The organism is Novosphingobium sp. BL-A-28-Hi1-0D, assembly GCF_055521755.1.
Genome location: NZ_CM145502.1, coordinates 1,668,676 through 1,725,005, shown reverse-complemented (window position 1 = coordinate 1,725,005; position 56,330 = coordinate 1,668,676). Strand labels below are relative to the sequence as shown.

Genomic DNA, 56,330 nt, shown 5'->3' with positions numbered 1-56,330 from the left:
ATGAGCGTGCTGGGTGGCCGGCTCGGCGCCTATCGCGAGGCGCTGGCCGCGCGCGACGAGGCGATGATGGCGCAGGCGATAGAGCGCAACGTGACCTTGCATGACGGCACCGATCCGCTGCCGATCACCCGCCGCGTGCGGGCCTTCGCCGCCGGGCTGGACCTCGTTCCGGCCTTCCGCGTTCTTGATGCGGAGATCGGGAAATGACCATGGAATCAGAGTTTTCACGGGTAATCGACCTTCGCCAGATCAACGATGAGCCCATCGTGCTGGAACCCACCGAAGACGAGCGCAGACGCCTTGCAGGACGTTTCCAACTCTCGGCAGTGAACGCCATGCAGGCGACCATCTCTCTGAGGCGCGAGGGGGACAAGGTGGAGGCAAAGGGCCATCTCAACGCCTCGATCGTGCTGCTCTGCGCGATCTCCGGCGAGGACTTCCCTGTCTCCATCAGCGAACCCATCGCGCTCCGCTTCATCCCCATCACCGGCACTCATTCCCCCGACGAGGAAATCGAGATCACCGCCGACGATTGCGACGAGATCGAGTACGAGGGCACAACTTTCGATCTGGGCGAGGCGGTGGCGCAGAGCCTTGCGCTTGCCATCGACCCCTTTGCCGAGGGGCCCAATGCCGACAAGGCGCGGGCCGAGCATAATCTGGCCGGTGATGCCGGGTCTGGCGCGTTCGCAGCGCTTGCCGCGCTGAAGAAGGGCTGAGGTCTTGGCTCCACCCCCCGGGCGCGGACGCGATCTTACCAGCGGGCCGATCCTCAAGACGCTGGTGCTGTTCTCCGCGCCGACGCTGGCTTCCAACATCCTGCAATCGCTCAACGGGTCGATCAATTCGATCTGGGTCGGGCGGATGCTCGGCGAAGGTGCACTGGCGGCCACGGCCAATGCCAACGTGGTAATGTTCCTCGTCTTTGCGGCAGCATTCGGCTTCGGCATGGCGGCGACGGTCAAGATCGGGCAAGCGTTTGGCGCGCGCGACGTGCTGGCGGCGCGGCGGACGTTCGGATCGGCGGTGGGCTTCTGCGTGCTGCTCTCGCTAGTCGTCGGCACAATGGGCTGGGTCTTCGCACCCGAGCTGCTGACAGCAATGGCCGCACCGGGCGAGACATATGCCTATGCGCTTACCTACCTGCGGGTGATCTTCGTTGCCATGCCCGCATCGATGATCACGGTCATGCTCGGCATGGGCCTGCGCGGCGGGGGCGATGCGGCAACGCCGCTCAAGTTCATGATCCTTTCCTCCGTTCTCGACGTGATCCTAAACCCACTGCTGATAGGCGGCTTCGGCCCGATCCCGGCGATGGGCATCGCGGGCGCGGCACTGGCGACGGCGATTGCCTCGTTCGTCTCGATGGCGGGCATCGTCGCCTACGTCTATGCCAAGGACCTGCCGCTGCGGCTGAGGGGTGCCGAACTGAAGTGGCTCTGGCCGCGCCGCGACGAGCTGGGCTACATCCTGACCAAGGGCCTGCCGATGGGCGCGCAGATGCTGGTGATCTCCGCGGCCGGGATCATCGTGATCGGCCTCGTCAACCGCGAGGGGCTGTTGGTCAGTGCGGCCTATGGCGCGGCGCTGCAACTGTGGACCTATCTGCAGATGCCGGCGATGGCGATCTCCGCTGCGGTAAGTGCCATGGCCGCGCAGGCGATCGGCGCAGGGCTGGACCAGCGTCTGGGCAAGATTTCGCGCTCGGGCGTCCTTCTCAACCTCTCGGTCACCGGAGCGCTCTGCGCCCTGATCCTGCTGTTCGACCGGCCTGCGCTCGAGTTGTTCCTTGGCTCGGCCAGCCCGTCCGTCGACGAAGCGCGACACATCCAGTTCCTCGCGAGCTGGAGCTACCTGCTGTTCGGCGTGACCATGGTGCTGTTCGGAACAATGCGGGCAGGCGGTGTGGTCTGGACACCGCTGATTATCCTGTCGATCGCGATGTATCCCGTGCGTCTCGGCTTCTATTACGCATTCTACCCGCAGCTTGGTGCCGATGCGCTGTGGCTCGCTTTCCCGGTAAGCTCTGCCGTGGCCGTGGCGCTGGCGGTCTATGCCTATCGCCAGCCCGCGTGGCGCGAGCGGGCGCGCGCGGTTCCGGACGAGGAGTGCGAGGAAGAGACCCACGCCGACGCCGATACGGCAGGACGGATGATGCCGAGCTTGTAGTAATGAAAGCGGCGCGGAGCCCGCGTCAGCGGCTCTGCGCGCGCCAGCGTTGTACGGTGCGTTCGACAGCGCGTTCCTCGCCGCCGCTCTTGCTCCACAATTCGTAGAACGAGGGATCATTCGATGCGGGGCGCTTGATCGCCTCAAGCTCGTCGAACGAGACGCGCATCGGGATCGACACGCCTTCGCCCGAGATGATGCATTCGCGGTTGCGCAATGCCGGGATCGTATCGACAAAGCCGCGCGCGCCCTCGGGCATGGCCGCCTTGACGAAGGCCTGGTCGCGTTCGTTGTTGAGGCGCATCGCGATGATCGTGCCGCACTGCGACAGCACGCCTTCGGCAAGATCGGAGGGACGCTGGGTTATCAGGCCGAGCGACACGCCGTACTTGCGGCCTTCCTTGGCGATGCGCGAAAGAATGCGGCCGACCGAGGAGCCGTCAGAGTTCTTCTCGTTGGGCACGTAGCGGTGCGCCTCCTCGCAGACGAGCAGGACCGGCCGCGTTTCCTCGTCGCGCGCCCAGATCGCATAGTCGAACACGAGGCGGCTGAGCACGGCGACGACCGTGGAGGTGATTTCCGATGGTACGCCCGAGACATCGATGATCGAGATCGGCTTGCCGTTGGCGGGCATGCGGAAGATCTTGGCGATGAACTCCGCCATCGTATCGCCCACCAGCATCCCTGAGAACATGAACTGGTAGCGCGGATCGCTGCGGATTTCCTCGATCTTGGTCTTGAGCCGCATGTAGGGGATCGAGTTGGTGCCTTTGTCGAGCCGGCCCATCTCGTTCTGCAGCACGTTCAGCAGATCGGAGAGCAGGTAGGGAATTGGCGAGTCGACCGTAATCTTGCCGATCTGCTCGGCGAGGCGATTGCGCTGGCGCGCGGCGAGCAGGCACTTGGCGAGAATGTCCTGATCGACCTGCCGATCGACACCTTGCGCGGTCACGAAAACTTCGCAGTGCTCCTCGAAGTTCATCAGCCAGTAGGGCATCTGCAGGTTCGACACGTCGAGCAATTGCCCGGTCACGCGGAACGCGCTGGCGTATTCACCGTGGGGGTCGATCATCACGATATGGCCGGCAGGGGCCATCTCGCAGATCCGGTGCAGCATCAGTGCCGCGGCAGTGGACTTGCCGGTGCCGGTCGAGCCCAGCAGGGCGAAGTGCTTGCCAAGCAGCGCATCGACATAGAGCCCCGCGCGGATATCGCGCGTGGGGAACACGGTGCCGATGGAAATATTGGTACGCCCGTCGCTGGCATATATCTGGCGCAAGTCGTTGCTTGTGGCGGGATAGACCAGCGCTCCGGGCACAGGATAGCGCGTGACGCCGCGACGGAATCCGTAGATCTTGCCGGTCAGGCGCTCTTCCTCGCCTTCACCGAGGAAGTCGATCTGCGCGACCACGCCGCCATCGACGCTGGTGTCCTGCCGCTGCGTGCGCACGCTGGCGAGCAACCAGGAGTTGCCGACGCGGATCTTGATCTGGCTGCCGACCTTGCCCGAAAGCGCCACCGACGGATCGAGATCGGACGAGCACTGTTCTAGCCGACCGAGGTCGAGAGCGATGGCAGAGCTTGACCCTGCAATCTCGCGCACATGGCCGATGGGGTGCCGCGCATTCTCTGATCCGAGAGCGTTTTCCGACGCGACGAAAGTGGTGCGAAGATCGCCGCCATCTTCGCCGACCGCCGCAGCAGGCACGAAACTCTGCATACCCATGTCGGACATCACGCAAAAAACCTCTCGGCCGGAACTGGCGATTGGTTACCGATTAGCGCTTTCAGGTTAAAAACGACTAAATCTTCGGAATAGCCCAGCTCCAGTCAAACCAGTGCGAACAGGCGTCCGGCGATCCAGCCCATGGCGACCGATACGACTACTGCGAACAGGCCATAGAGCCAGCCATTGCGATCCGCCGCCACCGCAACGAAGCGTTCGAACCCTTCCTTCTTCACCTCGACGCGAGTGATCGCCGAGGCCACCACCTTGCCACCGCGAATGGCGAAGGTTTCAGCCGTGTAGGTTCCGGTCTGCACACTCGACGGCAGGCTGATCCTTGCCTGATAGAGCACCTGCCCGCTGATCTTCACGCTGCCTTCGTCCTCGCGGTAGAGCCCCTGGCGGCGCATGAGATCGACCAGACCCGCAGAGAAGCGCTGCTGTTCGTGCGGCTCGATCACCCCGATCGGCGAGAGTTGCAGCCACTTGAGGCCGAGCTCGTAGATCGCGGCAGTCTTGTCATCGACGATCTTGGCGATCGGGCGGGACGAGGCGACCGCGAAGTAGCTGGGCGCGGAGCGGAATTCCAGCGAATCCGCATTGATCCACATCCCGGCGATCTTCTGCTTCTCGCGCAGGACGATGGACTGCACCGGACCTTCGAGCACGACGACGATATCGTAATCCTGCGCCGCGCGGCTGCCTTCGGGGCTGAGGATCGCGCCGAACAGCAGCAGGTCCGCCCCGGTGAAGCCCTGCCGCACCTGGACTTCATGCTGCGAGATTTCGGGAACGAGGATCGGGTCGCGCGCGCCGGTGAGAAGCAGGCAGGCCAGCAGGACCAGCAAACGCCACGGATTGCGGCCGACCGCCATCATAGCGGCACCACCGTGTATATCTCGTCCGGGCGGTATCCGAGACCGAGGGCCATGCGCAGGGCGACGGCGAGCACGATCACCGCAAGGATCAGGCGCAACTGCTCGGGCTTGGCTTTCTGTGCGAAAAAGGTGCCGAGCTGTGCCCCGGTGACCGAGCCGACAAGCAGCAGTCCGGCAAGCACGATGTCCACCGCCCGCGTCGTCAGCGCGTGCATCATCGTGGTGACCATGGTGACGAAGAGGATCTGGAACAGCGAGGTACCGACGACCACGTTCACGCCCATGCCGAGGATATAGAGCATGGCCGGCACGAGGATGAACCCGCCGCCGATGCCCATCAGCATGGTAAGGATGCCTGTCGCCATGCCGAGCAGCAGCGGCGCGAGCGGTGAGATGTAGAGGCCCGAGCGATAGAACCGCCAGCGCAAGGGGAGGCTTGCCACCAGCGGATGGTGCCGCCGCTTGCGCGCTGGCAGGGGGACGCCTGCGCGCTGTGCCTTCAGCGCGATGATGCTCTCATGCGCCATCAGCCCGCCGATCCCGCCGAGCAGCAGGACGTAGAGGATGTTGATCACCGTATCGATCTGGCCGAGCGACTGGAGCAGGCGGAACAGCAGCGAACCGATCCCGGTGCCGATCACCCCGCCTGCCACCAGCACCGCGCCGATGTGGTAATCGATCCCGCCGCGTCGCGCCTGTGCGAAAGCGCCCGAGACGCTGGCGCCAGTGACCTGGCTGGCGGCCGAAGCGGCAGCGACGGTGGGCGGCACGCCGTAGAAGATCAGCAGTGGCGTCGTCAGGAATCCGCCGCCAACGCCGAACATCCCCGAAAGCAGCCCGGTGAGGGCGCCAAGGCCGATGATGACCAGACCGTTGACCGACAGGTTCGCGATGGGGAGATAGACGTCCATTGCCATTCCGACGCTAGGCCGCGCGAAGCACGCCAGCAACCCCGCAAGGGTGGGTTTGCGGCAAAAAGCTGTGCCTTCAGAAGGCGGATGTCACGGTGATGGCGGGACCACTGTCAGGGCGGGCATCTCCGGCCAGGCGGAAGCGCCAGTCGAGGGCGACGCGGCTCGGTCCGGCCAGACGTCCGGGATCGATGCGGAAGGACAGGCGGGGCCCTACGTCAAGGCGGACAGCACCCTCCTGTCCGCCTGCCCAGAAGCCTGCGCCGACCCGGAGATCGTTGTTGCGCGGCACCACGCCGCGCAAGGGTCGGTCGAGCAGAGCCTGGACATCGAAGAACGGCGTTGCCCCCCGTCCGCCGGCATAGCCTGCCTGTCCGTAGGCTTCGGCGCGGAAGCCGAGCGGCAGGCGCTGCCATGGCAGTTCGGTGATCACGGTTGCCACCGGGCGCACCTGCATTGGCGAGGCCTTGGTATCCTGCAGCCGCGCTTCGACGAGAACACGCAGCGGAAGCTTGCGCACCGGGCGCATGCCGAAGCCGATGGCGACTTCGCGATCCTGGCCGGGAGCGTTGATGGCCAGCGACGTGCGCAAGTAGGCATAGGACGAGCCGACTTCGCCCTTGCCGAGGCGGTAGCGCACGATCGCGCCGGCCTGGCTCGCGCCATAGGACGCAGCACCGGGAGCCTGCGCCGCATCGCCGCTGCCTGCTCGCATCAGCACCCAGTTCTCGCCGCTCCAGCGCGGGTCGTCCTTTTCCACCAGGGGTTCGTAGAACTCGTCTTCGGCCTTTGGTTGGGACTGGCGACGAGGCGGAATCGCCAGTGCATGCGCGGGGTTCAGGACGCTCGCCTGCCATGCGAATTGCTGCGGCCAAGGCATCGCCGGAGCTGCCGCACCGGGGGGCTGGCGCTTTACAGGCCCGATGAGAGCGGGCGCGCGTGTTGCGGCCGGTCGGCGGGCCGGGTCGCGACGCTTCAGGATGGCATCCGCGGGCGTGGCGGATGGTGGAATACCTTCAGCCGCCGTGAGCGAGATCCCGGTAGTGCCTGCACTTGTAGGCGATGCTTCCCACATGGCGATCCGCAATGCGGTCCATCCGGCGAAAAGAAAGCCGAGCGCAAGCAGCGGCTGACCGCGCCGGGCGGACGCGGGTTGCGCCATCAGGCCGGGGCCGGAAGGGGGCGCGACTCCGCCAGGGGTAGGGCAAGGGGCAGGACTTGTGCGAGGTGCGCCGTGTGGACCGTGTGATCCCAGCGCAGCCGGCCGCCAAGGAGCACGCGGACATAGGCCATGAGCGCACGGCGCGCGGCCATGACCGCGATGACGTTTCCCAGCGGAAAGCGCAAGACAGCGAGCAGACCTTCGCGCAGGCCGTATTCGCGTGCGGTGAAGAGCGCCCGCATGGCGAGCCGCCAGACGAGGCTGGCAAAGTTGAACGCCAGAAGGGCGCGCAACAGCGGCCCGTCGGGGACAGGCTCGGCCAGCCCCGCCTGCTGCGCCAGCAACAGCACCGGCCAAAGCAGCAGCAGCGCATAGGCCGCGCAGATCACCACGGCCACCAGCGGTCCGCGACGGTCACGCAGTCGCATCCAAAAGTCACACAGCCGCATGGTCCAGCCAAGCCGGTCCCATCCCTGGAAGGCGATGCCGTGGACCCAGCGTGCCTTTTGCCGGACCGCTTCAGCAATGCCACCGGGAAAGAACTCGCGTGTGGCGACGAGCGTGCCGTCGTGCGCACGCATCCGCAGGAACGCCGAGCGCCCGCCCGTGACAGTGACGAGCAGGCCACTTTCATAGTCCTCGGTCAGGCATTCCGCAGCGAAGGGCTCGTCCCTGGCGCGATGTGCGATGATCCTGTCGATGGCCCGGCGAGAGAATGCGCACCCGACGCCTGCCGAGGGCAGTGCCGCGCCGATGTGATGGCGCACGACCATGTCGCGGGCGTGAGCCTCGGCGAACTCGTCGCAGTAGTGTCCGGCGACCCAGCGCGAGGTGCATTGGGGTTCCGGCCGGACCGGCAACTGGACGAAATCGACATTGTCGAGCGCGCGGTCCATCATGGTGAGCGCGGCGGGGTGGACCATGTCCTCGGCATCGTGGAGGATCAGCGCCCGCACCTGCAGGCGCGCGCGGCGCTCGTCCTCGCAGATGGCACGGTAGAGACGGTTGAGGCAGTCTGCCTTGGTCGTCGGCCCATCGCAATCGTGGACCACTACGCGCAGGCGCGAATCGGACTCCGTTCCGGTAAGCGCAGTCAGTGTTGCCGTATCGTTCCGATAACAGCCGACGTAGATGCGCAAGTGGCGATGAGGCCAACTGCGCAAGGTGTGGGTGACCATCGTGCCGATAACCTGCGCTTCGTGCCAGGCGGGGACGAGCACTGCTGCCACTCCGGCAAGTTCGGCATCGCCGCAACCGGACACCCGCAGTGTCCGCCCGTGTCCGAGCAGGCGCAACCGCAACCATGCCAGATCGAGGAGCAGCTCATCGAGAGCGAACACGGAAAACCAGATGGCGGCGAACAGGAGAAGTTCATGCTCCACCACCGCCAGCCATTGTAGCGCGGGATAGGATGGCCATCCCAACAAGACCCTGCTCCCGTTTGACGCACTCCGCCCTCGCGGGCACAAGCGCTAGCTATGCCCGTTGCAAGGCCTTCAGGAACCAAGGGATGATTCGAAAATGGCAGGAATGCCGGACTTTAGCCGCCTCTGGCACCGACTGAGCCATAACGAGGCAGCCCCCGGGATCGTGCTCATGGTCTGCGCTGCCATCGCGCTGGCCATTGCAAACTCGCCGCTCGCGGACAGATGGCACGACCTTTTCCATCACGCATTGCCGTGGACCCCGGTGGCCAAGCTCGACACGCTGCACCTGTGGATCAACGACGCGCTGATGGCAGTGTTCTTCTTCGTGGTGGGGCTTGAGATCAAACGCGAGATCCTTGCGGGCGAACTCTCGGACCCCCGCCGCCGCCGCCTTCCGGTGCTGGCCGCCATTGCGGGAATGGCGATCCCTGCCCTTGTCTATCTGGCAGTCGCTGTGGGCGAACCGACACTGCACCGCGGCTGGGCCATTCCTTCGGCGACCGACATCGCCTTTGCCATCGGCGTCCTCGCGCTCGCCGGGAAGGGCTTGCCGCCCTCGCTGCGCCTGTTCCTGCTGACGGTAGCCATCGTCGACGATCTGGGCGCGGTGCTGGTCATCGCGTTCTTCTATACGAGCGGCCTCAACCTCCCGTGGCTTGGCGTGGCCGCTGCGATCTTCGTCGCCTTGGTGATCGTCAACCGCTTGGGGGTCAAAGCACTTGCGCCTTACGTAATTGGCGCGGTGGCGCTGTGGTACGCCGTGCTCCATTCAGGCGTCCACGCCACCATCGCTGGTGTCCTTGCGGCGCTGACCGTGCCGCTGGCCCTGAACCGCAAGCACGACAGTCCGCTGCTGCGGCTCGAGCACGCTCTGGTCGCGCCCAACGGCTTCGTGATCGTGCCCCTGTTCGGCCTGGCCAATGCAGGCGTGGCACTGGCGACAAATGCAGGAGGTTCGCACACGCTGCCTCTGGCCATCGGGCTCGGGCTTGTGCTTGGCAAGCAGGCCGGCATCCTTGGCAGCATTCTGCTGGCAGAGCGTACCGGACTTGCCCGACGTCCGGAGGGCGCAAGCCTGCGCCAGCTCTGGGGTCTTGCCCTGCTTTGCGGCATAGGCTTCACCATGAGCCTGTTCATCGCAGGCCTCGCCTTCCCGCTTGCCCCCGCACTGGTCGAGGAAGCCAAGATCGGCATTCTCGGCGGATCTGTCATTTCGGCGCTTGCAGGCCTTACCCTGCTTCGGGGAAGCACGAGAGGCAATTGATCGCTTCAATCGATAAATATCGCCATGTCTTTGCGTGAAACCTTTCAGTGAGTCCGGCGTATAGGAGGCTCATCCACCCGGACACGAAAGGGGAATGTCATGCCCGGAGACAATGCAAAGAAGGCTCTGATCGACAGCATGAACGGCCTGCTGGCCGACTATTTCACGCTCTATCTCAAGACCAAGAACTATCACTGGCACGTGGCTGGACCGCAGTTCCGCGATCTGCACCTGATGTTCGACGAGCAGGCAGCCGAGCTTTTCGCTCTGACCGACATCATTGCCGAACGCGTGCGCAAGAACGGCGGTGACACGCTGACCGGAATCGGCGCGATTGCCGGCAAGTCCTCGATCAAGGACGATGACCGCTCGAAGATCGACGCGATGGAAATGGTCCGCAACCTGCGTGACGACAACCTCGCGCTGGTCGAAGCGATCCGCGCGGTGAAGGCCGCCGCGACCGCCGCGGGCGACAACGCCACCGAAGGCGCGGCCGACGACTGGACCGATCAGGCCGAACAGCGCGCCTGGTTCCTGACGCAAACGTTGGCCTGACGCTTATAAGGTTCCGCTCGTCCCGATGCCGATGCCGCCGGGACGGGCGTCGAACCCGCCTGATTTCAGTGCATCGACGTCTTCCTCCGGCAGGCCGGTAAGCGTCAGGTCAGCCTGCCAGCGCCCGTCGCCGCCAAGCTTCAGCGTCATCCGTTCCATGCCCTGAGGGCCGCGCATCGGCACGATCAGCGCGCCTTTCTCACAACGCGCCTGCCCGGACAGCGTGATCGCATCCGGCAGCAGCGGTCCGAGCGAGGCGAGGGTCAGGCTGAGTGTGCCTTGCGCCTCGCTGCACTGGCCGCCGTCCATCACGACCGTGAGATCGCCAAAGCCGAGCGAGGTGACGGGAAGTCCGCCGAGTCCATCGGGAAGGAGCACCGTACCGTTGGCATTGGCGATCCGCGACGGCCCGACCTTTGCCGAAAAGCCTTCCCGCGCAATGCTAAAGCGCGCCTGTCCGATCAGCAGCGGGAGCGGCTCCAACCCTGCCTCGACCGTGCCGAGCGGGACTGGCCCCGCCTTGAGATCGGCAATCCGTCCGTCCCAGACGCTGCCTTCAACGCTGCGCGCGGTCACGCTTTCCGGCATTGCCAGGCCGAGCACCAGTCGCAGCGGCATTAGGACAAGCAGCGCAAGAACGAAGAGCCCTGCCAATGCCAGTCGGTCCCTTCGGTCCAGTGCTCGCCCGCGCACGAAGATCCACCGTCCGATCATGATCCGGCCTTGCGCAATGTGACGTTTACGGAAACGGTGCCATCGGGCGCGGGCGTGATCGTGACCTGTTCTACCGCCAAACCCTTGGCCCCCAGACCATCAAGCCATGCGAGCACTGCCGAAGGCCGCGCGGTCGGGATGACGAGCACCGCCATGTCGCTGCCGCGCGACTGTGCCGACTGGACAACGAACCCTGCATCCTGCGCGCTCGCGTTGGCAATCTGATCGACGGGACCGGCCAGCGCCGCGCCCCGCGCTGCCGGAGCGCGCTTGAGGGCGTCGAGCCCGGCAACCATGCGCCCTGCCCGCTCGGTCGCCTCGCGATGGCGAACGGCCGCATCGTCAAGCGCAGTCCCGAGCGGCAGGATCAACCCATAGATCAGCAGCACCACAGCCGCGAGAGAACCGGCCACGCCGACCAGCGCTCGTTCGCGCTGCGTAAGCCCGAGGAACCAGGCCGAGACTTGGCGCATCATGGTGCCCTCACCGTGATTGCAGCGACCGTCGCGCCAGTGGGATCGGGAGCAAGCGCAGGCGGCACGGTGACCTTCCAGCCGTTATTCTGCAGCGCGATCAGCACCGCGTTGACGTCTTCTGGGCGGGGCGCGGCAGCGGTGAAGCGCAAGGTGCCATCCGCACCGTAGCCGAGATCGCGCAGCTTGACCCCCGGCACAGGCCGCATCGCTTCGAGCAGTGCTGCAGTGGGCGCGGCAAAGCTGGTGCCGCCTTCGCCACGCTTGGCGAGTTCGGTGGTTAGCAGGCGCTCCGCCGTGTCGAGATCGGTCGCTGCAGGGAAGTGCTTCTGCGCCAGTTCGAGAGCCTGCGATTCAACGGCGCTGCTGTCGGCATTCCACTTCACGATCCAGACCAGCATCAGGAGCAGGCCGAGCAGCGCGGCCGTGGCGGTCATGCGGGCAAGGCCCATCCAGTCCGCCGTGCTGAACACCGAGACGCGGCGCGGTGCGTAGATGCCTTGCCGCAGATTGAGCGGCGGCACTGCGTGGACGTCGGCAAGACGCAGAGCGAGCATGTCTTCATCGAGCGCGGCTTGCTCCAGCCCTTCGGCAAGGATCGAAACCAGCGCGTCCTCGGCGGCAAAGGCTGCATCGGGACTGCGTGCCAGAAGCTGTCCGCCGACAGAGGCGAGAACCAGCGTGCCCTCAGTACGCGGCAGGACCAGTGCGGCCGGAACCAACGCTTGCGGATCGAGTCCTTCGCTTGCCAGTGCCGCCAGCCAGTGATCCATCGCCGATGCCGCAACCCGAGATGACAGCAGGCGCCCGCTGTCGGTGCCGACGGCGACGTGGAGCTGGCTCGTCAGACCACCCTGAGCCAGAGCCAACCGCTCCGCCGCAAGCGCCTGTGCAGGGGGCATGTCGGGCAGGGCCTTGTCGGTTACCGGGGCATCGGACGAGGGGACCAGAACAGTCACCGTTCCGACCTCGCCCCAAGGCGCTTCAGCGGTACCGGGCAAGTGATGGTGCTCCGACCCAAACCCGTCTGCGCCCACGCGCCACCAACGCCACGATTCTCCCGGCTTGGCTGGCAGCAGGACGATCAGGTCGTCAGCAGGTTGCGGGGTTGAAGCCACTGGCGCGCTTCACTTCTGTCCGGCGTAGATATCGGCGTTAAGGTCGCTGCCGCCCGGCTGGCCGTCGGCACCCAGCGAGAATATCTCGAACGGACGGCCATCGCGGCCCGGCACCTGATACTGGTAGGGATGGCCCCACGGATCGTTGGGGATGTCTTTCACATAACCGCCCGAACGGTAGTTCTGCGGCATCGACAGGTTGGCAGGCGGAGACTTGAGCGCAGTGAGTCCCTCGCCCTGTCCGGGGTAGCTGGCCATGTCGAGGCGGTACATTTCCATGCCCTGTTCGAGCGTGGCGATGTCGCTGCGCGCCTTGACCACCATGGCCTTGTCCTGGCTCGGCAGGACGTTGATCAGGACGACCGTGGCGAGCAGGCCGATGATGAAGATCACGACCATCAGTTCGACGAGGCTGAAGCCGTTGCGGCGGCGCTTGCCCTCGGTATCGGGGGTCTGGTTCGGGGCGTCTTCAGTCATGATCACAGTCCGGTCAGGTTCTGGAGCTGCAGGATCGGCAGCAGGATGGCGAGGATGATGAGCGCGACCATGGTGCCCATCACCACGATGATCGCGGGTTCGAGCAGGGCCATGGCAGCGGCGGTGAAAGCTTCGAACTCGCGCTCGAGATAATCGGCGGCGCGTTCGAGCATGGTGCCGAGCTGGCCCGCGGCCTCACCACTCGCAGCGAGATAGACGAGTAGCGGCGGGAACGTCCCGGCCTCGCGCAGCGCGGTTGAGAGCGAGCCGCCGGCGCGGACCTTCTCGGAAATGCCCGCGAGCGATTGCGCCTGCACGGCGTTGGAAACAGTGCGCGTGGCGAGGCGCAGGCCATCGACCAGCGGCAGCCGCGCCTCGATCATCGTGGCAAGCGTGCGGGCGAGGCTGGCGGCGTGGACGTCCCGGATCAGTTTGCCGATGAAGGGCAGGCGCAGCAGGGCCGCATCGAAACGGAGCTTGAAGGCGGGCTGTCGCAAGGCGCGAACGAAGGCGATCACCGCCAGCGCGATCAGCACGAGCAGCGCCCACCACCACGTGCTGAGGAACTGCGAGATACCGATCACCACGCGCGTCAGCATCGGTAGCTGGCGGCTGGCGTTGTCGAACTGCTCGACCACCCGGGGGACAACCGAGATCATCAGGCCGGTGACGACCGCAATCGCCACGAACGACAGCACGATGGGATAGGCGAGCGCGGCGATGATCTTGCCGCGCACCTGAGCCTGCCGCTCCAGCATGTCGGCCAGTCGATCAGCGATGGCAGGAAGGCTGCCGGAGTTCTCGCCCGCAGCAATCATCGCGCGGTAGATTGGCGGGAAGCTCGGCTCCTCGCGCCGCATCGCCTCGGCCAGCGGCAGGCCTTCGACGATTCCGGCGTGGACGTTGGACAGGATGCCTTGCGCCTTGGGCTTCTCGGTCTGGCGCGCGATGGTGCGCAGGGTTTCCTCGAGCGGGCTGACGACCATCAGGGAGGACAGCTGCCGGGTGAACAGCGCAAGCTGCTTGGCCGAAAGCTTGGTGGCGAACAGCGCAATGCCGCTGGTGCTGGTCGCCGCGCGACGGGCAGAGGCGGCGGCATCGGGCTGGACGCTGACCACGTACCATTCGCGCGCGGCGAGTTTCTCGCGCGCGGCGGCTTCGGTGGCAGCCTCGATTGCGCCGCGCCGTTCTGTGCCCTTGGGGTCAATCGCGTGATAGGCAAAACGCGCCATCAGCCGTCCCGCCGCATGATGCGCGCCGCTTCCTCAGGCGAGGTCGTGCCATCCTTGACCATCCGCCGCACGGCCTTGGCGAGCGTAGGGGAATCCGCGAAGGCGTGGCGCGCAATGGCCGCTTCGTCGGCGTTGTCGTGGATCATCTGGCGGATCGCATCGTCCACCCGCAGCGCCTCGAACACGCCGACGCGGCCCTGATAGCCGGTCTGGCCGCATTCGACGCAGCCCTTGGCGGTGTGGACCACGCGCCCGGCCTTCATCCCCAGCACATCGGCCATGCCCGCATCGAGAACGCGTTCTTCGCGGCAATGGGGGCACAGGCGACGCACAAGCCGCTGCGCGATGACGGCGCGCAGGGTGGAGGCGAGCAGGAACGGCTCTACCCCCATGTCGCGCATCCGCGTGATCGCGCCCGCTGCATCGTTGGTGTGGACGGTCGAAAGCACGAGGTGGCCGGTGAGCGAAGCCTGCACGGCGATGTCCGCCGTCTCGCGGTCACGGATTTCGCCGACCATCACGACGTCGGGATCCTGGCGCAGGATTGCGCGCAAGCCCGCTGCGAACGTGAGGCCGACCTTGGAATTGACCTGCGTCTGGCCGACGCCATCCACAGCGTATTCCACAGGGTCTTCCACAGTCAGGATATTGCGCGCACCGTCGTTCAACCCGCGCAGCGCGGCATAGAGCGTGGTGGTCTTGCCCGAGCCGGTCGGTCCGGTGACCAGCACGATGCCGTTGGGCTCGCCAATGGCGCGGCGCAGCGTGTCCTCGGCCTTGGCGTCGAGACCCAACCCGGCGAGGTCGATCCCGGCGTTCTCCTTGTCGAGCAGGCGCATGACCACCCGCTCGCCCGCGCGGTTGGGCAGGGTGGAGACGCGGACGTCAACCAGCTTGCCGCCGAGGCTCAACGAGATACGTCCGTCCTGCGGCACGCGCCGCTCGGCAATGTCGAGCCGCGCCATGACCTTGATGCGGCTGACCAGCACCGGAGCGACATGCGGCGGCATCCGCAGCTTCTCGGTCAGGACCCCGTCGACGCGCATCCGCACGACCAGCGCGGTCTCGTAAGGTTCGATGTGAATGTCCGAAACGCCCTGCCGCAGGCTCTCGGCGATCAGGCCGTTTATCAGGCGGATCGCCGGGGCGTCGTCGGCACTGTCCAGCAGGTCCTCGGCGGTGGGCAGGCCGAGCGCGAGCGGATCGAGCCCGTCATTGGCAATGCCCATGTCGCCCGCCACGGCGGCGGCTGCGCCGTCCATGGCGTAGGCATCAGCCAGCAGCTTCTCGAACTCGCCCGCGCTCACGCGGTTGACGACAAGCTCACGGCCCAACGCGCTGCGCAGATCGAGCAGGCCCAGCGCCCGTGCCCCTTCGCGCATCGCCACCACCGCGCGATCGTCATCGATGCTTTCGACCAGCAACCCGTTGTCGCGCGCGAAGGCATAGGGCACCGGCGCATGGGGCGCAGGCGTGACGACGGTCACCGCTTCGACCAGCGGCTCGTCGATCCCGTCGATGTCCTGCACGCTGTCCATCGCTCAGTTCTGCGCGCTGCTCGGCGGAAGTTCGGACTGTTCGAGCGGCCCCGGCGTCGCGCGCGGGCGAATCAGCGTATCGCCGGGCGCGACGACCGCGACCTGTGCGGAAGGTGCTGCGGGCAATGTCGCGCCCATGTAGTCGACGATCAGTTCGTCGATGCTCGGCTCCTGCTTGGCGTTGAAGTTGACCTGCGCATTGCGCACCACGCCATAGCGCCGCGCCGCCAGTGCCGCCCGGTCCGCCGCATTGCGCAGGATCGTCGGGCGGATGAACACCATCAGGTTGGTCTTGACGCGGCTGCGCGCGCGAGACTTGAACACTTCGCCCAGCAGCGGGATGTCGCCGAGGAACGGCACTTTCTGAAGCGTGCGCTGCTCGTTGTCGTCAAGCAGTCCGCCCAGCGCCACGATCTCGCGGTCGCCCACCGTCACCGTCGTCTTGATCTCGCGCTTGTTGATGATCAGTTCGTTCGATGTGCGCGAGACCGTGCCCGCAATGGAGCTGACTTCCTGCCGCAGATCGAGGCGCACCATGTTGCCGGCGTTGATCTGCGGGGTAACGTCCAGTTCGATACCCACGTTCTGGCGCTGGATCGTGCGGAAGCGGTCGTTGAAATTGCCCTGCGACAGCGCCTCGCCAGTTGAAATGGGGACATCCTGGCCGAACAGGATCGAGGCGGGCACGTTGTTGTTGGTGGTGATGTGCGGGGTCGAGAGGATGTTCGAGTTCTTGTCGGTCTGCACCGCATTGATCAGCGCGCCAAGGTAGGTGTCCTTCGACAGTTCGGTGAGGAAGCCGGTATAGGCACCGCTGGCTGAAAGGGCCTTGGTGGCGGCGTTCTCGCGCAACAGGTCTCCGGCCGTGCTGTTGGTGGTAGTGGTCACGGTATCGCCGTTGATCACCGTGGTCGTCTGATTGAGATTGTCAGCCAGCAATCCACCCGCAAGATCGATGATGTTGGGCGAGGAGTTGGAGAAATTCGTCACGGCAAAGGGCTTGTCCTTGCCGCCGAACAGCAGCTGGACGCCCAGTTCCCTTGCCACGTTGTTCGATATCTCGACGATGATCGCCTCGACCAGCACCTGTTCCTGCGGCACGTCGAGCTGGCGGATCACTTCGCTGATGCGGCGCTGGTCGTCGGCGGGCGCGGCGATGATGATCGCGTTGGCGCCAGGATAGCGCGTGATCGTCGCCGTCCCGCGCCCGTTGGCAAGCTTGATCGGTCCGGTGCCCAGCCCGCCAGAAGTCGCGCCGATCGGGCTCGTCTGAGTGCCACCCGTCGTCGCGGCCTGCCCGGTCGAGCCTTGCATGCCCGCCGTCGACGTCTGGTTACCGCCCACTCCGCCCAGCGAAACCGGCGCAGAGCTGGCCGAGGCGACCTCGCCCCCGCCTTGCCCGCCGAGCAGTCGCTCAAGCACCGGCACGAGCGCTGCCGAATCCGCATAATCGAGCCAGACGACCTTGATCTCGCCGCCCAGCGCAGCCTTGGCATCGAGCTGACGCGCCATCGCCGCCATCTTGGCCAGCGTTGCCGGCTCGCCGCGCATCAGCACTGCGTTGGCGCTGTCCACTGCCACGACTGTCGCCAGCGAGCGCGCGCCTTCACCTCCTGGCGGCACCAGCTGGCTCAGCGCCGTTGCGATCTCGCGCGCGCCTGCGTGTTCAAGGATCACCGTCTGCGTTGCGGCGTTGTCCCGGTCGATATCGGCGAGCAGCGCGCGGATGCGGCGCATGTTGTCGGCATAGTCGACCACCACCAGCGAATTGCCCGCCTTGTTGGCGGTGATCGCGCCTTCCTTGCTGATCAGCGGGCGCAGCGTTTCCACGGCCTGCGCCGCGTCGATCGCGCGCAGGCGGATCACTTCGGTGACCATCTGGCTCTGCGCCGCCCCCCTGCTGCCAATGCGGCTGGGATTGGACGCCGCTCCGTCCGACGGCTGGATGCGGAATGCGCCATTGCCGGTCGGCACGGCCACCAAGCCATTGGCGCGCAGGGTGGAAAGGAACACCTCGAAGTATTCCGAACGGCTCAGCGCACGGTCAGACACGACGCTGATCTTGGCCTGCACCCGGCTGTCGACGATGAACGTCCGCCCGGTGACTTCCGCAGCATCGGCCACGAACGCGCGGATGTCCGCCTCACGCACGTTGAGCGTGTACTGCGCCATGGCGGCCTGCGGCACGGCAAGGGCGAGCGCTGCGGCTCCGAGGAGCATCTTCGGGAATAGGAGCTTGCGCAAGGTCATGGTGCCAATGTGATAGCAAGAGGAAGCTGGCGGTCACCGCGACGGACGGTAACCGCAATCGAAGTTCCGGCGCGGATGGCACCGGAGAGCATGGCCGCATCGCCGGGACCGGTCACCGGCTTGCCGTTGACCTCGGTGATCACGTCACCGGGCTGGAAGCCTGCAGCACGAAAGGCAGAGCCATCGCCCGAGGACAGGACCTCGACGCCTACGACCTTCCCGCCTTCGGCGCGCGGGCCGAAGTTCACACCGCTGCGCAAGGCCGCCACGCTCACGCCGCCACCCGGCGCGTTTGCAGGAGGTGCCGCAACGGGATTGGCCGCGACCACACCTTGGGCCGTAGGCGCAGGGCCAGATTGATCGAGATAGAGCAGTTCCTTCGCCCCGTTGCGCGAAAGCTCGACATGGTCGAACGCGACGGCAGCCAGCGTGACGCCTGGCTGGACTTCCGCGCCGACGCGATAGACCTGCTGCTGCCCGTCGCCACCTGCGATGATCGCAGTGCCACTGCCATCTGCCATGGCGCGTGTCGCAAAAAGCGTCAGCGCAAGCGAGGTAACCGCGCCAGATTGTTCGGCGGCGGCTGGGCCAGGCGCAGTGCGGTTGAACGGATCGACGCTGGCAAACAGCGCGGCGCGGGCTGTGGGCGACATCGTTCGCACACCTTGCGCCGTCCATTGCCCGAGCGACGATACGGGCGTGACGATGGCCCAGAACAGGGCCGCGCCGAGCAGCGCGATGACCGCAGCGAGTGCCCACCACGCGATCTGGTACAACGACGGCAGCCGGGGACGTGCTCCCGCGATTGCCAGCTTCGTTGCTCCGAGTCTCACGCGCGCAATTCCCCTTCCAGCGGCAGGCATAACCCCACGGGGACGATTCACAAACGCCTCCCGTCACTTGATCCACTAAAAGGCCAAGCAGCCGATTGCTACGGTAGTATGACAATCGCTTGGCAATCCCGTCGCAGGCGCGAGCAGGCATGTATGGCGGGGTGACAGGTGTCATGACCTGTGCCTAGGATTACCTGTGCTTCACCTGCTCCCACGCCCGATCCACCGCAATGTGCTGCGCACCGCCCACGCCTTGCGGCTTTGGTGGTGGCGGCGAAGCCGCCGGATCGTGCGGGGCTGCAACGTGATCGCAGCCAACCCTGCAGGCGACGTTCTGCTGGTGCGGCACAGCTACCATGCCCGGACCGTCTGGATGCTGCCCGGGGGTGGTCTGGGACGGGATGAAAGTCCGCTCGATACCGCGAGGCGTGAACTGCTGGAGGAAACGGGTTGCAGGCTGGAACGCGCCGGACATCTGGGCACGATCCTGCTTGATCGCAAAGGCTGGACCAACGCCATCGAACTTGTCACCGGCACGACAAGCGACACGCCGCTCGCCGATGGGCGCGAAATCGAGGAGGCGCAGTTCTTTTCTCCCGATGATCTGCCGACATCAACCAGCGAGGCCGTGCGCGCCATGGTCGTGCGCTGGCTGGAGACTCAGAACGGCAATTCGGCCTGAAGCACAGGCGGCGCCGCGCCTTCCTCCGGTTCGTCAGGCTCCTCGCCTTCGAGGGCTGAAAGCGTCAGGCCCATGAGCCGGATCGGCTTGGGCAACGGCAACTGGGCGTCCAGCAACTCGCGGGCCAGCACCGCGAACTCTTGCTTGTCCGCTATGGCGCGGGGAAGGGATCTGGCCCGCGTGCACGGCGTGAAGTCATTGAACTTCATCTTGAGCGTGACCGTCCGTCCGCTCGCACCGCTGCGCTCGATCCGCTCCCACACGATCTCGATGATCCGCTCCAGCGTCTCGCGCAGTGCCGAGCCCGACGAAATGTCGCGTTCGAAGGTACGCTCGCCGCCGACCGACTTGCGCGGACGGCCCGCCTTGACCTGCCGCAGGTCGATGCCCCGCGCCGCGCGATAGAGGTAGTCGGCCGAACTGCCGAAGTGTTCGCGCAGGAAGGCGAGGTCCTTCGCGCGCAGGTCCGCCCCTGTTTCGATCCCAAGCCTTGCCATCTTCTCCGCGCCGCGCGGACCGATACCATGGAAGCGCCGCACCGGCAGTGCGGCCACGAACTGCGCGCCCTCACCCGGACGGATCACGCATAGGCCGTCAGGCTTGTTCTGGTCGCTGGCGATCTTGGCGAGGAACTTATTGTAGGACACCCCTGCGCTCGCCGTCAGCCCGGTTTCGGCGCGGATGCGTTGGCGGATCAGTTCAGCGATCCGCGTGGCCGAGCCGATGCCGCGCACGTCGTCGGTCACGTCAAGGTAGGCCTCGTCGAGCGAGAGCGGCTCGACATGCGGGGTGAAATGCAGGAAAACGCTGCGGATCTGCTGAGAGACAGCCTTGTAGACATCGAAGCGCGGCCTGCGGAAGATCAGGTCCGGGCACAGCTGCACTGCCCGCACCGATGGCATGGCCGAGCGGACCCCGAACAGCCTTGCCTCGTAACTTGCCGCAGCCACCACGCCGCGCCCTGACGATCCGCCGACCGCGACCGGCTTTCCCCGGATCTCCGGATCGTCGCGCTGTTCGACGCTGGCAAAGAAGGCATCCATGTCGACATGGATGATCTTGCGCAAAGCCGGAGTGGTTTCTGACTCGTAGATCAAACTGTCAGCTCATCTCGCGCCTGTGCCGCCATGGGAGCACACTCCCGATGGCTGGCAAATCGTAGTTACCTGACGATCGCGCGCGATGCCAGTGAGATGAGGAACAAACGGGGAATTGAAAACGGGCGACGAAAAGGCAGGCTCAGTTGCTGATGCGGCGCCTCACCCATTTCTTCGGCCGGAGGCGCCTGATCGGTCGCCCGCAATAGCGGCAAGTCGAAACCGGGCCGGACGCCAGTTCCAGAACCTCACCCCGCGTGGGTCTGTGCCCGCCGAACACGCACCGCAAGTTCATCTGAATACCCCCACCGAAGGGCTGCGAGCGATACGCTGATTCGCAGCGAATGCATTGTAAAAACGCGACTTCTCACAATGAGATAGCTACTGCATCGATATCCGGGGCGCTGCGCATCGCTGATCGCCGGGAAATCTTCGGGCGGCTCGGCCTCAAAGGCCCACGTCAGCATCTGCGCCAGCCCCGCGCGTTTCGCATCGCAACATAAAGGGTGGGATTCTCGTTCGATCTCGTCCAGAGGGTCGTAATGCCCTCTAACGATTCCAGTACTCTGCGCCCCGCGCGTGCGATGGGCGAGCGCGAGACCATCGCGATGATGGCACTCGTCATGGCGCTACAGGCGCTTGCGGTCGATGCCATGTTGCCGGCGCTGGGCGATATTGCACGCGATCTCGACGTGACCGATCCCAACCGCCGCCAATTGGTGGTCGGCTCGTTCCTGCTCGCCTCGGGCTTTGCCTCGCTTGTCCCGGGCTCGCTGGCCGATCGCTACGGACGGCGTCCAGTGCTGCTGACCTGCATCGCGATCTACGTGGTGTTCTCGCTCGCCTGTGCGCTTGTCACGTCGTTCGACGCGCTGCTCGCCATGCGTGTGGCGCAGGCGATGGGCTGTGGCGGACTTGCCGTCCTGCCTGGCGCGATCATCCGCGATCGCTTCTCGGGCGACCAGATGGCCAAGCAGATGTCGATCATCTCGGTCGTGTTCCTCGTCGTGCCGATGCTCGCGCCGAGCATCGGGCAGGTCGTACTGCTCTTTGCCGGATGGCGCTGGATCTTCGTGTTTCTCGCGGTGATGGCGGTCGGCATGGGCGCCTGGGTGTTCATTCGCCTGCCCGAGACGATGCATCCCGAATATCGCCAGCCGATCCGGCCGATGTCGATTGCGATCAACATGGCCGCTGCCGCAACGAACCGCTCGGCCATCGGCTACGTGCTCGGCGGCGCGCTGACTTTCGGCGCGATGATCGGCTACGTGAACTCCTCGCAGCAGCTGGTGGGCGAACACTTCGGGGCGGGCACGATGTTCCCGGTCCTGTTCGGTTTCTCCGCGCTGATGATGGCCGCGGCCAACTTCTCGAACTCGCGCATCGTAGAACGCTTCGGCGCGCGCCGGGTCTCGCACACCGCGGTCATCGTGTTCATCGTCGTTAGCGGTCTGCAAACCTGGTTTTCCAGCCAACCGGGCGAAACGCTGTGGCAGTTCATGCCGCTAATGATCACCAACATGATCCTGATCGGATTCATCGGCGCGAACTTCGGCTCGATCGCGCTTCAGCCGTTCGAGCGCACTGCCGGTACCGCCAATTCGATGCATGCCTTCCTGCGCATGGTGATCGGCTCGGTGATCGGCATCGTCGTCGGGCAGGCTTACGATGGCACCGCGCATCCCCTGGCGCTGGCGCTGCTGATGAGCGGCATCCTCAGCCTGCTACTGGTCCTGTTCAGCGAGAACGGCAAGCTGTTCCGCCGCCTCCATCCGCCCGGAACCCCGCGCCCCATCGTGCTGGAGCATTGAGGCAGGGCACAGGTCAGGCCCGCAAGCTGACCACGTTTGCAGCGGGCATGCTGCCGATCAGCGCCAGCGCTTCAGTCGCAGTCTGCGGTCGGCCCAGATGGTACCCCTGCATCAGCCGGATGCCGAGCCCGCGCGCAGTCGCTGCCTGCGATTCGTCTTCCACGCCTTCGATCGTGCAGTCGATGCCGAGCTGCCATGCCAGCGAGATGATCGTGCCCACCAGCGTGCGCGCGCCCGGATCGGTCGCAAGGGCGCGCGAAAGCTCCTGATCGATCTTGATCATGTCGAGCGGCAGGCTGTGCACCTGGCTGAGGCTTGACCAGCCCGCCCCGAAATCGTCGAGCGCAATGCGGAAGCCGCGCGCACGGAACGCCTGAAGCCGCGCCTCGGCACGCCGTGGATCGCCGAGCAGCGCCCGTTCTGTCACTTCGAGAATGATCGAATGCGGCGGCGCGCCGACATCCTCTACCAACCTCGCCAGAGCGTCTGCCGTGCCTCCGCGCATCACGTCGCGCGGACCGAGATTGATCGAAAGCCAGCGCCCATGCTCCCACGCCGGGCACTCGCGCAAGGCGCGTTCCATGACCATGCGGGTCAATTCGCCCGTGCGACCGGTCGCTTCGGCAAGGGACATGAACTGCCCCGGCGGCAACCAGCGGTGCCCGTCCGGGCTCCATCGCGCAAAGGCCTCGAACCCGACCACGCCACCGCCCTCGGCATCGACGATCGGCTGATAGACCAGCCGCAACCGGTCGGCGAGATTGCTGTCGTTGAACAGGCGCGTGACGGCGGCACGGTCCTGCAGTTCCGCCTCGTCATCGGGGCTGAACACCACCACGGCCCCGTCGGACAGTTCCTTGGCCTTGTAGAGCGCGGCATCGGCCCGCTCGAGGCAATCGCGCACACTCTCGCCATCGAGCCGGTGCACCCCGATAGAGCCCGAAAGACGCAGCACGGCGCCGCCATGCAGAACCGGCGCGCGCAGCCGCTCCGACAGCGCCATGGCCAGCTTGCGCACCGCGTCTTCCTCGAGCGCCGGATCGAGGACAGCCGCAAACTCGTCGCCCCCAAGGCGTCCGAAGCAGCGCACCCGCTCGAGTTCCTCAAGCCGGTTGGCCACGGCCGCCAGGACGGCATCGCCTGCGGCATGGCCATAGGTGTCGTTCACGTGCTTGAACCCGTCGAGATCGATCAGCGCCAGCCATGCCGGGGGGCGCGTGGTGTCGGTCTCGGCAAGCTCCTCCTCCAGCCGGGCAAGGATCGCGCGGCGATTGAGCCCGCCAGTCAGCGGATCGACCGTCGCCTGCAGCAGGTTCTCCTGCGCCAGCCGCGCCGCTTCGCGCTCGCGCCGGGCAAGCTGCTGGCGGGAGAGTTCGAGGCGGACGAAATCGCGGTGATGGCCATTGGTGATCAGCAGCAGCAGCGTCGTCACCACGACCTGCACCGCCATGACCGGCACCGCGTTGGGATGTCCGCCGAACAGGATCTGGCCCGATGTCGGGATCGTCGTGGCAATCGCGATGCGCAGCGCGGTCAGCGGCGAATGGCCCAGCCCGAGGATGCCCGAGAACAGCGTGACCGCCATGATGTAGTGGATGAACGACTGCCCTGCCTCGTCGCCGTAGACGTAGAGCGCCATGCACCACAACGACATCAGGAAGCCTGCCACTGACCCCAGCCAGCTCATGGTCTTCAGATCGTGGCGAAGCATATCGATACTGCGCTCGGCCACCGCCGATGGCCGCCAGTAATGCGCCCGCCACAGTGAAAAGCTGCCCAGCGCGATCGGACCCACTGCGACAAGCCAACCCGGCGCCATCGTGCGAAAGCGCGCCCCCACCAGCAGGAGGTCAAATACTACGACGAGATAGAGCAGCGGCAGGCGATGCGAGAGGCTATGCGCGTAGGCGAGGGTGAAGTTGTCGCCCTCGCGCTGTTGCCAACGGCCGCCAGAGGCGCGTGCCAGTCGGGAAAGACGGCCATGCAGCCATCCCCAAGCAGCGCGCGTGCGTGACCCCGTAAACATCGGGACATGGATAATACGAGCCAGTTAACAGGCGGTAAGGGGCCACACGCAACGGGACGAACCGAAGGCGGCAAAGGCCGAAGCGAACTCCCGCCAGATGCGTACCGTCAATCCGAAAGCGCTGCGACCAGCGCCTTGACCTTCTTCTGCCGCCATTGCGGCAGCGGCGCGACGAGCCAGTAGCCGCGTCGCGAAATCTCGGGCTCGCCCTGTACCACCACACGGCCCATGCCGATGGCGTTGTCGACCAGTTGGTAGGGAACATGCGCTCGGCCAAGGCCAGCGCTGGCCGCGCTGATCGCCGTGCCGGCATCGCCGACCGAGAAGCCCACGTCACCCCCGCCCGGTGCAGGATCGCCCGGCCAGCCGATCCACGGGCAGTCCGGCGCTGCATCGGGCGCGGCGACGGTAACCATCAGCGGCTTGCCCAGCGCAATGCCTTCAAGCTCGCCCGGCCCTTCGGCCCAGCGCACCGCGAGATCGAGATTCGCCTCGGTGAAGTCGATATCGGCATCGCCGCCCACCAGCGAGAAGCGCATCTGCGGATTACCTGCGCGAAACGCCGCAAGCCGGGGCGAGAGCCACGCGGCGAAGAAATCACGTGGACAGGCAATGGTATAGACGTGGCTCGATTGCCCGGCCTGCATCGCCTGCACGCCTTCCTCGAACCGCAGGAATCCCTCGCGGATAGCGTCGAGCCCCGCAATCGCCTCGTCGGTCAGTTCCAGACCCTTGGACGTACGGCGGAACAGCACCACGCCCAGCAGATCCTCAAGCGCGCGAATCTGCTGGCCCACGGCTGCAGGCGTCACTGCCAACTCGTCAGCCGCGCGGGTGAACGAGAGGTGCCGGGCCGCAGCATCGAGCACGCGCAGGCCATTGAGAGGAAGGTGCGTCCGCTTCATTGCGAACCGGCTTTAGTTGGCAGGAGCGGGCGCTGCCAGCGGAAAGAACGGAATCGCGACATCAAACAGCGAACCATCTGCCCGCTGCATCGTGTAGTGGCCTTCCATGCTGCCGCTGTGGGTGCCCAGCGGGCAGCCCGAAACATAGTCATGGCTCTGCCCCGGCTGAAGCACCGGCTGTTCGCCGACCACGCCATCCCCATCGACGAAATTGACCATGCCCCGGCCATCGGTGATCCGCCAGTGGCGCGAAAGAAGTTGGACCGGCTGGTCGCCGTCATTCTCGATACGGATATGATAGACCCAGAACCATTTGCCCGCCTCCACCCGCGACTGTTCGGGCAGAAAGTTGACGGCGACTCGCACCGTGACCCCATCGGTCAACGCGGCATGCTGGAAAAGCTGCTTCATGTCCCTCAAACTACCGCAGATCGAGAGATGTTCCAACGAGCTTATGCATCTTTCGTCTGCTTGCCCTGCGGAATTTTCAGGCGCAGAGCCTCACGGCAATGCTGATCCGCACCCCGGCCATTCTCTGTTCGGTCCTGCCCAATGGCGAGCACGGCGCCGTCGTGCGGCTGATGACCGCAGACCACGGGCTGGCCGCGGCCTATGTGGCAGGAGCGCGGGGGCGGACCTTGCGCCCCGTGCTGATCCCCGGCAACCTGCTCGATGTCGAGGTGCGCGGTCGCGCCGCCTCGCAATTGCCCTCCGCCCGGGTCGAGCTTGTCGCCAGTCGCGGGCCGTGGCTGTCCGAACCGCTGCCCAGCGCCGGGATCGGCTGGGCCTGTGCGCTGACCGCATCGACCCTGCCCGAAGGCCATCCCTACCCCGTGCTGCACGATTCGCTTGCCTCGCTGCTCGACGCCATCTGCCATGCGCCCTCTGCGCGCGGCTGGGCGCGGGTGCTGGCGGGGTACGAAGTGCTGCTGCTGCGCGAGGTCGGCTATGGCACCACGCCTGCTCCGCCACCGGAAGAGCCCTGGCCCGATCTGCTCGCCCGGCTCGAACGCCAGGGCAAGGCAATTGCCAACCGCCTGCTTGCCGATCGGGCGCGCGATGTTATGGGGTCGCGCGCGATTCTGCTCGACAGGCTAAGACGGATTAGCGGCGAGTAAGCGCAAGCACGAAGGGGTATTCATGAAGATTGCGGTTCTGCCCGGTGATGGCATCGGTCCCGAAGTGACGCGTGAAGCGGTCCGCGTGATCGAAGCGCTCGGCCTTGGCGACATCGAGATGAAGGAAGCCCCGGTCGGCGGCGCGGCCTACAAGGCCTATGGTCACCCGCTCCCGCCCGAAACGCTCGAAATCGCCCGCCTGTCCGATGGCATCCTGTTCGGCGCGGTCGGCGATCCTGATTGCGATTCGCTCGAACGCCACCTACGCCCGGAACAGGCCATCCTCGGCCTGCGCAAGGCGCTCACCCTCTTCGCCAACCTGCGCCCGGCCAAGGTCTTTGCAGGCCTCGAAGGTCATTCGGCGCTGCGTCCCGAAGTGGCAGGCGCGATCGACATGGTCATCGTGCGCGAGCTCAACGGCGACGTCTATTTCGGCGAGAAAGGCTTCCGCACCGCCGCCAATGGTGACCGCGAAGGCTACGATGTGATGTCGTACAGCGAGAGCGAAGTGCGCCGCATCGCCCATGTCGGCTTCCGCACCGCGATGGGCCGCGCCAAGCGCCTTTGCTCGGTCGACAAGGCCAACGTGCTCGAAACCAGCCAGCTGTGGCGCGACGTGGTGATCGAGGTTGCCAGGGAATACCCCGAAGTCGCGCTTGAGCACATGTACGTCGACAACGCCGCGATGCAGCTCGTGCGCGCGCCGGGCAAGTTCGACGTGGTGCTGACCGGCAACCTGTTCGGAGACATCCTCTCGGATCAGGCTTCGATGTGCGTCGGCTCGATCGGCCTGCTCGCCTCGGCCTCGCTGGGCGAACGCCAGACCGCGCACGGCACCTTCGGCCTCTACGAGCCGATCCACGGCTCGGCCCCGGACATCGCAGGGCAAGGCCTCGCCAACCCGATGGCGACGATCCTTTCGGCGGCCATGCTGCTGCGCCATTCGCTTGGCCTGGCAGCGGCTGCGGACCGCGTGGAAGCCGCCGTTGCCAGGACCTTGGCCGATGGCGTGCTCGGGCGCGACCTTGGCGGGACCGCCGGGACGACGGAAATTGGTGACGCGGTGCTCGCAAGGCTCTAAGGGCCGCAACCGATGCTCCAGCTAGCCGTAATCCTGCCGACCTATCGCGAGCGCGCCAATATCGCGCCGATGGTCGCACGCCTCGATGCCGCGCTTCAGGGCGTGGCTTGGGAAGCGATCTTCGTCGACGACAACAGCCCCGATGGCACCGCCGACGAAGTGCGCCGCATCGCGCTCGAAGATCCGCGCGTCCGGGTGATCGAGCGCATCGGCCGTCGGGGCCTAGCCTCGGCCGCGATCGAGGGCATGTGCGCCACCGCCGCGCCGATCGTCGCGGTGATGGACGCTGACCAGCAGCACGATCCGGAACTGCTGCCGAAGATGCTCGCAGCGGTCGAAGGCGGCGAATACGACCTCGCCTATGCCTCGCGCTTTGCCGAAGGGGCGAGCACCGAAGAATGGGGCCGCCCGGACCGGGTCAAGGCCTCGGGCCTTGCCAACCGCATCGCCAACAAGGTGACCGGCGTCGAACTTTCGGACCCGATGAGCGGGTATTTCATGCTTCGCGCCGAGACCCTGCGGGCCGACGCGCATCGCCTGTCCGGCGTCGGCTTCAAGATCCTTCTCGATATCCTTGCGACGGTCGACCGCCCGCTCAAGGTCAAGGAATTCCCCCTCAACTTCGTTGCCCGTGTCGAGGGCGAGAGCAAGCTGGACCAGACCGTAGTGTTCGAATTCCTCGTTGGCCTTTACGACAAGTGGCTCGGTCGCATCATCCCGACGCGCTTCGCGCTGTTCGGCACCGTGGGCGCAATGGGCGTTGCGGTCCAGCTGGGTGCGCTGTGGGTGCTGCTCAAGCTGATCGCGGGCGAACGCTTCGTCTATGGCAACTGGTCGGAAAGCGCGACGTTCAACACCGCCAACACTCTGGCGGCGATCATCGCGATGACCTTCAACTTCGTGCTGAACAATGAGTTGACCTATTCCGACAAGCGCCTGCGCGGCTTCGGCCCGCTGCTGCGCGGTTGGGCCCAGTTCGGCCTGACATGCTCGCTCGGCCTGCTCACCAACATCGGCTCGGCCGCCGTGCTCAAGACCATCGGCTTCCACGCCGTGATCGCGGTGATCGTCGGCATCGTGCTCGGCTCGGTCTGGAACTTCGCGCTGTCCTCGCGCTTCGTCTGGGGCAAGTACTGATTTGCGCGCGGTCGCGGGGATACCGGGACCGCAGGCGCTTCTGCTTGGGGCTACCGCAGCAGGCGCGCTGTTCAGCCTGATCGATACGCCCTATCCCGCACTCGCCCCGCTGCAGAACCTGCCCACGCTGGTCATTGTCGCCGCGCTATGGCTCGCCCTGCGCCGCTGGCCGATGCCCAACAGCGCGGTCCTGTGCATCGCGCTGTTCATGGCGCTTCACACAATCGGCGGGCGCTACATCTATTCCTATGTTCCTTACGAGCAATGGCTCGCCGCGCTCGGCCTGCCTTCGGTCGATCACGCCTTTGGCCTGCCGCGCAATTCGTGGGACCGCCTCGTCCATTTCAGCTTCGGCCTGCTCTGGGCATGGCCCATCGCCTGCTGGCTCTCGCGCCATCGCGGCCTTTCGCTGGGCCTTGCCACCTACATCGCGGTCGAGTTCGTCCTTGCCGGAAGCGCGATCTACGAGATCTTCGAATGGCAGCTGACGGTCGTCATGGCCGGGCCTGATTCAGACGCCTACAACGGTCAGCAGGGCGATATCTGGGACCCGCAAAAGGACATGGCGCTTGCTGGCCTTGGCGCGGTGACAGCGGCGATATGGCTGCGTCTTTCAGTGCATCGTCGAAGGCGCAGCTGAGGTGGACCTGCTTGATCTTCTCGATAGCCTGATAGTGCTGGACGCAGCCAAATGGATACGCAAGCACTGGGGCATTCCCGGCTGTGCGACATGCTTGCTGGTCATCACAGGATTGTTTGCACTGCTCGTTTGGTCAGTGATGCGATAACTACTTCCAGCTCTCGAGCCAAGTGTAGTCCTTAAAGGAATCCTTGGCTGGAAGTTCGGCGCCCGAGATGATCGGGTAGAACCCGACGAACAGCCCGAAGGCCAGCACCAGCGTCACCTTGGTCGGCCAGCGCAGGCCCAGGTCCCACCATTCGCCCAGCACCAGCGCTAGCGCGGCGAACAAGAAGCAGCTTGCCAGCATGTAGTGGTAGTAGAATTGCACCGGCTTGCCGTTGATCGCCCAGAAGCCGACCAGCAGGACATAGGCCGCAAACACCAGCAGGTGCAGCCTCTTGCCCTTGAACCCGTCCCATGCGCAGAACAGCAGCGCTGGCAGGCCCGCCAGCATCGTGAACGGGTTGCCCAGCATCAGCACCCCGCGCTGCGCGCCGTCGACGTTCTCGTAGAGGAACCAGATCGGGCGGATGTTGGCCATCCACTGCCACCACACGCTCATGTAGGTGTGCGGCTTCTTCACGCTGTCCTGCAGCTGGAGCATGTACTGCTGCCAGTGCCACAGCTTGCCCACCGAAAGCGGATCCTTCTCGTAGAAGAAGGCGGGCAGGAATGTCGCGAAATAGACCAGCAGCGGCAGCACGCCCAGCCACAGCGCCGCCTCGATCACCGAAACGCCCGGCACCGGCCCCGCCCCGCGCGAGGACCAGAGCAGACCGAACCGTTCGCCCTTCAAGGCCTGCCACCGGTTCCACACGAACAGCAGTCCCGGCAGCGGCAGCAGCAACACTCCGTTCCACTTCGCCCCGAGCGACAGCCCCATGAACACCCCGGTCAGCACCAGATGCAGCCGCGCCCGCCCGAGCCTGCCTGAAGGATTGCGCCACGCCAGCGCCCATTGCCACACGGCCAGAGCCATGAACCCGCCCATCGCCATGTCGAGAATGGCGATGCGCGACATCATGAACCAGACGAAATCCGTCGCCAGTAGCAGCCCGAACAGGATCGTGGCGGTACGCGAAAGGCTCGCCCACCACAGGCTGCGCATCATCGCCCAGAGCCCGATGCCGCCGAGCACTGCCGAAGGGAAGCGCCAGCCGAACGGCGTATCGCCGATCCATTCCATCGACCACGCGATCAGCTGCTTGGCGACCAGCGGGTGCTCGGGATTGAGCCGCGCCGTGAGGTCGATCAGCCGCCGCGCTGCGGGAAGGTAGTGAATCTCGTCGAACATCGGCTTGGACGGAATGCCCAGCCGGTGCAGCACCGCGAAGAAGAATGCCGCAGCGATGACTGCGCACCACATCGCCGGATCTTTGTCTCGCGAAGCGGCAGAATGCGGAACTGTCTGGAACGTGGGCGTCATGCCCCCTGACCGATAGGGCGCTCGCGCCCGCTTCGCAATCCCGCCGCTTGCGCGCAGGCCCCGTGAAAACTAAGGCAGCCTCCATGAAACGCACGACTGGCCAGGACCGTTCGATCACGCAAAAGTGGCGCCCCGCAACGCAAGCCGTTCGTGGCGGCACATGGCGTTCCGAAATGGGCGAAACGTCCGAGGCGCTGTTCCTCACCTCGGGCTTCACCTACGACGATGCCGCAACGGTTGCCGCACGCTTTGCCGGCGAGGCCGAAGGCATGACCTATTCGCGCCTGCAGAACCCCACGGTGCAAATGCTCGAAGAGCGCATCGCCCTGATGGAAGGCGCCGAGGCTTGTCGCACGCAGGCCACCGGCATGGCCGCGATGACCACCGCCCTGCTCTGCCAGCTTTCAGCCGGAGACCACATCGTCGCCGCCAAGGCCGCGTTTGGCTCGTGCCGCTGGCTGGTCGACAACCTGCTCCCGCGCTTCGGGATCACCGGCACCACGATCGATGCGTCTGACAATGCCGCATGGGAAGCCGCGATCAAGCCCAACACCAAGGTGTTCTTCTTCGAAAGCCCCGCCAACCCGACGATGGACGTGGTCGATCTCGAGTTCGTCTGCGGCCTCGCCCGGCGTCACGGCATCACCACCGTGGTCGACAATGCCTTTGCCACCGCCGCCCTCCAGCGCCCGATGGACTTCGGCGCCGATGTCGTCGCCTATTCCGCCACCAAGATGATGGACGGACAGGGCCGCGTCATGGCAGGCGCGGTCTGCGGTTCGGCGGACTGGATCAACAACGTCCTCCTGCCCTTCCAGCGCAACACCGGCCCCAACATCGCCGCGTTCAACGCATGGGTCGTGCTCAAGGGCCTCGAAACGCTCGACCTGCGCATCCACCGCCAGAGCGAGAATGCGCTCAAGGTCGCCAGCTTCGTCGAAGCCCGCGTCCCCCGCCTGCTCTACCCGCACCTGCCCAGCCACCCGCAATACGAGCTGGCGAAGAAGCAGATGAAGGCGGGCGGCACGATCTTCTCGTTCCACCTCGACGGCGGATTGAAGCAGGCCCACGCCCTGCTCGATGCGCTCCAGCTCATCGACATTTCCAACAACATCGGCGATTCGCGCTCGCTGATGTGTCACCCGGCCTCGACCACGCACTACGGCGTCGGCCCCGAAACCCGCGCCGACATGGGCGTAGGCGAAGGCATGTTGCGCCTGAACGTCGGGCTGGAAGATCCGGACGACCTGATCGAGGATCTCGACCAGGCCCTGCGCGCGGCAGGTCTCTGACTCCAACCGCCTGATATTGCGCCATTTCGGTTGCATCCCGTTCGCCTTGCCCTAAGAAGGCAGGCGGGTGGGGTCGCAACGGAGCATGCAAATTGCTGGCCGAGGCGCATCTTTCTGCCATCATCCAGTCTTCCGACGACGCGATCATCAGCAAGGACCTGCAAGGCACGGTCCTGAGCTGGAATCCGGCCGCCACACAGATCTTCGGCTTCACCGAGGCCGAAATGGTGGGACAGTCGATCCGCCGCCTGATCCCGCCCGAACGTCAGGACGAGGAGGACGAAATACTCGCCCGCATCGCGCGCGGTGAGCGGGTCAAGAGCTTCGACACCATCCGCCAGCGCAAGGACGGCACTGAAATCGCCGTCTCGCTGACCGTCTCGCCGATCTGCGACCAGGCGGGCCGCATCGTCGGCGCCAGCAAGATCGCCCGCGACATCACCGCGCGCGAACGCGGCCAGCAGGCCCTGCGCGACAGCGAAGCCCGCTTCCGCATGCTCGCCGACAACATCTCGCAGCTGGCGTGGGTTGCCGACAGGAGCGGCGCCATCGGCTGGTACAACAAGCGCTGGTACGACTACACCGGCGTGATCGAGGGCGAGACCGACGGATGGGGCTGGGACCGTGTCCACCATCCCGATCACCTCAAGCGCGTCACCGAACACTTCCGCGCCAGCATCGAGGCGGGCACCGAGTGGGAAGACACTTTCCCGCTGCTCGGCAGGGACGGTACCTACCGCTGGTTCCTTTCGCGCGCCAAGCCGATCCGCGACGAGCTAGGTCACATCCTCTACTGGTTCGGCACCAATACCGACGTGACCGAAATGCTCGCCAAGGAAGAGCAGATTCGCGTCTTGCTGATGGAAGTGAACCACCGCTCCAAGAACCTGCTCTCGGTGGTCCAGGCCCTTGCCCGCCGCTCGGGCTGCAACGATGGCGAATTCCTCCGCCGCTTCGAAAGCCGCCTGTCCAGTCTTTCTGCCAACCAGGACCTGCTCGTCCGGCGGGGCTGGTCGACGATCATGATGGACGAACTGGCTGAAGCCCAGCTCGCCATCCTCGGCCGCGAAGCGCGCGCGCAAGTAACGTCGCGTGGCAGTTCCGTGCCTCTCAGCCCGCGCAGCGCAGAGATCATCGGCATGGCGCTGCACGAACTGGCGACAAACGCGCTGAAGTATGGAGCCCTGAGCTCGCCTGCCGGACGGGTGGAGTTGTCCTGGGAAGAGCGCGACGGAAACTTCATGCTCGACTGGCGCGAAGAAGGCGGTCCGATCGTGTCCCAGCCCACCCATCACGGCTTCGGCACCACGCTGATGCGGCACATTCCTGCGCGAAGTCTCAACGCGGAAGTCACGCTGGACTACGCGCCCACCGGCCTGCGCTGGCACCTCGCCTGTTCGACCACGACCGCACGCGCGCTGGAAAGCTGAGCGTCAGGCCTCAGCGCGACGCTCGACACAAGACGCTGTTGCCCCGTCCTCCGCGTCATGCGCCGCGTCCTGCTTGTCCTTGGTAATCAGCCGGTTCTCTGCCCGCCCCATCGTCCAGTTCTTGCCGAGCCGGACCTTGCTGTTGGGCGCGCACCAGATCTCGCCCGATTCGTCGAGCGCGGTGACCCAGATCAGATTGTGCTCCTGACCGTAGTCGATCATGCCGATGGCATAGCCATCGCCCTTGCCAAGCACGTGCAAGGGTATCGTCGGATTGAGTTGCGTAAACACGAATTGCTTCCTGCGGGCACCGGAGGGCGCGGCCTTGATGCAGGGTCAATCCGTTATCCTTGCCCGAGGTTCCCGGGCGAAAGGATCACTCCCCCTTCGCAGCAGCCTCTAGCGCGGCAATCCGGGCCTTGAGCGCTTCGACTTCCTCACGTGCGGAAGCCGCCAGTTCCTTCACCGCGTCAAACTCTTCGCGGCTGACGAAATCAAGCCCGCCGAACACTTCCTTGGCCTTCTCGCGCGCGTTTTCGCTCGCTTCGCGGCCCATGCCGGCAATCGTCCCCGCCGCGCTGTTCAGCAGCTTGACGAAATCGGCGATGATCGGATTTTCACTCTGCATCGGGCTGGTCCTGACTGGCTTTGCTAGGCGCTATGTGGGCAGCAAAGCCGCTGCCCGCAAGTGCCAATCGGTGAAAGCTCAGATCGCCACGCGCACCGTCGTGGCCGTACCGAACGCACCATCTGCATCGGGATTGAGCCGACCGAACTCGAACGTCAGCACGGCGGCGAAGCACACCCACGCAAGGTAGGGCAGCAGCAACATGCCCGCCACCGGGCGAATCCGCCAGAACAGCACGACCGTCAGCATGATCGCCACGGCCATGGCTACGGTGATCCAGAAGGCGATGGTGATCTGGTGCAGCGCGAAGAACGTGGGCGACCACGAAAGGTTGATCAGCAACTGGACCACGAACATGGCCGTTGCCAAACCGCGCCCCGCCGCGCCGCGTGCGGACAGGATCATCGCCAGCGAAACGCCCATCAGCACATAGAGCACCGACCAGACGATCCCGAAGGCGGCAGGCGGCGGATAGATCGCAGGCTTGACCAGCGCATCGAACCACGGATTGCCCGGACCGCTGCCCGCTGCCTGACCGGAAAGAAAACCGAGCGCGACGATCAGAGGCACCGTGAACAGCGACCAGCGCAGAAGGCTGGCACGCAGCTGACCGGAAGAGGCAAGATAGTTCATGGCACCCGCTAGCAATGCGCAAGCCGCGCGATTCGTAAGGGATATTGGCGAGGCCACGCCCGCTGCGCAATCGGAACTCCATCCCGTTGCAATCCCGACTGGAGACAATTGCCGGGGAAAACTCAGGCGCGAAGTGCAGAGACGAGGAATTCGACGTTGCCCTCAGGCCCGGTGATCGGGCTGCGCACGATGCCCTGCACCTCCCAGCCTTCCCCTTCCAGCCAATCGCGCACTTCCGCGCAGACCCGGTCGTGCAGTGCCGGATCGCGCACCACGCCACCCTTGCCGACCTCTGCCTTGCCCACCTCGAACTGCGGCTTGATCAGCGCCACCAGCCGCGTCGGCCGCGCCGCCAGTGCAAGCGGCACTTCCAGCACCTTGCGCAGGGCGATGAAGCTTGCATCGCACACCACCCACGTCGCGGGCTGATCGATGTGTCCGGGCGTCAGCACGCGCGCGCTGGTCTGTTCCAGCACGGTCACGCGCGGGTCCTGCCGCAGCTTCCATGCCAGCTGGTTGGTGCCCGAATCCACCGCAAAGACGTGCTCTGCCCCGCCCTGCAGCAGCACGTCGGTGAAGCCGCCGGTCGAGCTGCCGATGTCCATCGCGGTCACGCCTGCCGGGACGAGCCCGAAATGCTCGATCGCGTGGGCGAGCTTGATCCCGCCGCGCGAAACCCACGGGTGGTCGCGTCCTCGAACCTCGAGCGCGGCCTCTGCCGCCAGCGCTTGCCCCGCCTTGGCAATCTTCGTTTCCCCTGAGAAAACCAGCCCTGCAAGGATCAGCGCCTGTGCCCGTGCCCGGCTTTCGACCAGCCCGCGCTCCACCAGCATCTGGTCGACGCGCAGTTTAGGTGCGCTGGGCTGTTTCGGGGGGCGGGTTGAGGTCACGGCGCGTTCCTTCCATAACTGCGCCATGAAGATCAACCGCGCCAAGCTGTTCGGCCCCGCTTTTTCCTGCACGCTTGCGCTGCTGGCCTCGGCTTGCGCCGCGCCGACGGTCGTGCCGACAGCACCGCCCCATCCCCCGCCGCGCCCTGCGCCGCCGCCTCCACCACCGCTTCCGGCAACGAGCGTGAAGGACTGGCGGGACGAACCACAGACCCCAGGCAACTGGCGTTACGTGTCCGGTACTGCAATGTTCGGCCCAGGCGATGCCACCTTGTTCGCCATGACTTGCAACCGCACAGCCGGAACGATCAGCCTGATCCGCACCGGAACCTCGCCGGTCGGCCTGCCGATGACGGTCGCCACCTCTACCGAAGCCCGCCCGCTTTCCGCCGAACCCGCGCCACAAGGCCAGCCGCAACTGGTCACCACGCTTGCCGCACGTGATCCGCTGCTCGATGCCATGGCCTTCAGCAGGGGGCGTTTCTCGGTCGAGGTCAACGGCTTGCCGACGCTTTACCTGCCCGCTTGGGCCGAAGTCGGGCGCGTGATCGAGGATTGCCGGAAGTAGCGCGCAACCGGTTTCCGGAGACACCATGTTGCAGGCGCGAAGCGGATATACTGACGGCAAATTTTTTTCACGCAAGACTTGTTGTTTGGCCCCGAATGAATCACATTCAAATCAAGGACGGTGAGCCAACGCACTCCCGGCCCAGCAGGCCCAAAAGCCTGTGACTTTGGCTCAACAGCGCGAAAGGAGGTGATCCGATGTCTCATGGTTCAGCAGAGAGGTCGGTACAGTCCCGCGCGAGGCATTATCGCTGAGTTTCGATTTAAGCGATAAAGGCTTCGTGGGCGGCACTTCCGGCCGCTGACCATGCGAAGGGCCGCTTCGGATTGACCGACGCGGCCCTTCACATTTATTACATTCCCCTTGCCTTTCGCGCAACAATAGTTCACGGCGCTGCATCTTCGATTCTAGCGCAAGGACTGCCTCCCCATGGCGAGTGACGCCGAAACCACCAGCCTGACCTTCACGCATCACCCGCACCCGGCACCGGTTGCTGCGGACGTGCGTGCGCAGGTGCTGGCCAACCCCGGCTTCGGCACCGCCTTCACCGATCACATGGTCGAGATCGACTACACCGAAGGGAAAGGCTGGCACGATGCCCGCGTCGTCCCCTATGGCCCGATCGCGCTCGATCCCGCCGCTGCCGTGCTCCATTACGCGCAGGAGATCTTCGAGGGCCTGAAGGCCTACCGCCTCGCAGATGGCGGCATTGCCCTGTTCCGCCCTGAAGCCAACGCCGCCCGCTTCAACGCCTCGGCCCGCCGCCTCGCCATGCCCGAACTGCCCGAGGACGTCTTCGTCGAAGCCGTCCGCCAGCAGGTCATGGCCGACAAGGACTGGTTCCCCACGGTCGAGGGCGGCTCGATGTATCTGCGCCCGTTCATGTTCGCGTCCGAGGCGTTCCTCGGCGTGCGCCCGGCCAGGCAATACAAGTTCATGGTCATCGCCAGCCCGGCCGGTAACTACTTCAAGTCGGGCGCGCCTGCCGTCTCGATCTGGGTCTCGGACTATACCCGCGCCGCGCCCGGCGGCACGGGCGCTGCCAAGTGCGGCGGCAACTACGCTGCCAGCCTCGTCCCCACTGCCGAGGCCTTCTCGCGCGGGCATGACCAGGTGCTGTTCCTCGATGCCGCCGAGCACAAGTGGGTCGAGGAACTGGGCGGCATGAACCTGTTCTTCGTGTTCGACGATGGCTCGATCCTCACGCCCGAACTCACCGGCACGATCCTCCCCGGCATCACCCGCTCGAGCCTGCTCAAGCTCGCCGCCGAGGAAGGCCTGACCGTGCGCGAGGGCCGCTACAGCCTCGACCAGTGGCAGGCCGATGCCGCCTCGGGCAAGCTGGTCGAAACCTTCGCCTGCGGGACCGCCGCCGTCGTCACCCCGGTCGGCAAGGTCGCCAGCCACGCTGGCGAATTCCTGATCGGCTCGGGCGGCCCCGGCCAGCTGACGCAGAAGCTGCGCGCCAAGCTCGTCGGCATCCAGCGCGGCGAAATCGCCGACACCCACGGCTGGGTCACACAGATCGCCTGACCCCAACCACCACTCTGCGCCCCCGCGAAGGCGGGGGCTCAGAAATCGAACTGCGCGCGCATGCCCAGCACGTCGGCGGTGTAGCTCCGGTCCGTCCCCGCCGCGACCGCCGCGTCATCGATCCACATGTGGCCGTAGTCGAGAATGAAGCGGACGTAGTCGGTCGGCACCCACAGCAGTGAGGCACCCGCGAGCTGTTGCCGTCCCCCAATCACCCCATTGTCGTTCAGGTCCAGCCAGTCGTAGCGCACGTTCACCTGCAGCGCGCCAAGCCCGCCCTTGTCGACCCCGTTCTTCGGCTTGATCCGGCCCCAGACGCCTTCGTTGGCCTTGTAGGGCAGCGTGTCGCCCTTGGTCAGGAACATGCCCGCCTCGACATAACCGCCGTTGAACGTCGGGTTGCCAATCCCGCCGGGACGGCCAACCTTCATCCACTGCGATTCCGCCGCGACATGCAGCGGCCCGCCGGTCCAGGCGAGTTCCACGCCATAGTTGGTTTCCGAAAGCGCACTGATCGCCTTGGTATCGACGAAGCGGATGTCGGTGGTGTGGGTGAATGGCCGCGCGCGGTAACGCACGGTCGCCGCGCCATCGTTGAGGTCGTGATAGTGCGCCGATCCGCCGATATGCGTCTGCCCGCCGAAGAGCTTGGGCTGGAGGGCAAAGCGGCCGTCGATCGAATAACTGTTGTCGGTATCGGCATTGAGGTCGGTGACGTTGTCCGTGAACATCCCCGCCTGCGCCAGCACCATGCCCTTCTGATACTGCGCCGAAATACCCAGCCGCCGCTCGAACCCGAATGCGGTGTTGAACGCAGCGCGCTCCATGAAGCTGGTGAACAGGTCGGACTCGGTGTCCTCCATCGATTCGAACGGCTTGTGCTGCCCGATCGTCAGCGTCAGGTTCTTGATGCCGGTATATGTGAGGTATACGTCGGTCGGATCAATCGCGCTGCTGCCGATGTCGGCCTCGATGCGATAGCCGAAGTTGCCCGGAATCGTGCCGTCAAAGCCGAAGTAGGCGCGGCGGAACTCCGTCGCCAGGCCCAGGCTCTTGCTGCCGATCGAAGAGGGCGCCATCACCGATGCGGTATCGATCTGCAGGCGCCCGCGTGGCTTGAAGCTCCACTTGCCCGCCTTGGGGTTCTTCGGGTCCACTGGCGATTCGATCTTCGGCCCGCCGTCCCAGCTGATCGCGACCGGCGGCTTGCCCGAAACGGTCGGGGCGGGGATCGCGGCCACGGCAACGGCGGTCGCATCAGTCTTGGCCTTGGCCTCGGCCAGCTGGCCCTGCAGCGCCTGGATCTGCGCCTGCATGGCGTTCATCGCTTCCATCTGGCTCTGCATTTGCGCCTGCATCTGCTGGAGCTGCGCCTGCATCGCCGCCAGATCGGCATTGGACGTCGCGGCCTGCGCCGGGACAGCCCAGCCTGCGGCACAGGCAAGGGCAGTGATCGAGACGCGCGTCATATGCTTCATGATGATTCCCTGGAGTGTTCCGTCGGACGATGGCCAAATATGTCCATTATGTTACATTTTGTTGACGGTCATCTTGCTGATTTGTCGCGAACCCTCCCAACTGCCCCCGAGGTTGCCTTCCCGCCCCCGCCGTGGCATCGCTTTGGACACGCGTTAACCGCCCGGTTAGGCGGCTGATGGAGACAGTTCACATGAGCATTTCGTTCGAAGGCCGCGTCGCGATCGTCACCGGCGCAGGCGGTGGTCTCGGCCGCGCCTACGCGCTCGAACTCGCCCGCCGCGGTGCGAAAGTCGTGGTCAACGATCTTGGCGGTTCGCGCGATGGCACCGGCCATTCCGACGCTGCGCTCAAAGTCGTCGAGGAAATCGAGGCGATGGGCGGGCAGGCCATGTCCAACGGCGGCTCGGTCACCGAATACGATCAGATGGTCGAGATGGTCGCAAAGGCCAAGGAGCGCTGGGGCGGCGTCCACGTGCTGATCAACAACGCCGGCATCCTGCGCGACAAGAGCTTCACCAAGATGGACCCGGCCGATTTCGAGACAGTGGTCAAGGTCCACCTGATCGGCTCTGCCTTCGCCACCAAGGCCTGCTGGGACCTTATGCGCGAACAGAACTACGGCCGCATCCTGATGACCGCCTCGTCCTCGGGCCTGTTCGGCAACTTCGGCCAGGCCAACTATGGCGCGGCCAAGCTCGGCGTCGCCGGCCTCACCAAGACGCTTTACCTCGAAGGCGCGAAGAACAACATCAAGGTCAACACGCTGGCCCCCGTCGCCGCCACGCGCATGACCGAGGACATCTTCCCCGAAGAGGCCTTCAAGCTGTTCAACCCCGAAAGCGTCGTCCCCGCCGCGCTGTTCCTCGTCTCGGAAGACGCCCCCACCAACGCCATCGTCGGCGCGGGCGCGGGCGGCTACCACTCGTCGTGGGTCACGATGAACAAGGGCGTCCTCCTGCCCCCCGCCGACCAGACCGTCGAAGGCTTCGCCGCCAACTGGGACAAGATCAGCGACCGCACGGACGACTTCGTACCGCGCTCAGGGCCGGAACAGGCGCAGGTGATCATCGGCCAGCTGCAGGCGGCGATGAAGGGGTGAGTGTTCAGATCCTCCCTGTTTTTGCGAAGCACAAACGGGGAGGTGGTAGGCACCGCAGGTGACTGACGGAGGGGTGACAGCCCCTCCACCCCCAGCTTCGCTGGCGGTCCCCCTCCCCATTTGCACCTGCGGTGAAAATTGGGAGGATTTGGCTTAAGCCGACCGCAACACCACCACGATCCCGCCCTCAGGCACCTCACCCCCCGCCAGCACCCGCACCGCATCGGCCCGCGCGCGTGAAAGCACCTCCGGCGCAACGCCAGCATCGTGCACCACCACATCCGCCTGCCCGAGCAGCCGCGCGGCGCGTAGCGTAAGGTCCTCGGGGTCGTTCGACGTCAGCACGATCTCGAACCGGCCTGACTGTCCTTCCGCGCCCGAAGCGAGCCATTCGCCAACCTTCGCCTCGCTCCCGGTGCGAAACAGGTCGAGCTCCCCGCCCTCGTCCAGCGCCGCATCCAATGCGCGGCGGCGGTCAGCTACCGAAGCCCAGCGCTTACGCATCCCTTCGCGCGCCTCTTCCAGCGCGCGGGCCAACGCTCCAAGCCCTTGCGGCAGCAGGCGCTCCAGCCGCAGGCGCAGGATCTTGGCCAGGCCCGCAGAGGCTCCGCCCGTACCCACCGCGATCAGCACCGGGTCACGGTCGAGGATCGAAGGCGTGGTGAAATCGCACAGTTCGGGCCGGTCGACCACGTTGACCAGCAGGCCTGCACAGCGCAACCGGATCGCATCGCCTTGCGCCATGTCGGGATTGTCATGCGCGATGAAAGCCAGCCGCGCGCCGTCGTCGATCCCGGCATTGATCTCGCGATAGATCACCCCGCCCGCGCGCTCGATCAGCCGCTGCTTGGCCGCAGCCGCATCCCCCTCGCCCAGAAGGATCACCGGCTGCCCTGCGATGCGGTGGAACAGGGGGAGGCTATGCAGGGTCATCGTGGTGCAATCACGGTTTGCGCCAGCGTCCTTCGACAGGCTCAGGACGAGCGGAGGTGGGATCTCAAATCCCTTATCCGCTCATGCTGGGCTTGTCGAAGCATGCCAGCATCACCTGCCCCTTCAGGCAAGCCACTCCGGCACGCGTTCTGCGGCCAGAATCGTGGCGGGATCGATGCGGTCGGCCACCACGGCCCACTTGTTGCCATCCACCATCACTTCAGGCACCAGGGGCCGCGAGTTGTAGGTGTTGGCCATCGTCGCGCCGTAAGCGCCAGCCGTGCGGAACACGGCGAGGTCACCGCGCCCGACCTTGTCGATGGTGCGGGCCATGGCAAAAGTGTCCGAGCTTTCGCAGATCGGACCGACAATGTTAGCGGTGAAAGTCTCGCCCTTCGGCTCGACGGCGACGAAATCATGCCACGCATCATAGAGCGCCGGGCGCGCCAGATCGTTCATCGCGGCATCGACCACGACCCACGGATTGCTCGCACCCTCCTTCACGCGGATGACTTCGGTCACCAGCACGCCGGTGTTGCCGGTGATCACCCGGCCCGGTTCGAACATCAGCGTCACGCCCCAGTTGCCGGTCACGCGCGCGACCATCGCCGCATATTCGGCAGGCTGCGGAAAAACCTCGCCCGCCTTGTAGGGCACACCCACGCCGCCGCCGAGGTCCATGTGCGTGACGGTGTGGCCCGCCGCGCGGATCTCTTCCATCAGCCCGCCGACCTTGTTGAAGGCGGCTTCCAGTGGCTCGAGCTTGGACAGCTGGCTACCGATGTGCAGCGTGAGCCCCCGCATGTTGAGACCCGGCGTCGTCGCCAGACGGCCATAGATCGCGGCGGCACGGTCGAAAGGAACGCCGAACTTGTTCTCGGCCTTGCCGGTGGAGATCTTGCCGTGCGTTCCGGCGTCAACGTCCGGGTTCACGCGCAGCGCTGCCGAGGCAACCTTGCCCATGGACGCGGCGATTTCCGCCAGTTCCAGTCCTTCTTCCTCGCTCTCGAGGTTGAACTGGCCGATCCCGGCCTCGAGGCCACGGCGCATCTCGGCAGCGGTCTTGCCCACGCCTGAGAACACGATGCCATCGGGCACCATGCCAGCCGCCAGCGCGCGCTCCATTTCGCCGCCCGAGACGACATCGGCGCCATAGCCTTCGGCGGCCAGCACCTTGAGCACGGCAAGGTTCGGGTTGGACTTCACCGCAAAGGCGATCTTCACATCGCGCAGCACGCCCAGCGCATCGCGGAATACGCGGGCGTGGCGCGTCAACGTGGCGCGCGAATAGACATAGACAGGCGTGCCGACTTCCGCCGCGATCACCGGCAGGGGCACGTTCTCGGCATGGAGAACGCCGTTATTCAGTTCAAAATGGTCCATCGGAGTAACTCAGTCTTCGGGAGGCAGGTCGAAAGGATCGTCTTCGCGATCCTGCGAGCGGCGACGCGGCTCGACATTGCGCGCAGGGGCTGCCTGCGCGGGGGGTTTGAGCAAGTCGTCCGCGCCCGGCTGGACCTCGCGGCCATAGGGGATCGGCGGCGGCGTCTGGTCCGGCGCCAGTTTCAGTTCGGCCCGATTGCCGCACCCCGCCAAGGCGAGCGCGCCAAATGTGCCGATCAGAAAAGTGCGCGAGAGCTTCAAGCCGATTCCTCCAGCCCCAGCGCCACGCGCGCTTGGGCCACGCGCTTCCTTACCTCGTCCGGCGCGGTTCCGCCATGGCTGCAACGCGCCGCCACGCTCGCCTCGACCGAAAGCGCGGCATAGACGCGATCGTCGATACGCTCGTCGATGGCTTTCAGGTCCTCGATCGAGAGCTGATCGAGCGCGATGCCCCGCGATTCGGCAAGTTTCACCGCAGAGCCGGTGATGTGGTGCGCCTCACGAAACGGGATGTTGGCCTGCCGCACCAGCCAGTCGGCTAGGTCCGTAGCCGTGGCATAGCCGAGTTCGGCGGCAGCGCGCATGCGATCAGTGCGGAACGTCGCCTCGGCCACCATCCCGGTCATCGCCGCGATGGACAGGGCGAGCAGGCTGGCGGCTTCGAAGACCGGCGGCTTATCGTCCTGCATGTCCTTCGAATAGGCCAGCGGCAGGCCCTTCATCGTGATCATCAGGCTGGTCAGGCACCCGACGATCCGCCCCGAATGGCCGCGCACCAGTTCTGCGGCATCGGGGTTCTTCTTCTGCGGCATGATGCTGCTGCCAGTCGAAAGGCTGTCGGGCAGCGTCACGAAGCCGAAGGGCTGGCTCGCCCAGATGATGAACTCCTCGGCCAGCCGCGAAAGGTGCAGCGAACACTGCGCCGCGGCCATCAGGTAATCCAATGCAAAGTCGCGGTCGGACACGGAATCGAGGCTGTTGTCGGTCGGCCCGTCAAAGCCCAGCGCCTCGGCGGTGCGGAAGCGATCGATGGGAAAGCCGGTGCCGGCCAGCGCCGCCGCACCCAGCGGGCTGCGGTTCATCCGCACCCGCGCATCGGCAAAGCGCGAGCGGTCGCGCCCGATCATCTCGTAATAGGCCATGAGGTGGTGGCCGAGCGTCACCGGCTGCGCGGTCTGCAGGTGCGTGAAGCCGGGCATGATGCTGCCCGAATGCTCGCCCGCGCGGGAGACCAGCGCGAGTTGCAGCTGCTTCAGGCCAAGCTCGGCCTGATCCATCGCATCGCGCACCCAAAGGCGGAAGTCGGTGGCAACCTGATCATTGCGGCTGCGTGCAGTGTGCAGACGCCCGGCCGCCGGGCCGATCAGTTCGGCAAGGCGGCTTTCGGTGGTCATGTGGATGTCTTCGAGGTCCCAGTTCTCGGGCACCCCGTTGGCCTCGTACTCTGCCGCAACCTGATCCAGCCCGCTGGCGATCAGCGACGCATCCTCGGCCGAGACGATGCCTTGCGCGCCGAGCATGTCCACATGGGCCTTTGACGCGGCGATGTCCTGCCGCCACAAGGCCTTGTCGAAGGGAATCGAGGCATTGATCTCGCGCATGATCGCTGAGGGACCGCCTGCGAAGCGCCCGCCCCACATCTGGTTGGAGCCCGAATTGTCGCCCATGTCCGTCCGTTCACTCAAAGTGCTGATGCTGGTCCCGGCGCTCGCCGTCGCGGGGTGCGATAGGCAAGCCGCGCCCGACTCGCAACCGCAGAGCAGCACGGCACCTACGGAATCTGCCGCAAAGGGCGAATTCAACGGCACGCTCGACATCGCCAACCGCGGCAAGGACATGCCCGACTTCACCGTGACGGACCCGTCGGGCAAGACGCTGAAACTGCGCGATCTCAAAGGCACGCCGGTCCTCGTCAACCTCTGGGCCACCTGGTGCGGCCCCTGCGTCCTCGAAATGCCGATGCTCGACAAGCTGGCCGCCGACAACGCCGGAAAACTCCGCGTCCTCACGGTATCGCAAGACATCGAAGGCGGGGCCAAGGTCGCGCCGTTCTACGCCGAGAAGAAGTTCGCCAAGCTCGAACCCTGGCTCGACACCGAAAACAATCTCGGCTTCTTCTACGCGACGGGAATGCTGCCGACGACGGTGCTTTACGATGCGCAAGGCAAGGAAGTCTGGCGGATGATCGGGGCGCATGACTGGTCGGGTCCACGCACCGCCGCGATGCTTGCCGAGACCCTCGAGAAATAGGGCGTTTGCTCAGGGGAGTTGGCCCTTTGCCCTGAAGAGTTGGGGGAGAGTTGCCCTAGTGTTCAGGAGAGTTGGAAACGGAATGGTTTGACATTCGCCCGCGCCTCACTAGAGCGGCCGGCGGGCCACGCGGTCCCAACGCCGCGCGTGCTCTCTGTAAGGAGAGACTACATGTCTGCTACGATTCCGGCTCGCAAGCCTGCGCGCCCCTATTTCTCGTCCGGCCCCTGCGCCAAGCCGCCCGGATACTCCCCCGAAAAGCTCGCCACCGAATCGCTGGGCCGGTCACACCGCGCCAAGATCGGCAAGACGCGCCTGCAGTACTGCATCGACCTGATGCGCGAAGTGCTGCAGCTGCCCGATACGCACCGTATCGGCATCGTTCCGGGGTCTGACACCGGCGCTTTCGAGATGGCGATGTGGACGATGCTGGGCGCCCGCCCCGTCACGACGCTGGCATGGGAATCGTTCGGTGAAGGTTGGGTCACCGATGCCGCCAAGCAGCTGAAGCTCGATCCCACGATCCTGCGCGCCGATTATGGCCAGATCCCCGATCTGAACGCGATTGACTGGTCGAACGACGTGCTGTTCACCTGGAACGGCACCACTTCGGGCGTGCGCGTGCCGAACGCCGATTTCATCCCTGCTGACCGCGAGGGCCTGTCCTTCGCCGATGCCACCTCGGCAGTCTTCGCCTACGACATCGACTGGTCGAAGATCGACGTTGCCACCTTCTCCTGGCAGAAGGTCCTTGGCGGCGAAGGCGGCCACGGCGTGCTGATCCTCGGCCCCCGCGCGGTCGAACGTCTCGAAACCTACACCCCTGCATGGCCGCTGCCCAAGGTGTTCCGCCTTGTTTCCAAGGGCAAGCTGGCCGAAGGCGTGTTCAAGGGCGAGACGATCAACACCCCCTCGATGCTCGCGGTCGAAGACGCGATCTTCGCACTCGAATGGGCGAAGGACCTTGGCGGGCTGAAGGGCCTGCAGGCGCGCAGTGATGCCAATGCGGCAGCGCTGAACAAGATCGTTGAAGAGCGTTCGTGGCTCTCGCACCTCGCCGCTGACGAAGCGACCCGGTCGAAGACCTCGGTCTGCCTCTCGGTCGAAGGCGCGGATGCTGACTTCATCAAGAAGTTTGCAGCCCTCCTCGAAAAGCAGGGCGCAGCCTACGACATCGCCGGTTACCGCGATGCCCCGGCTGGCCTGCGCATCTGGTGCGGCGCGACCGTCAACGCCGAGGACATCGCCGACCTCGGCCCGTGGCTCGACTGGGCCTACGAGACGACCAAGGCGGAACTCGCCGCGGCCTGATTTCCCTTACCCACTTGGCGTCACCCCGGACCTGATCCGGGGTCCCGCTTCCTTTTCTCCGCCCGCGCTAACAAGCGGGATCCCGGGTCAGGCCCGGGATGACGAAGGACACATGACATGACCAAGACCCCCAATAAGCCTCGGGTTCTCATTTCCGACAAGATGGACCCCAATGCCGCCCGCATCTTTACCGAGATGGGCTGCGACGTTGATGTGATCACCGGCGAGACGCCGGAACAGCTGATCGCGCGCATCGGCGAGTACGATGGCCTCGCCATCCGCTCGTCCACCAAGGTGACCAAGGCGATCCTCGATGCCGCCACCAACCTCAAGGTCATCGGCCGCGCCGGGATCGGCGTCGACAATGTCGACATTCCCTACGCCTCGTCCAAGGGCGTGGTGGTGATGAACACCCCGTTCGGCAACTCGATCACCACCGCCGAACACGCCATCGCCATGATCTTCGCGCTCGCCCGCCAGATCCCCGAAGCCAACGCGCAGACCCAGGCGGGCCTGTGGCCGAAGAACGGCTTCATGGGCGTTGAAGTGACCGGCAAGACATTGGGCCTGATCGGCGCGGGCAACATCGGTTCGATCGTCGCCAGCCGTGCGCTTGGCCTCAAGATGAAGGTCGTCGCCTTCGACCCGTTCCTGACGCCCGAGCGCGCCGTGGAAATGGGCGTCGAAAAGGCCGATCTCGAAACGCTGCTGGCCAAGGCGGACTTCATCACGCTGCACACGCCGCTGACCGACCAGACCCGCAACATCCTTTCGGCCGAGAACATCGCCAAGTGCAAGAAGGGCGTGCGCATCGTGAACTGCGCGCGTGGTGGGCTTATCGATGAAGCAGCGCTCAAGGCTGCGCTGGATTCGGGCCAGGTGGCAGGCGCCGCGCTCGACGTGTTCGAGACCGAGCCCGCCAAGGAATCGCCGCTGTTCGGCACCCCGAACTTCATCTGCACCCCGCACCTCGGCGCGAGCACGACCGAAGCACAGGTCAACGTCGCGCTTCAGGTGGCCGAGCAGATGGCCGATTTCCTCGTGACCGGCGGCGTCACCAACGCGCTCAACATGCCTTCGCTCTCGGCAGAGGAAGCGCCGAAGCTCAAGCCCTACATGGCGCTGGCTGAAAAGCTCGGCAAGCTGGTCGGCCAGCTGGCGCACGACAACCTGACCAAGATCGCCATCGAGGTTGAAGGTGCCGCCGCGCAGCTCAACCAGAAGCCGATCACCGCTGCCGTGCTCGCTGGCCTGATGAGCCAGTATTCGCAGAGCGTGAACATGGTCAACGCGCCGTTCCTCGCCAAGGAGCGCGGGCTTGACGTGCGCGAAGTGCGCCATGATCGCGAAGGCGAATACCGCACGCTGGTGCGCGTCACCGTCAGCACTTCGCAGGGCGAGCGTTCGGTTGCGGGCACGCTGTTCGGCAACGGCCAGCCGCGCCTTGTCGAGATCTTCGGCATCGGCATCGAAGCCGACCTCGACGGCGACATGCTCTACATCGTCAACTCCGACGCGCCGGGCTTCATCGGCCGTATCGGCACGCTGCTCGGACAGTCGAACATCAACATCGGCACCTTCCACCTCGGCCGCCGCGAAGCTGGTGGCGAGGCGGTGCTGCTGCTCTCGCTCGACAGCCCGGTCCCGCAGGACGTGCTCAAGCAGGCCTGCGACATCCAGGGTGTGCGCACGGTCAAGGCGCTGAACTTCGTCTGATCGGACGTAAGTTTGAAATCGAAGGGCGGGTGCAGCAATGCGCCCGCCCTTTGCTTTTGCGGGCCCAGCCGCTAAGCGCGCCCACATGACCGATGTCGATTCCAGCTTGCTGCCCGAAGGGCTTGAGGACCGCCTGCCTGCCGAGGCGGCGACCACCACGCGCGTGATGCGCAGCATTCAGGACGTGATGCACGGCCACGGCTATGACCGCGTGCTGCCGCCGATGATCGAGTTCGAAAAGAGCCTCGCCGCGCGGATGGCGGGCATCCAGTCGCGGCGCATGTTCCGGTTCACCGATCCGTCGAGCTTGCGCATGATGGGCCTGCGCTCCGACCACACCCCGCAAATCGGCCGCATCGCGCAGACGCGGCTGGCCGAAGCGGCGCGCCCCCTTCGGCTGATGTATGCAGGGCAAGTGCTGACCATCAAGAGCGACGGGCTGAACCCGGCGCGCGAGAAGCTGCAGTGCGGAGCCGAACTCGTCGGCGCGGACAATCTGGCGGCGGCGACCGAGATCGTCTCCATCGCGGTCGAGGCGCTGCAGGCGGCGGGCGCGCGCGGCGTCAGCGTCGATTTCACCCTGCCCGATCTGGTCGATACGCTGGCGGCCAAGGCATTCCCACTTGAAGCAGGACAGATTGAAGCGGTGCGCCGCGAACTCGACACCAAGGATGCAGGGGGCCTGCGCGATGTGGGCGGCGAGGCCTATGTGCCGCTGCTCTACGCCACTGGCGAGTTCGACAGCGCCATCGAGAAGCTGTGCGAAATCGACGCGGGCGGCGCGCTCGCCTCGCGCATCGCGTCGCTCAGGCAGATCGCCGCCAGCCTGAACGGCGCGGCGCGGCTGACGCTGGACCCCAGCGAGCGCCACGGCTTCGAATACCAGACTTGGTTCGGCTTCACCCTCTACGCCGAAGGCGCGCGCGGGCCGGTGGGACGCGGCGGCACCTACCGCATTGCAGGCAACGGCAAGGACGAGGCGGCGACCGGGTTCTCGCTCTACCCGGATGCGCTGATCGACCTGCTTTCTGCCAGCGAAACGCCGGAGGACCGGGTGTTCCTGCCGCTCGGGCATGACCGTGACGAGGCGGCGCGGCTGCGCTCTATAGGATGGCGCACGGTAGCGGCGCTCAGCGATGCGGACAGCGCGCAGGGGTTGGGGTGTACGCATGTGTTGGGGACGGGTGGGCCGGAGAAGGTTTGAGAGAAAGCGAACGGCATTTTTTGCTTCATTTTTCATTGGATGCCGTTTCGGAAGCGCCGCCATTGCGGACGCTTGCAGAACCTGCAAGTATCATCCGATGATACGGCATCGCTGGGAATTTGCTCTCTGGGCTCTCGTGATTCTCTCGAGCTTGGCAGGCCTTGGGTTAGTTCGCATAGAAGCGCCAAGTTGGACTATTGATCTGGCCGTCTGCATCGCGTTTGCAGCAAGCCTTCCAGGGATGTTTATGGCCCTCCACCGACACTGGCGAGGTCTCTAACCAACCACTCAACACCCATTCCTGCTATCCAAGCAAGAACGTCACAAACCCAAATCGCGTCGTCCCGGACTTGATCCGGGATTTGGCTTTTCTTCTTCAGCGCTCGGCTGCGAGGAGAAGCCAAGCCCCGTGTCGAGCACGGGCGACGGTAAGTTCGCTTGGAAAACTGCCACCCGCGACGAACTCAACCTACCTCCCAAACACCCCCTTCAACCACGCATCCATCAACGGTGTCGCTGGATAATCCGACTCACCCAGCTTGCGGTTGATTTCGGCGTGGCCCTGGAGGCCGGTGCCGGGGAAGCTGCCGTATTCGACGTTCACGCCTGCCTTCTTCAGCGCCGCGCCGAGCTCCTGCGCCTGTGCCACGCCGTCCTTTCGCTGGACATGGAGGAGGAGGAAACGCGGGGCGTTGGGGGCGGCGGCGTGGTAGGTGGGGGATAGCGCCTTCTGGCGGGCGGGGTCGGTGCCGAAGGCCTGCTTATAGGTATCGGCCATCATGCGGCCGGCCTGTTCCATCTGCCTGGGCACGTCATAGGCCGCGCCGTCGTTGGGCATCACGCCGTCGATATCGGCGAAGGACAGGCCCGCCTTGCGCAAGTATTGCTCGTCGGTGCCGACCAGCGCGACGAGGTGTGCGCCCGCGCTGTGGCCGGTGATGACGACCTTGCTGCGATCGATGTTCAGCTTATCGGCGCGGGCCAGCAGGTATGCCAGCGCCTGCGCCACGTCGCTCGCCTGTTGTTCGACCGTGGCAGCGGGCACGAGGCGGTAGTTGATCGATGCGAAGGCATAGCCCTGATCGCGCAAGTGGCCGGGCAGGGCATTGCCCATCGCGGTGTCCTTGCTCCCGCGCTTCCACCCACCGCCGTGGACGTAAAGCACGAGCGGCACCTTCGGCTTGGGGGCGATGTCGATAGTGACAGGGGCCCAGAAGTCCATGACCTGCAGGGGATCGGTGCCGTAGGAGAACGTCTGCGCACCCGGCGCACGTTCGCGCTTGGCAGAGCCTTCGGCGCGTTGTTCCATGCGCTTGGCAATGCGTTCGCGCAGACGGTCACCGGGACGGGCTTCCGCCAGCCCTGCGCCGAGAATGACCAATGCCGCCGCGCCTGCGAGTCCTATCCGCTTCATGCCGTGACCTCACCGTTATCCCTGAGCGGGAAAACTGATGGGCCACGGCTTTATCTGCGATGAACCGTTGGCCTCAGAAGCTGACCCTCGCGCTGATACGGATGTCGCGGCCTGCCAGCGGGGCGAAGTCCTTGAGGACGGAGGCATGGCGGCGGGCGTCGACATCGAAGATGTTGTTGGCCGAAAGCGCGAAGGAGAGCGGACGCTCGTTGCCCCATGGGCGGAAGTTCACCTCGGCATTGACCATGGTGAAGCTGGCCGTGGGCGTCTCGAAATTGGCGAGGCGCGGCTGGCTGTCGCTCCATTCCACCTCGCCGCGCAGATCGAGCTTCTCGCCCTTCAGGCCGAGGCCGCCAAGGAGGCGCAAGGGCGGGATGCGCGGTGCGGGGCCGACGCCTTCGATCTGCGCGTGGACATAGTCGGCCACGCCATCGGCGACGAGATCAAAGTCTCCCACCTTGGCGAGATTGACCGTGCCCTGCAGTTCGAAGCCGTAGTAGCGCGCCCGCCCTTGCGTGAACTGGAACACCGGCAAGCCGTCCTCGACCGCGCCAGTCTGGCTCTCGTAGATGAAGTTGTCGAACCAGTTGTGATAGACCGAGGCTTCGAGCGTATAGCCGGGGCCGGAGCCGCGCAGCACGCCTTCGAGGCCCCAGGCGCGTTCGGTCTTGAAATCTGGGCTGCCTACTTCGAAGGCCTGCGTGCCTGCGTGGGGGCCGTTGGCGAAGAGTTCCTCCGCCGATGGCGCGCGGACGGTGCGGCTGAGGTTGACGCCCAAGCGCCAGCCATCGGCAAAGCCGTAGGACGCGCCCGCCGAGCCGGAAAGCGTATCGAAGGTGCGCTTGCCGTTGAAGAACTGCGGCTGGTCGGGCAGCGGCTTGGCCTCGAGCACGGTGTGTTCGTAGCGCGCGCCGCCTTCGAGCTTCAGCGCGCCGAGTTCGATCTGCTGGAGGGTGAACAGCCCGAGCTGCTGGGTGGAGCTCTTGGGCAGGAAGGCTTCATCCCCGATCACGTTGAAATCGCGCGCGAAGTACTGGACGCCGCTTGCGCCCTTCCATGCGCCTTGATCGGCCTGGACCAGTTCGACGCGGCCCTCGAGGCCCTTGTTGTAGAAGGCGGTGCCGATGGCGCCATCGGGCTCCAGTTCGAAGTGGCGGTAGGAGGCGAATCCGGCGCGGGCCTTGATCGACTTGAGGAAGCCGCCGCCGGTCTCGACCTCGGCGCGAAGATCCACACGGTCCTGCTTGACGTCGAGGCGGGGTGCTTCCTGTTCCTCGCCGGGGCGGATGGCGTAGCGGGTGGGGATGCCGTAGAGGCTGTCGTAGTGGCTGTAGGAAATGCCGAGGTTGCCGGTGTCGGTGATCAGCGCCGCGCCGACGCCTGCGGTCCATGTCTCGGCAGCGGAGTTGGGCAGGCGGCCCTTGAGCGCGGCGTTGGCGGCGAAGTCGATGCCTTCGTCGATCTGGTCGGCGGTTTCTGTGCCGGCATTGGCACGCGCGACGGCGCGGGCAGAGGGTGCCAGCACGTAGTCGCCGACGCTCAAGTTGCCGGTCTTGAGATAGCTGCCGTCGGCGTGGACGACGAACTTGTCGCCCACCGGCACGTCGACTGCACCGCCGATGGAGCGCTCGTCCGCTGCAGAGCCATAGGTCGCCATGGCGTCGACATGGGCGGCTTCATCGGGGACGACGCGCGGGATGCGCTTGTCGATCACGTTGACCACGCCGCCGATGGCCGAGGAGCCGAATAGCAAAGTGGCGGGGCCGCGCAGAACTTCGATGCGTTCTGCCAGTAGCGGGTCGATCACCACGGCATGGTCGGCGCTGGTGTTCGAGACGTCGAACGCGCCGATGCCGTCGGTCAGGATGCGCACGCGCTCGCCCTGCAGGCCGCGCAGTACCGGGCGCGAGGCGTTGGGGCCGAACGAGGTGGCCGAAACGCCGGGTGTGCGATCAAGCGTCTCGCCGATGGTCGGGCGGATCGACTGGGCGAGTTCCTGGCCCTGCAGCACCGAAACGCCGGAGATTATGTCAGCCCGGTCGCGGTTGAATGCGGCGGTCACGACGATTTGCGGCGGCGTCTGCGCGTGGCTGTCGGTCTGTTCGTCGGCCGCGGGCGCAGGAGCTTGCTGGGCCATGGCCGGTACGTTGAGAAATGCGGCACCGAGGAGAAGAGCGGAAAGACGCATGGATAATCCTTGCATGAAAGCGACCTTGCCGCCGGCCTTTGCGGGCGTGCGGCGCTGGCGGCTCCATACGCTGCGTCAAACGATGTTACAAGATATCATTACGTTTGCGCTCCACCCTTTTTCCAGGGGTGGCCCCGTCAGGCAGGCCGGACGAGAAGGCAGGTTCCTTCAGGGGCGAAGGCAATCGCCGCGATGCCTGAAGCCAAGGCGCATTGTCCGACATCGACTGTCTCACCTGCGACTGCGACCGCCTCGCTCACCGGGATCACGAGACAGGGTCCGGCATAGCCCCCCCTGACCCGGTCCGAGGGTTCACCGATTACGCAATCGGCTGTGAAGTACTTGCCGTTTGCAAGTTCGGACGCGGCGGCGAGCGTGTCATGGCGGCGAAGGTCAGACTTGTAAGGCTCGCCCTTGGCCACGGCGATGCTCTTGTCGAGATGGAGTTCGCGCGGGCGGCCGTAGTCATAGAGGCGATATGTGATGTCGCTGTTCTGCTGGATCTCGATCAGGCTGATTCCCGCACCGATGGCGTGGACCGTGCCCGCCGGAATGTAGAAGAAATCGCCGCGCCTGACCGGGTGCCATTCCATCAGGCCTTCGATGCTGCCATCGAGCGCTGCGGCGCGCATGGCTGCGGCATCGAGCGGCTCGCCAAAGCCGATGCCGAGGCGTGCGCCCGGTTCGGCGTCGAGGACAAGCCAGCATTCCTCCTTGCCGCAATCATTCTCGCTCAGCGCTTCGGCCTGGGCATCGCTGGGGTGGACCTGCACCGAGAGCTTTTCGCTGGTGAAGATGTACTTCACCAGAATCGATGAAAGCTCGGGCGTCGGTTCGAACCAGATCTCGCCAATGCTCCGGCCGCTTTCGGCTTCGAAAGGCGGGGGCAGGATGTCCTTGCCCCAGGGCTTCTCGACCATGCGCCGGGGCAACAACGTCACTGGTTCGCAGCTCCCGAAAGCTTGCCCACGCCTTGCGCCCCTTCGGGCGTGCAGACGAGGACCTCGTCGCCATCGACGACGATCATGAGGTTCGACGCGCCCACCACCGAAACGCGGGGGCCGTCACTCATAACGAGTACGTTGCTACAATCCTTCAGTTCCGCCCGCCCGCGGACGGAATTGCCCGCTTCGTCGCGCTCCTGCGCTTCGTGGAGCGCCTGCCAGTTGCCGATGTCGGACCACGCCATCGTAGCCGGGACCATGGCCGCACGGTCGGTGTTTTCCATGACCGCGTAATCGACGGATTCGCTTGGCACCTTGGCGAAGGCCGCACCATCGGGATGGAAGCGCATGCCATCGGCTGTGCCCTTGGTCACCGCTTCCCGCACTGCGGCAAGGATCTGCGGGCGGTGACGGCCCAGTTCTTCAAGAAAGGTCCCGACCTGGAACGCGAAGATGCCGCCGTTCCAGGCGTATTCGCCGCTGGTCAGGAACTCCATCGCGCGGGAAAGATCGGGCTTTTCGACGAAGCGCTCGACCTGTCTGCCGCCCGACCCTTCGATCACCGGCCCCTGCTTGAGATAGCCGAAGCCGGTCTCAGGCGCCGTGGGGACGATGCCGAAGGACACGAGCCAGCCAGCGCGCGCCAGCTTAGCAGCCTCGTGCGCAGCGGCGCGGAAGGCGTCGCAATCACCGATATGATGATCGCTCGGGCAAACGAGCATCACCGCGTCTTCAGGCAAGGTCAGCGCGGCAAGCGCAATCGCAGCAGCGGTATTGCGCGCCTCGGGCTCCACAATGATGTGGGTATGCGCAACATCGGGAAGCTGCTCTTCGACATGCGCGAGGTGGGCAGCGCCCGTGACCACGACGGGATCACCGAAGCCATCTGCCGCGGGGCAGCGCAGCACGGTGGCCCGGAACAGGGTATCTTCGCCCACCAGAGGAAGGAACGGCTTGGGCTTCACCTTGCGAGAGCGGGGCCAGAGGCGGGTGCCACTGCCACCGCACAGAATCACAGGAACTGTCTGGGTCATCGACTGCCTTGATATGCCTTGCTGCAGCGCAGCGCAGGTCTTTACTAACGGGTCGTTTCCATCCTTGCCAGCATTTCCCGAACCGACGTGGTAGCAAAACCAACCGCGCTGTCGGAGATGCCGTAGGGCACAAGCAACTGGTCCTCCACCAGCAGAGCACCACAGGTATAGACGACGTTCGGAACATAGCCGAAGCGATCGGCGTCTATCGCGGTGAGCAGCGGCTTGCTTGATCGGGCGATGACCTTTGACGGATCGTCCCGGTCGAGCAGCGCACACCCGAGCGCATACTTGCGCATCGCGCCGACGCCGTGGGTCAGCAGAAGCCAGCCTTCATCGGTCAGGATGGGGCTGCCGCAGTTGCCGATCTGGACAAATTCCCATGGGAATTCAGGCTCCATCAGCAAGACGCCATCGTCGTCCCAGCGATCGAGACTGTCCGAGCGCAGCAGGAACAGGTTCTTCCCGTCCTGCCGCCCGACCATGCAATACTGCCCGCCAATCTTCTGCGGGAACAGCGCCATGCCCTTGTTGCGACCTGCCCTTCCGAAGATCGGCTCCAGCACGATAGAGCGAAAATCGCGCGTACGCAGCAGTTCCGAGCGGATCGCCGAACCCGAATAGGCAGTATAGGTGCCGATCCATTCGTAATCCCCGCCGCCATGATCGAACCGCACAAGCCGCAGATCCTCGAGTCCGCCTCGCTGCTGCTCCGTCACCGGGAAGATCACGCTGTTCGACAGCGTGCTTTCCATGTGCCGATGGAGCGTGACCGCACAATCTTCGCCCTTGCACACGGTCAGGCTGTCATCAGGCAGCATGGCCGTGGCAAAGTGGCTTTGCGGCCAGAGTTCAAACGCGCCATCGGGAAGGGCAATGCCTTCGCGGAACACGATCGAGCTGATGTGCCCCTCGCCAACGGCGCGCAGGCTCATCACGAAGCGCACTGCGCCGCCGCCCATTCCGGTCTGGTCGGGATGGGGCACGATGCTGGGGTTCATCAGCGCCGCGGCAGCATAAGTGTATTCGTGGCAGAAGTAGGCCCCGATCAACCGCTTGCGCCGGATCGACAGACCCGAACCATCGAGTTGCAGCACCGCCTCGATCTGGCGGTAGCGTTCTTCGAACAGTTGCTCGGTCTGCCAATGGCGTTCCTCGAAATCGTGAAGGACGCGAGCGTATTCCTCGTCCGCCTCCTCGGATGTCAACGAGACGACATCGGACACGAGCTTGCGCGCCCGGGCACCGGAGCCCCCAGGACCCTGCCACCCAAGATGAAACGGACGAAGCACGACCCGCGATGGATCGGCGTGAAGCCTCTGTTCAAGCACCCGCAAGCTGTTGCGTACCCTTGCTGTTGATCTTCAAGGCAATGGTATCGGAGGCATTAGGTTCCTGAATGCCAGGCATTGTTCGCGGACGACGAGCGATTGCGGCCAGCGCATAGTGCGCAAGCTGGAACGCCAGGATCGATTCCGCGCCGCAATTGAGATTGACGCCCTGTGGAGTCACGCCGTCACGGCAGCGCCCCGTAGTGATGTCGCCCAGCACTTCGCCGCGATCGTTTCCGCCGAGGAACCAGCGATAGGCCGTCTCAGCATGGCGCACCCAGCCTTCGTCGCCTGTGGCAGCAAATGCAACCGCAGCAGCATCCACGGCTGCCCATGCCTCGAGCGGTTGCTGGTCGAACGGGAGGTTCTGGAAGGGCT

Annotated in this window: 53 protein-coding genes (2 of these 53 only partly in view); 20 read left to right on the top strand and 33 right to left on the bottom strand. The window is 65.3% G+C overall.

Going from position 1 to position 56,330, the window contains the following annotated elements; translation table 11 throughout:
* The 3 genes in view from ACZ1JW_RS08540 to ACZ1JW_RS08530 are tightly spaced (at most 4 nt apart) and all read left to right on the top strand, a layout consistent with a single transcriptional unit that may run on beyond the window.
* Positions 1 to 207 carry the 3' end of a ubiquinol-cytochrome C chaperone family protein gene (locus ACZ1JW_RS08540; protein WP_465123966.1) on the top strand. It extends 312 nt beyond the left edge of the window, so the window shows 207 of its 519 coding nt (coding positions 313-519); the start codon falls outside the window, past its left edge; the stop codon is at positions 205 to 207.
* Positions 204 to 719: a YceD family protein gene (locus ACZ1JW_RS08535; RefSeq protein WP_465142668.1), complete on the top strand. Its 516-nt coding sequence runs from the start codon at positions 204 to 206 to the stop codon at positions 717 to 719. The genes ACZ1JW_RS08540 and ACZ1JW_RS08535 overlap by 4 nt, the downstream gene beginning before the upstream one ends.
* Positions 720 to 723: 4 nt before the next feature.
* Entirely contained in the window at positions 724 to 2,169 is a 1,446-nt protein-coding gene (locus ACZ1JW_RS08530) for an MATE family efflux transporter (RefSeq protein WP_465142667.1), read from the top strand.
* Between the two features lie 25 nt (positions 2,170 to 2,194).
* Here the strand turns inward: ACZ1JW_RS08530 and ACZ1JW_RS08525 are convergent, their stop codons facing one another.
* The 5 genes from ACZ1JW_RS08525 to ACZ1JW_RS08505 all read right to left on the bottom strand — a co-directional run bounded on the left by ACZ1JW_RS08525 (position 2,195) and on the right by ACZ1JW_RS08505 (position 8,273).
* On the bottom strand, positions 2,195 to 3,904 hold the full coding sequence (locus ACZ1JW_RS08525; protein ID WP_465123968.1) for an ATP-binding protein: 1,710 nt from the start codon (positions 3,902 to 3,904) through the stop codon (positions 2,195 to 2,197).
* A 95-nt stretch (positions 3,905 to 3,999) separates the two neighbouring features.
* Positions 4,000 to 4,773 (bottom strand): TIGR02186 family protein, encoded by a 774-nt coding sequence (locus tag ACZ1JW_RS08520; protein ID WP_465142666.1) that lies wholly within the window; start codon positions 4,771 to 4,773, stop codon positions 4,000 to 4,002.
* On the bottom strand, positions 4,770 to 5,684 hold the full coding sequence (locus tag ACZ1JW_RS08515) for a sulfite exporter TauE/SafE family protein (protein WP_465142665.1): 915 nt from the start codon (positions 5,682 to 5,684) through the stop codon (positions 4,770 to 4,772). The genes ACZ1JW_RS08520 and ACZ1JW_RS08515 overlap by 4 nt, the downstream gene beginning before the upstream one ends.
* A 76-nt stretch (positions 5,685 to 5,760) precedes the next feature.
* Complete coding sequence (locus tag ACZ1JW_RS08510; protein ID WP_465142664.1) at positions 5,761 to 6,846, bottom strand: hypothetical protein; 1,086 nt, start codon at positions 6,844 to 6,846, stop codon at positions 5,761 to 5,763.
* Positions 6,846 to 8,273 carry a glycosyl transferase family protein gene (locus ACZ1JW_RS08505; protein WP_465142663.1) on the bottom strand — a complete coding sequence of 476 codons (1,428 nt, stop codon included), beginning with the start codon at positions 8,271 to 8,273 and terminating at the stop codon, positions 6,846 to 6,848. Before ACZ1JW_RS08505 ends, ACZ1JW_RS08510 begins: the two co-directional genes overlap by 1 nt.
* 94 nt (positions 8,274 to 8,367) lie before the next feature.
* On the opposite strand from ACZ1JW_RS08505, the gene nhaA reads away from it, so the two are divergent.
* Positions 8,368 to 9,537 (top strand): Na+/H+ antiporter NhaA, encoded by a 1,170-nt coding sequence (nhaA, locus tag ACZ1JW_RS08500; RefSeq protein WP_465142662.1) that lies wholly within the window; start codon positions 8,368 to 8,370, stop codon positions 9,535 to 9,537.
* 99 nt (positions 9,538 to 9,636) lie between these two features.
* Positions 9,637 to 10,092: a Dps family protein gene (locus tag ACZ1JW_RS08495; RefSeq protein ID WP_465142661.1), complete on the top strand. Its 456-nt coding sequence runs from the start codon at positions 9,637 to 9,639 to the stop codon at positions 10,090 to 10,092.
* Positions 10,093 to 10,095: 3 nt separating this feature from the next.
* Here the strand turns inward: ACZ1JW_RS08495 and gspN are convergent, their stop codons facing one another.
* Genes gspN through ACZ1JW_RS08455 form a run of 8 tightly spaced genes read right to left on the bottom strand, consistent with a single transcriptional unit; the run spans position 10,096 to position 18,670 of the window.
* A complete protein-coding gene (gene gspN / locus ACZ1JW_RS08490) occupies positions 10,096 to 10,806 on the bottom strand; it encodes a type II secretion system protein N (protein ID WP_465142660.1) in 711 nt (236 codons plus the stop codon).
* Positions 10,803 to 11,282, bottom strand: coding sequence for a type II secretion system protein GspM (gspM, locus tag ACZ1JW_RS08485; protein WP_465142659.1), 480 nt, complete (start codon positions 11,280 to 11,282; stop codon positions 10,803 to 10,805). The genes gspN and gspM overlap by 4 nt, the downstream gene beginning before the upstream one ends.
* On the bottom strand, positions 11,279 to 12,397 hold the full coding sequence (gene gspL, locus ACZ1JW_RS08480; protein WP_465142658.1) for a type II secretion system protein GspL: 1,119 nt from the start codon (positions 12,395 to 12,397) through the stop codon (positions 11,279 to 11,281). Before gspL ends, gspM begins: the two co-directional genes overlap by 4 nt.
* 9 nt (positions 12,398 to 12,406) lie before the next feature.
* Positions 12,407 to 12,874, bottom strand: coding sequence for a type II secretion system major pseudopilin GspG (gspG, locus tag ACZ1JW_RS08475; RefSeq protein WP_465123977.1), 468 nt, complete (start codon positions 12,872 to 12,874; stop codon positions 12,407 to 12,409).
* A 2-nt stretch (positions 12,875 to 12,876) separates the two neighbouring features.
* Entirely contained in the window at positions 12,877 to 14,106 is a 1,230-nt protein-coding gene (gene gspF / locus ACZ1JW_RS08470; protein ID WP_465123978.1) for a type II secretion system inner membrane protein GspF, read from the bottom strand.
* Positions 14,106 to 15,644, bottom strand: coding sequence for a type II secretion system ATPase GspE (gene gspE / locus ACZ1JW_RS08465; RefSeq protein WP_465123979.1), 1,539 nt, complete (start codon positions 15,642 to 15,644; stop codon positions 14,106 to 14,108). Before gspE ends, gspF begins: the two co-directional genes overlap by 1 nt.
* 3 nt (positions 15,645 to 15,647) lie before the next feature.
* Complete coding sequence (gspD, locus tag ACZ1JW_RS08460) at positions 15,648 to 17,864, bottom strand: type II secretion system secretin GspD (protein WP_465142657.1); 2,217 nt, start codon at positions 17,862 to 17,864, stop codon at positions 15,648 to 15,650.
* A gap of 26 nt (positions 17,865 to 17,890) precedes the next feature.
* On the bottom strand, positions 17,891 to 18,670 hold the full coding sequence (locus ACZ1JW_RS08455) for a type II secretion system protein N (RefSeq protein WP_465142656.1): 780 nt from the start codon (positions 18,668 to 18,670) through the stop codon (positions 17,891 to 17,893).
* Between the two features lie 253 nt (positions 18,671 to 18,923).
* Here ACZ1JW_RS08455 and ACZ1JW_RS08450 point away from each other — a divergent pair, with 253 nt between their 5' ends.
* On the top strand, positions 18,924 to 19,409 hold the full coding sequence (locus tag ACZ1JW_RS08450) for an NUDIX domain-containing protein (protein WP_465123982.1): 486 nt from the start codon (positions 18,924 to 18,926) through the stop codon (positions 19,407 to 19,409).
* Here the strand turns inward: ACZ1JW_RS08450 and dinB are convergent.
* A complete protein-coding gene (gene dinB, locus ACZ1JW_RS08445; RefSeq protein WP_465142750.1) occupies positions 19,388 to 20,452 on the bottom strand; it encodes a DNA polymerase IV in 1,065 nt (354 codons plus the stop codon). The genes ACZ1JW_RS08450 and dinB overlap by 22 nt on opposite strands.
* Before the next feature lie 596 nt (positions 20,453 to 21,048).
* On the opposite strand from dinB, the gene ACZ1JW_RS08440 reads away from it, so the two are divergent.
* On the top strand, positions 21,049 to 22,317 hold the full coding sequence (locus ACZ1JW_RS08440; protein WP_465142655.1) for a multidrug effflux MFS transporter: 1,269 nt from the start codon (positions 21,049 to 21,051) through the stop codon (positions 22,315 to 22,317).
* A gap of 13 nt (positions 22,318 to 22,330) precedes the next feature.
* On the opposite strand, the gene ACZ1JW_RS08435 is transcribed toward ACZ1JW_RS08440, so the two are convergent.
* The 3 genes from ACZ1JW_RS08435 to apaG all read right to left on the bottom strand — a co-directional run bounded on the left by ACZ1JW_RS08435 (position 22,331) and on the right by apaG (position 25,659).
* Entirely contained in the window at positions 22,331 to 24,343 is a 2,013-nt protein-coding gene (locus ACZ1JW_RS08435; RefSeq protein WP_465142654.1) for a putative bifunctional diguanylate cyclase/phosphodiesterase, read from the bottom strand.
* 107 nt (positions 24,344 to 24,450) lie between these two features.
* Positions 24,451 to 25,248, bottom strand: coding sequence for a LysR family transcriptional regulator (locus ACZ1JW_RS08430; protein WP_465123986.1), 798 nt, complete (start codon positions 25,246 to 25,248; stop codon positions 24,451 to 24,453).
* Between the two features lie 12 nt (positions 25,249 to 25,260).
* On the bottom strand, positions 25,261 to 25,659 hold the full coding sequence (gene apaG / locus ACZ1JW_RS08425) for a Co2+/Mg2+ efflux protein ApaG (RefSeq protein WP_465123987.1): 399 nt from the start codon (positions 25,657 to 25,659) through the stop codon (positions 25,261 to 25,263).
* Between the two features lie 98 nt (positions 25,660 to 25,757).
* Between apaG and recO the strand changes: the two genes are divergently transcribed.
* The 4 genes from recO to ACZ1JW_RS08405 are packed head-to-tail and all read left to right on the top strand — an operon-like array spanning position 25,758 to position 29,224.
* Positions 25,758 to 26,366, top strand: a complete 609-nt coding sequence (gene recO / locus ACZ1JW_RS08420) for a DNA repair protein RecO (RefSeq protein ID WP_465142653.1) — start codon at positions 25,758 to 25,760, stop codon at positions 26,364 to 26,366.
* A 22-nt stretch (positions 26,367 to 26,388) separates the two neighbouring features.
* Positions 26,389 to 27,447 carry a 3-isopropylmalate dehydrogenase gene (leuB, locus tag ACZ1JW_RS08415; protein WP_465142652.1) on the top strand — a complete coding sequence of 353 codons (1,059 nt, stop codon included), beginning with the start codon at positions 26,389 to 26,391 and terminating at the stop codon, positions 27,445 to 27,447.
* A gap of 12 nt (positions 27,448 to 27,459) precedes the next feature.
* Complete coding sequence (locus ACZ1JW_RS08410) at positions 27,460 to 28,584, top strand: glycosyltransferase (protein WP_465123989.1); 1,125 nt, start codon at positions 27,460 to 27,462, stop codon at positions 28,582 to 28,584.
* Between the two features lies 1 nt (position 28,585).
* Positions 28,586 to 29,224, top strand: coding sequence for a DUF2238 domain-containing protein (locus tag ACZ1JW_RS08405; RefSeq protein ID WP_465142651.1), 639 nt, complete (start codon positions 28,586 to 28,588; stop codon positions 29,222 to 29,224).
* Positions 29,225 to 29,372: 148 nt separating this feature from the next.
* Here ACZ1JW_RS08405 and ACZ1JW_RS08400 read toward each other — a convergent pair whose 3' ends face one another.
* On the bottom strand, positions 29,373 to 30,692 hold the full coding sequence (locus tag ACZ1JW_RS08400) for a phospholipid carrier-dependent glycosyltransferase (protein ID WP_465142650.1): 1,320 nt from the start codon (positions 30,690 to 30,692) through the stop codon (positions 29,373 to 29,375).
* Positions 30,693 to 30,775: 83 nt separating this feature from the next.
* On the opposite strand from ACZ1JW_RS08400, the gene ACZ1JW_RS08395 reads away from it, so the two are divergent.
* Positions 30,776 to 31,984: a trans-sulfuration enzyme family protein gene (locus ACZ1JW_RS08395; protein ID WP_465142649.1), complete on the top strand. Its 1,209-nt coding sequence runs from the start codon at positions 30,776 to 30,778 to the stop codon at positions 31,982 to 31,984.
* A 92-nt stretch (positions 31,985 to 32,076) separates the two neighbouring features.
* Positions 32,077 to 33,414 carry a PAS domain S-box protein gene (locus ACZ1JW_RS08390; RefSeq protein WP_465142648.1) on the top strand — a complete coding sequence of 446 codons (1,338 nt, stop codon included), beginning with the start codon at positions 32,077 to 32,079 and terminating at the stop codon, positions 33,412 to 33,414.
* Positions 33,415 to 33,417: 3 nt separating this feature from the next.
* On the opposite strand, the gene ACZ1JW_RS08385 is transcribed toward ACZ1JW_RS08390, so the two are convergent.
* From ACZ1JW_RS08385 to ACZ1JW_RS08370, 4 genes are all read right to left on the bottom strand, one after another.
* Positions 33,418 to 33,705 carry a hypothetical protein gene (locus ACZ1JW_RS08385; protein WP_465142647.1) on the bottom strand — a complete coding sequence of 96 codons (288 nt, stop codon included), beginning with the start codon at positions 33,703 to 33,705 and terminating at the stop codon, positions 33,418 to 33,420.
* 85 nt (positions 33,706 to 33,790) lie between these two features.
* Positions 33,791 to 34,042, bottom strand: a complete 252-nt coding sequence (locus ACZ1JW_RS08380) for an accessory factor UbiK family protein (RefSeq protein WP_465142646.1) — start codon at positions 34,040 to 34,042, stop codon at positions 33,791 to 33,793.
* A gap of 78 nt (positions 34,043 to 34,120) precedes the next feature.
* A complete protein-coding gene (locus tag ACZ1JW_RS08375) occupies positions 34,121 to 34,675 on the bottom strand; it encodes a TspO/MBR family protein (protein WP_465123996.1) in 555 nt (184 codons plus the stop codon).
* A 122-nt stretch (positions 34,676 to 34,797) separates the two neighbouring features.
* On the bottom strand, positions 34,798 to 35,508 hold the full coding sequence (locus ACZ1JW_RS08370) for a TlyA family RNA methyltransferase (RefSeq protein ID WP_465142749.1): 711 nt from the start codon (positions 35,506 to 35,508) through the stop codon (positions 34,798 to 34,800).
* An 82-nt stretch (positions 35,509 to 35,590) separates the two neighbouring features.
* Here ACZ1JW_RS08370 and ACZ1JW_RS08365 point away from each other — a divergent pair, with 82 nt between their 5' ends.
* Both ACZ1JW_RS08365 and ACZ1JW_RS08360 read left to right on the top strand, forming a co-directional pair.
* The gene (locus tag ACZ1JW_RS08365) at positions 35,591 to 36,133 is read left to right on the top strand and encodes a hypothetical protein (RefSeq protein WP_465142645.1); all 543 of its coding nucleotides are present in this window, start codon (positions 35,591 to 35,593) and stop codon (positions 36,131 to 36,133) included.
* 429 nt (positions 36,134 to 36,562) lie between these two features.
* Positions 36,563 to 37,666: a branched-chain amino acid aminotransferase gene (locus tag ACZ1JW_RS08360; protein WP_465142644.1), complete on the top strand. Its 1,104-nt coding sequence runs from the start codon at positions 36,563 to 36,565 to the stop codon at positions 37,664 to 37,666.
* A 38-nt stretch (positions 37,667 to 37,704) separates the two neighbouring features.
* On the opposite strand, the gene ACZ1JW_RS08355 is transcribed toward ACZ1JW_RS08360, so the two are convergent.
* Positions 37,705 to 39,144: an OprO/OprP family phosphate-selective porin gene (locus ACZ1JW_RS08355; RefSeq protein ID WP_465142643.1), complete on the bottom strand. Its 1,440-nt coding sequence runs from the start codon at positions 39,142 to 39,144 to the stop codon at positions 37,705 to 37,707.
* A 191-nt stretch (positions 39,145 to 39,335) separates the two neighbouring features.
* Between ACZ1JW_RS08355 and ACZ1JW_RS08350 the strand changes: the two genes are divergently transcribed.
* Positions 39,336 to 40,244 (top strand): SDR family NAD(P)-dependent oxidoreductase, encoded by a 909-nt coding sequence (locus ACZ1JW_RS08350; RefSeq protein WP_465124000.1) that lies wholly within the window; start codon positions 39,336 to 39,338, stop codon positions 40,242 to 40,244.
* Positions 40,245 to 40,397: 153 nt separating this feature from the next.
* Here the strand turns inward: ACZ1JW_RS08350 and ACZ1JW_RS08345 are convergent, their stop codons facing one another.
* From ACZ1JW_RS08345 to argH, 4 genes are all read right to left on the bottom strand, one after another.
* Complete coding sequence (locus tag ACZ1JW_RS08345) at positions 40,398 to 41,177, bottom strand: precorrin-2 dehydrogenase/sirohydrochlorin ferrochelatase family protein (RefSeq protein ID WP_465124001.1); 780 nt, start codon at positions 41,175 to 41,177, stop codon at positions 40,398 to 40,400.
* Between the two features lie 123 nt (positions 41,178 to 41,300).
* Positions 41,301 to 42,560, bottom strand: a complete 1,260-nt coding sequence (lysA, locus tag ACZ1JW_RS08340; protein ID WP_465142642.1) for a diaminopimelate decarboxylase — start codon at positions 42,558 to 42,560, stop codon at positions 41,301 to 41,303.
* 9 nt (positions 42,561 to 42,569) lie between these two features.
* Complete coding sequence (locus tag ACZ1JW_RS08335; RefSeq protein WP_144907445.1) at positions 42,570 to 42,821, bottom strand: hypothetical protein; 252 nt, start codon at positions 42,819 to 42,821, stop codon at positions 42,570 to 42,572.
* The gene (gene argH, locus ACZ1JW_RS08330; protein ID WP_465142641.1) at positions 42,818 to 44,227 is read right to left on the bottom strand and encodes an argininosuccinate lyase; all 1,410 of its coding nucleotides are present in this window, start codon (positions 44,225 to 44,227) and stop codon (positions 42,818 to 42,820) included. Before argH ends, ACZ1JW_RS08335 begins: the two co-directional genes overlap by 4 nt.
* Here argH and ACZ1JW_RS08325 point away from each other — a divergent pair.
* From ACZ1JW_RS08325 to ACZ1JW_RS08310, 4 genes are all read left to right on the top strand, one after another.
* Entirely contained in the window at positions 44,226 to 44,810 is a 585-nt protein-coding gene (locus ACZ1JW_RS08325; RefSeq protein ID WP_465124004.1) for a TlpA family protein disulfide reductase, read from the top strand. The genes argH and ACZ1JW_RS08325 overlap by 2 nt on opposite strands.
* A 171-nt stretch (positions 44,811 to 44,981) precedes the next feature.
* The gene (locus ACZ1JW_RS08320; protein ID WP_144907446.1) at positions 44,982 to 46,121 is read left to right on the top strand and encodes a phosphoserine transaminase; all 1,140 of its coding nucleotides are present in this window, start codon (positions 44,982 to 44,984) and stop codon (positions 46,119 to 46,121) included.
* A 117-nt stretch (positions 46,122 to 46,238) separates the two neighbouring features.
* Positions 46,239 to 47,837: a phosphoglycerate dehydrogenase gene (serA, locus tag ACZ1JW_RS08315; RefSeq protein ID WP_465142640.1), complete on the top strand. Its 1,599-nt coding sequence runs from the start codon at positions 46,239 to 46,241 to the stop codon at positions 47,835 to 47,837.
* Between the two features lie 85 nt (positions 47,838 to 47,922).
* Positions 47,923 to 49,041, top strand: a complete 1,119-nt coding sequence (locus ACZ1JW_RS08310) for an ATP phosphoribosyltransferase regulatory subunit (RefSeq protein ID WP_465142639.1) — start codon at positions 47,923 to 47,925, stop codon at positions 49,039 to 49,041.
* A 469-nt stretch (positions 49,042 to 49,510) separates the two neighbouring features.
* On the opposite strand, the gene ACZ1JW_RS08305 is transcribed toward ACZ1JW_RS08310, so the two are convergent.
* The 6 genes from ACZ1JW_RS08305 to ACZ1JW_RS08280 all read right to left on the bottom strand — a co-directional run.
* Complete coding sequence (locus tag ACZ1JW_RS08305; RefSeq protein WP_465142638.1) at positions 49,511 to 50,455, bottom strand: alpha/beta hydrolase; 945 nt, start codon at positions 50,453 to 50,455, stop codon at positions 49,511 to 49,513.
* A 73-nt stretch (positions 50,456 to 50,528) separates the two neighbouring features.
* Positions 50,529 to 52,643, bottom strand: coding sequence for a TonB-dependent receptor domain-containing protein (locus tag ACZ1JW_RS08300; protein WP_465142637.1), 2,115 nt, complete (start codon positions 52,641 to 52,643; stop codon positions 50,529 to 50,531).
* A 137-nt stretch (positions 52,644 to 52,780) separates the two neighbouring features.
* On the bottom strand, positions 52,781 to 53,584 hold the full coding sequence (locus ACZ1JW_RS08295; protein ID WP_465142636.1) for a class I mannose-6-phosphate isomerase: 804 nt from the start codon (positions 53,582 to 53,584) through the stop codon (positions 52,781 to 52,783).
* Positions 53,581 to 54,621, bottom strand: a complete 1,041-nt coding sequence (locus ACZ1JW_RS08290; protein WP_465142635.1) for a mannose-1-phosphate guanylyltransferase — start codon at positions 54,619 to 54,621, stop codon at positions 53,581 to 53,583. The genes ACZ1JW_RS08295 and ACZ1JW_RS08290 overlap by 4 nt, the downstream gene beginning before the upstream one ends.
* A 44-nt stretch (positions 54,622 to 54,665) precedes the next feature.
* A complete protein-coding gene (locus tag ACZ1JW_RS08285; protein WP_465142634.1) occupies positions 54,666 to 55,958 on the bottom strand; it encodes a glycoside hydrolase family 130 protein in 1,293 nt (430 codons plus the stop codon).
* On the bottom strand, positions 55,945 to 56,330 hold the 3' portion of the coding sequence (locus tag ACZ1JW_RS08280) for a glycosyltransferase family 4 protein (RefSeq protein ID WP_465142633.1). Its footprint extends 1,978 nt past the window's final position; only the last 386 of its 2,364 coding nucleotides appear in the window; the start codon falls outside the window, past its right edge; it ends in the stop codon at positions 55,945 to 55,947. The genes ACZ1JW_RS08285 and ACZ1JW_RS08280 overlap by 14 nt, the downstream gene beginning before the upstream one ends.

Bases quoted from the DNA above. Each gene is read 5' to 3' on its own strand.
- ACZ1JW_RS08535 (WP_465142668.1), top strand. From the start codon at position 204: ATGACCATGGAATCAGAGTTTTCACGGGTAATCGACCTTCGCCAGATC.
- ACZ1JW_RS08525 (WP_465123968.1), bottom strand. From the start codon at position 3,904: ATGTCCGACATGGGTATGCAGAGTTTCGTGCCTGCTGCGGCGGTCGGC.
- ACZ1JW_RS08520 (WP_465142666.1), bottom strand. From the start codon at position 4,773: ATGATGGCGGTCGGCCGCAATCCGTGGCGTTTGCTGGTCCTGCTGGCC.
- ACZ1JW_RS08515 (WP_465142665.1), bottom strand. From the start codon at position 5,684: ATGGACGTCTATCTCCCCATCGCGAACCTGTCGGTCAACGGTCTGGTC.
- ACZ1JW_RS08510 (WP_465142664.1), bottom strand. From the start codon at position 6,846: ATGGCGCAACCCGCGTCCGCCCGGCGCGGTCAGCCGCTGCTTGCGCTC.
- nhaA (WP_465142662.1), top strand. From the start codon at position 8,368: ATGGCAGGAATGCCGGACTTTAGCCGCCTCTGGCACCGACTGAGCCAT.
- ACZ1JW_RS08495 (WP_465142661.1), top strand. From the start codon at position 9,637: ATGCCCGGAGACAATGCAAAGAAGGCTCTGATCGACAGCATGAACGGC.
- gspN (WP_465142660.1), bottom strand. From the start codon at position 10,806: ATGATCGGACGGTGGATCTTCGTGCGCGGGCGAGCACTGGACCGAAGG.
- gspM (WP_465142659.1), bottom strand. From the start codon at position 11,282: ATGATGCGCCAAGTCTCGGCCTGGTTCCTCGGGCTTACGCAGCGCGAA.
- gspG (WP_465123977.1), bottom strand. From the start codon at position 12,874: ATGACTGAAGACGCCCCGAACCAGACCCCCGATACCGAGGGCAAGCGC.
- gspF (WP_465123978.1), bottom strand. From the start codon at position 14,106: ATGGCGCGTTTTGCCTATCACGCGATTGACCCCAAGGGCACAGAACGG.
- gspE (WP_465123979.1), bottom strand. From the start codon at position 15,644: ATGGACAGCGTGCAGGACATCGACGGGATCGACGAGCCGCTGGTCGAA.
- gspD (WP_465142657.1), bottom strand. From the start codon at position 17,864: ATGCTCCTCGGAGCCGCAGCGCTCGCCCTTGCCGTGCCGCAGGCCGCC.
- dinB (WP_465142750.1), bottom strand. From the start codon at position 20,452: ATGGATGCCTTCTTTGCCAGCGTCGAACAGCGCGACGATCCGGAGATC.
- ACZ1JW_RS08440 (WP_465142655.1), top strand. From the start codon at position 21,049: ATGCCCTCTAACGATTCCAGTACTCTGCGCCCCGCGCGTGCGATGGGC.
- ACZ1JW_RS08435 (WP_465142654.1), bottom strand. From the start codon at position 24,343: ATGTTTACGGGGTCACGCACGCGCGCTGCTTGGGGATGGCTGCATGGC.
- ACZ1JW_RS08430 (WP_465123986.1), bottom strand. From the start codon at position 25,248: ATGAAGCGGACGCACCTTCCTCTCAATGGCCTGCGCGTGCTCGATGCT.
- apaG (WP_465123987.1), bottom strand. From the start codon at position 25,659: ATGAAGCAGCTTTTCCAGCATGCCGCGTTGACCGATGGGGTCACGGTG.
- recO (WP_465142653.1), top strand. From the start codon at position 25,758: ATGCTGATCCGCACCCCGGCCATTCTCTGTTCGGTCCTGCCCAATGGC.
- leuB (WP_465142652.1), top strand. From the start codon at position 26,389: ATGAAGATTGCGGTTCTGCCCGGTGATGGCATCGGTCCCGAAGTGACG.
- ACZ1JW_RS08410 (WP_465123989.1), top strand. From the start codon at position 27,460: ATGCTCCAGCTAGCCGTAATCCTGCCGACCTATCGCGAGCGCGCCAAT.
- ACZ1JW_RS08400 (WP_465142650.1), bottom strand. From the start codon at position 30,692: ATGACGCCCACGTTCCAGACAGTTCCGCATTCTGCCGCTTCGCGAGAC.
- ACZ1JW_RS08395 (WP_465142649.1), top strand. From the start codon at position 30,776: ATGAAACGCACGACTGGCCAGGACCGTTCGATCACGCAAAAGTGGCGC.
- ACZ1JW_RS08380 (WP_465142646.1), bottom strand. From the start codon at position 34,042: ATGCAGAGTGAAAATCCGATCATCGCCGATTTCGTCAAGCTGCTGAAC.
- ACZ1JW_RS08375 (WP_465123996.1), bottom strand. From the start codon at position 34,675: ATGAACTATCTTGCCTCTTCCGGTCAGCTGCGTGCCAGCCTTCTGCGC.
- ACZ1JW_RS08370 (WP_465142749.1), bottom strand. From the start codon at position 35,508: ATGCTGGTGGAGCGCGGGCTGGTCGAAAGCCGGGCACGGGCACAGGCG.
- ACZ1JW_RS08365 (WP_465142645.1), top strand. From the start codon at position 35,591: ATGAAGATCAACCGCGCCAAGCTGTTCGGCCCCGCTTTTTCCTGCACG.
- ACZ1JW_RS08360 (WP_465142644.1), top strand. From the start codon at position 36,563: ATGGCGAGTGACGCCGAAACCACCAGCCTGACCTTCACGCATCACCCG.
- ACZ1JW_RS08355 (WP_465142643.1), bottom strand. From the start codon at position 39,144: ATGAAGCATATGACGCGCGTCTCGATCACTGCCCTTGCCTGTGCCGCA.
- ACZ1JW_RS08350 (WP_465124000.1), top strand. From the start codon at position 39,336: ATGAGCATTTCGTTCGAAGGCCGCGTCGCGATCGTCACCGGCGCAGGC.
- ACZ1JW_RS08345 (WP_465124001.1), bottom strand. From the start codon at position 41,177: ATGACCCTGCATAGCCTCCCCCTGTTCCACCGCATCGCAGGGCAGCCG.
- lysA (WP_465142642.1), bottom strand. From the start codon at position 42,560: ATGGACCATTTTGAACTGAATAACGGCGTTCTCCATGCCGAGAACGTG.
- ACZ1JW_RS08325 (WP_465124004.1), top strand. From the start codon at position 44,226: ATGTCCGTCCGTTCACTCAAAGTGCTGATGCTGGTCCCGGCGCTCGCC.
- argH (WP_465142641.1), bottom strand. From the start codon at position 44,227: ATGGGCGACAATTCGGGCTCCAACCAGATGTGGGGCGGGCGCTTCGCA.
- ACZ1JW_RS08320 (WP_144907446.1), top strand. From the start codon at position 44,982: ATGTCTGCTACGATTCCGGCTCGCAAGCCTGCGCGCCCCTATTTCTCG.
- serA (WP_465142640.1), top strand. From the start codon at position 46,239: ATGACCAAGACCCCCAATAAGCCTCGGGTTCTCATTTCCGACAAGATG.
- ACZ1JW_RS08310 (WP_465142639.1), top strand. From the start codon at position 47,923: ATGACCGATGTCGATTCCAGCTTGCTGCCCGAAGGGCTTGAGGACCGC.
- ACZ1JW_RS08305 (WP_465142638.1), bottom strand. From the start codon at position 50,455: ATGAAGCGGATAGGACTCGCAGGCGCGGCGGCATTGGTCATTCTCGGC.
- ACZ1JW_RS08300 (WP_465142637.1), bottom strand. From the start codon at position 52,643: ATGCGTCTTTCCGCTCTTCTCCTCGGTGCCGCATTTCTCAACGTACCG.
- ACZ1JW_RS08290 (WP_465142635.1), bottom strand. From the start codon at position 54,621: ATGACCCAGACAGTTCCTGTGATTCTGTGCGGTGGCAGTGGCACCCGC.